Consider the following 55,807-nt stretch of genomic DNA (forward strand, 5'->3'; position numbering starts at 1 on the left):
CGCGTTGCGGGCGTGCTGGGCGGCCTGCGCCTGCTCCTTGCGCACCTGCATGGCGGTCGCGGTGCCGGCCGGGTCGTCGGACGGCTTCCGGATCGCCTTGAGCGTGGTCGCCTGGTCGGTCAGGTCGGCGACCTTCGCGGCTCCGGCCTGCAGCCGCGCCTGCGCGGCGGCCATGGTCATCTGGGTGGTCACACGGGTGATCACGGTCAGCTCCTCCCGACGAGGCCGAGGCGGTTGATGATGGTGTCGAGCATCTCGTCGACGGCGGTCAGGACCCGCGCCGCACCCTGGTAGGCGTGCTGGTAGGCGAGCAGCGAGACGTTCTCCTCGTCCATGTCGACGCCGGCGCTCGACTGCTGCTGGGTGCGCGCGTTGGTCAGGGCGAGTCCGGTGAGCGTCGATTCCGACGACGCCGTCCGGGAGGCACTGCCCACCCCCGTCACGAACGTCGCCCAGGTCGCGTCCGGGCTTCCGGCACCCGACCCGATGCCGGCGATGGCGGTGAGCACCGAGGCGTCGAACTGGCCGGTGGCGCTCCGCGTCGCGAGGCCGGAGCCGTCGGTGGGGACGACGGACAGCCCCTGTGCGGCGGGGACCCCGGCGGCGAGGGCGAAGAACGCGGTCCCGGTCGCACCCGAGGGGGTCGTGCCGGTGGCGTGCCGGGCGTTGACGGTCGTGGCGAGGTCGGTCGCGACGCGGTCGTACGCGGCGGAGGCCTCGGCGAGGGCGCCACCGGTGTGGGCGTCGTTCGCCGGGGCGAGCAGCGACAGGCCGCCGGCGATCGAACCGCCACCGAGGGCGACCGGACCGACCGACCCACCGACCCAGCTGAGGGCCGGGGCCGACGGCTGCCCGCTGCCCGTCGTCGTGTTCATCGCGCCGAGGGTGGGCGGGCCGTCGAGCGTCACGCCACGGGCGGTGGTGCCCTGCACGAGCGGGTTCCCGCCGATGACGACGTCGACCGTGCCGTCGCCGTTGTCGCGGACGGACGCACCGGTGAGGGTCGCGATCTCCTCGGTCAGCTGGTCGCGCTGGTCGAGGAGCTCGTTCGCGGTGCCGCCGGACGCCACCGCGGTGCGGATCGCCCCGTTGAGGTCGGCGACCTGCTTCGCGGCGTCGTTGAGCTGGCCGACCTGCGTGGCGAGGGCCGAGCGGGTGGCGGACCACTGCGCGTCGATCGCGGACGAGCCGGCGGACAGGGCGGTCGCGACGGTCTTCGCCGCGCCGATCAGGGTGCTGGCCGAGCCCGGGTCGTCGAGGTGCGTCGCGAGGTCGCTCCAGGCGGACCAGAGGCCGTCGAGCTTCGCGGACAGTCCGTCGGCACCGGGCTCGTGCAGACCGGTCTCGAGCTGGTCGAGCGCGGTGGCGCGGGTGTCGGCGTACGCGGCAGCACCGGCCGAGAAGCGGACGCGGGTGTCGAGCGTCGAGGACGCCAGGCGGGCGATCGCGTCGACGGAGACGCCCTGGCCCGCGAGTGCCGCGGTGCCGCGGACGAACCCGGTCTGGGCGGGGGCGCCGACCTCGGTCTGGACGATCCGTTGCCGGGTGTAGCCGGTGGTGCCGACGTTCGCCATGTTCTGGCCGGTGACGTCGAGGCCGGCGCGGGCTGCGCTGAGGCCGGAGTACGCGGTCTGCAGGGAGCCGAAGGTGCTCACCATCGCTACAGGTTCCCGTCGAAGAGCCGTGCGCCGTCGGTGGCTGTGCCGGACGAGCCGCTGGCGTCGTAGGTGTCGGCGTCCGTCACGGTGCCGGCGAGGGTCTCCTGCGTGGCCTGGGCCGCGACGCGGAGGAAGCGGTCGTTCTCGTCCCGCAGCGATCCGATGCGGGTGGTGAGCTCGAGCATCGCGGCGAGGTGGGAGGCCAGGATCTCGCCCCACGGGCCGGACGGGGCAGCGGCGACGACCTCGCGGAGCGGAGCGTCGGAGGGCATGCCCCACTCCTCGGCGACGGCGGCGCTCTGGGCGCTGCGCTCGAGACCGGTGCTGCGGAGCCGGTCGAGGACCTGCTCGACCTCTCGGCTGGCGTGCGAGATCCACCGGGAGCGCCCGGCGGCGAGCAGGAGCTGCTCCTCCTCGAGCTTGAACGTGAGCAGTTCGAGCAATTCGCGTTCGCGCCACAGGACGGCGGACAGGTCGTTCACGCTCATCAGCTCCCTCCGGGATCAGGCGACCGCCGGCTGCGGTCACCAGGAGTTATCGACGGGGACGGCCAAGGCGTAAGCGCCGGCGCCCACGTCCTCCGATCGGGGGACAAACTGTCCGATGTCCGCCGAAGTGAGGACAGGGCTGGGGTGTACCCACCCCCGCACTGGGTACGGAGAGGGACTCCCTGAGCACTCAGGCAGCCGATAGGTTCGAGATCAGCACCGGGGGACAACCCCGACTCGTGTCCAGGGCTCGCGTCCAGGCACGAGCGCACCGCGGGGACGGACCCCCGCGGTTCTCCGACGTACCCGGCGGTCCCGACGCCGGCGTTCGTCATGCCCACGGACGGGTCAGCCACACAGGACGACCAGGGGAACACCATGGACCGCACCGCACGCAACGCGATGATCGTCGAGCACCTGCCGCTCGTCGGCTACATCGTCGCCGAGACCTGCGCCCGCGCCACACACCTCAGCCGCGACGACCTCGGACAGGTCGGCTCCGTCGCCCTGGTGCAGGCCGCCGACGCCTTCGACCCGACCCTCGGTGTGCCGTTCGGCGCCTACGCCCGTACCCGCATCACCGGTGCCATCGCCGACGACCTGCGCGCCGGCGACTGGGCCAGCCGCGGCACCCGGAAGCGCATCCGCGAGACCCTCGCCACCCAGGAGGCGCTCTCCGCCGGTCTCGGACGTCGCGTCACCCCGCAGGAGATCGCCGACGCGATGGGTGTCGACCGCCAGACCGCCGTGGACGCGCTCACCGACGCCGCCCGCACCGTCAGCCCGATCGACGAGACCGTCCACGACACGGTCGCCGCCGACCTGCCGCTGCCGGGCGAGGACCTGCTCGAGGCCGAGAAGCGTCGCTACCTGGTCGCCGCCGTGCAGGCGCTGCCCGACCGGATGCGCCTGATCGTCGAGGCCGTGTACTTCGGCGACCGCACCGTCACCGACGTCGCGGCCGAGCTCGGCATCACCCACTCCGCCGTCTCGCAGCAGCGGTCGGAGGCGATGCGCCTGCTCCGCGACGGTCTCGCCGAGCACTACGGCGACGGCGGGCTCGCACCCGAGCCGGCGTCCCGCACCACCGCGGCCCGACGGAGCGCGTACCTCGCCCGCGTCGCGACGAACGCCGCCGCCGGGATCACCCGCGCGGTGCAGGACGCGACCGCGGTCGGGCGGGTCGCGGCCAGTTGACCGTCCGACGGTCCGACGGCGGCGAAATCGTCCGACGGATCGTCTAACGCCTCCGGCCACACGGCCGAGAGGGACACATGTCAGCCCACGGACGGACTGACGATCGGCCCAGTTTCACGGAGGAACACATCATGGGTATGTCCATCAACACCAACCTCTCGGCACTCAACACGTACCGGAACCTCAACGCGACGCAGAACGATCTGTCGAAGTCCCTCGAGAAGCTCTCGAGCGGCCTCCGCATCAACCGTGCTGCCGACGACGCTGCCGGTCTGTCGATCTCCGAGGGACTGAAGTCCCAGGTCGGTGGCCTCACGGTCGCCGCCCGCAACGCGCAGGACGGCATCTCCGTCGTGCAGACCGCTGAAGGTGGCCTCACCGAGACCCACTCGATCCTCCAGCGCATGCGCGACCTGGCCGTCCAGGCTGGCAACGACTCGAACAACGCCACGTCGCGCGAAGCCATCACCACCGAGGTCGGGCAGCTCCAGAAGGAGCTCGGCCGCATCGCCACGTCGACCAACTTCAACGGCACCTCGCTGCTCAACAGCAACGACACCCTGAAGTTCCAGGTCGGCGCGAACGCCGGTGTCGACAGCCAGATCGCAGTGGACCTGTCTGGTGCCAACGTCTCGAAGATCGCGGACGCACTCAGCACGGGCACGACCAACGCCGCGACGTCCGCCATCGCCGATCTCACGAAGATCGGTGGCAGCGACGTCACCGTCAAGACCGGGTCGACGAGCGTCACGGTCAAGGCCGCCGACATGGGTGCTGCCGGCTCGTACACGAGCGTCTCGGACTACGCCGCCGACCTGCGGAAGGACGCCAACTTCTCGGCGAACTTCGACGTCGCGGTGAAGACCGACGCCAACGGTGCGGGCACCGGCCTCATCCTGACGGCGAAGGACGGCTCCGCGGTCACTACCGTGACCGGCGACGGTCTCGGTGCGGCTGCCGCGTCGACGACCACGGCCGGTGCGATCAGCTTCGACTCCGCGGACAACGCCCAGAAGGCGATCGTCGCGATCGACAAGCAGATCGCGGCCGTGTCGTCGGCTCGCTCCAACCTCGGTGCGATCCAGAACCGCTTCGACCACGCCATCAACGTGACGAACGTGGCCAAGGAGAACCTCACCGCGGCGAAGTCCCGCATCACCGACGTCGACATGGCGGAGGAGATGGTCAAGTACACGCGCGACAACATCCTCAGCCAGGCCGGCACGTCGATGCTCGCGCAGGCGAACCAGAGCACGCAGGGCGTCCTGTCGCTGCTCCGCTAGTCGCACCGGTCGCCACCACCGCGGAGCCGTTCGGGTACTCCACGGTGGTGGCGTCCACCCCTGCCGACTGAACCTGGTCGGTCCACCCGTCCTCCGAGCCGCCGACCACCGGGGAGCCAGCGATGTCCACCACGTCCGCGACGAGCAGCTCGCTCGCGATCGACGGTCTGGTCTCCGGGCTCAAGACCACCGACCTCATCAACTCGCTGATGAGCGTCGAACAGGTCCCGCAGACGCTGCTCAAGGCGAAGGTCACCACGACCAACTCCTTCATCTCGTCGCTGCAGACCATCAACGGGCTCGTGCAGTCCCTGGCCACCAAGGCCGCGGCCGCCGCGAAGCCCGGCTCGCTCGACCTGTTCACGGCGTCGTCGAGCGCCGCGAACGCCACCGTCTCGGCGAGTGCGACCGCCACCGCCGGCTCCGTGTCCTTCACGGTCGGTCAGACGGCCGCCGCGCAGGTCGGTGTCACCGCCGCGATGTCGTCCTGGGGGGACACCGCGTCGGCGCTGACGCTCACGAAGCCGGACGGTACGAGCACCACCGTGACGCCGGCATCGGGTTCGCTCGACGACACCGTGACGGCGATCAACGGCTCCGCGGCCGGGGTCACCGCCACGAAGGTCGCCGCGGGGACCGACGCCAGCGGCACGAAGCTCTACCGGCTCCAGCTGACGAGCACCGCGACGGGCGCCGCGAACGGGTTCACCCTGCACCGCGGGACCGCCGCGGACGTCACCGCGGGCACCGCGACCGACGTGCTCGCCGAGCCCGGTGCGGCCGTCGTCACCCGGGCCTCCGACGCATCGGTGACGCTCTGGGGCGGGACGGCTGCGGCGCAGACCATCACGAGTGGGACGAACACGTTCGCCGACCTGCTGCCCGGCGTCAGCGTCACGGTGTCGAAGGTGTCGACGGACCCCACCACGGTGACGGTCGGTCGTGACAGCACCAAGGCGCAGGCCGTGGCCTCCGGGCTCGTCGACGCGCTCAACGCGGTCACGTCGTACTACTCGTCCAACACCGGTGTGACGAGCACGACCAGTCCGACGAGCGGAACGACGAGCACCACCGCCGGTGTCCTGCTCGGGGACGCCACCACGCGGTCGGCCGTCCAGCGGCTGACCAGTGCGATGTCGACCCCGGTCAACGGGAAGTCGCCGTCGTCGATCGGCATCGTCATCTCGAAGGACGGCGACTTCGACTTCGACGCCGCCGCGTTCCAGAAGGCCCTGGCCGCCGACCCCGCCGGCACGCAGGCGATCATGTCCGGTGTCGCGCAGGCCGTCTCGGACGCCGCCACCGCCGCGAGCGACAAGTACACCGGCTCCATCACGACCGCGATCACGGGGAACCAGTCCGTGGTCAAGGACCTCAACACGCAGATCGACTCGTGGACCGACCGACTGACGATGCGCCGGGCGACGCTGCAGACGCAGTACGCCGCGCTCGAGACCAGCCTCAGCAAACTGCAGTCGCAGTCCAGCTGGCTCGCCGGTCAGCTCTCGTCGCTGTCCAAGTGAGCCGTAGGAGAACCGTCATGAACGCCTTCGACCTCAGCGGGTCCGCCGCCTTCCGGCAGGCCGCGAAGCCCCGCACCGTCACCGACCAGCGCCGCGCCCAGTACACGAACGAGGCGGTGCTGTCGGCGACGCCGGCCCAGCTCGTCACGATGCTCTACGACCGGCTGCTGCTCGACCTGCACCGGGCCGAGAGCGCCCAGGTCGCCGCCGACTGGGACGCCGCCCGCGAGCAGCTCCTGCACGCGCAGGCCATCGTGGGGGAGCTGTCCTCGACGCTGAAGATCGACGTGTGGGACGGCGGCGAGGGACTGCTCGCCGTCTACAACTACGCGTCGACGTCGCTCATCACCGCGAACGTGCACCGCGACGTCCAGGCCACCCGTGACTGCATCCGGATCCTGGACCCGCTCCGCCAGGCCTGGCACGACGCCGCGGCCGCGTTGCCGGCGACCCCGGTCGCGCCGCAGCACACCGCGGGTGGGGCGCTCGGTGTCGCCTGACGCCGAGGCACCTCGGTCCGCCGAGGACACGACGGCGCACGCCCGCTGGGAGGCGGCTCTCGCCGACCTCGAAGCGACCCTCGACGACACGACCGGCACCGACACGACCGACACCGACACGACCGGCACCGACACGACCGTCGACGGCACCGCCGCGGGCACGGTGACCCCCTGGTCCGCGCCGACCGGGCTGGGACCGGTCCCGCGCGACCTGGTGGGACGTGCCTCCCGGCTGCTCGCCGCGCAGCGCGACCGGATCACCGCCGTCGAGGACGCCCGCCGGGTGACGCTCGAGCACCTCGGCGCGCTCCGCGCGGTGGACGCCACGCGCACCCCGCAGGCCGCCGTCTACCTCGACGCCAGCGCGTAGCCGGTCGACCGGCCCCCGTTCGGGGCGAGCGCTAACACCGCTCGGGACCGCCGCCGATAGCCCCTGTCGAGCACGGATCGCTCGACCACCCGGCCACGGATCGGCCACCACCGCCACGGCGACGTCCCCCGGACGGCGCCCGACGAGGGGACCCATCCGTGCTCGACTCCGTGACGTCGGCCGCGCTGCAGAGCGCACTCGACGGTCTGTCGATGCGCCAGCGCGTCATCGCGAACAACATCGCGAACATCAACACCACGAACTACCACGCCGAGAAGGTGCAGTTCGAGGACGCGCTCGCGAAGTCCGTCGTCGACGGCAACGGCCACACCGCGCCGTCCGTCGCGCGGAGCCTCGAGCCGACGAACACGAACGGCAACAACGTCAACCTCGACGAGGAGACGCTCTCGAACGTCGACACCGTGCTGCGCTACCAGTTCGCGACGCAGGCGATGAACTCCGAGCTCACCCAGGTCCGTGCGGCGATGCGGACCAACTCGTGACGACCTTCGACGCGATCGGCATCGCGAGCACCGGCATGACCGTGCACCGGAAGTGGCTCGACGCGATCTCCGACAACATCGCCAACGTCAACACCGTCCGCTCGATGGACGACTCCGCCTTCCAGGCCCGCTACGTCGAGGTCCAGGAGGGCAACGGCGTCTCCGGCGCCTACGTCAAGGGCGCCGCGTTCGGCAGCGCCGCGGGACGCGTGACCTACGACCCGGACAACCCGCTCGCGAACGCCGAGGGCTACGTCCGGATGCCGGACATCGACCTCGGGACGCAGATGGCGGACCTCATCATGGCCCAGCGCGGCTACCAGGCGAACGCCGCCGTGGTCGACCGTGCCAAGACCGCCTACGAGGCGGCACTGCAGATCGGGAAGAACTGATGCCCATCGACGGCGTGAACGGCGTCACCACGAACGCCATGACGAACGCGCTCACCTCGGTCTCCGGGACGAGCAGCGACATCGGCACCTCGGCCACCTCCGGTACCGAGGGAACCGGCGGCAGCGGCTTCGCCGCGTCCCTCGGCAACGCGGTCGACGGCCTGCAGCAGCTGCAGAGCGACTCCAAGACGCTCGCGCTCAAGGCCGTCACGGGCAACCTCGACGACATCCACGACGCCACGATCGCGTCCACCCGCGCCCAGGTCACCCTCGAACTCGTCGCCGCCGTCCGCAACAAGGGCGTCGACGCGTTCAACGAGATCATGCGGATGCAGGCCTGATGCCCGCCGGCATGCAGAACGTGCTCGGCCGACTCGGCGCGTACGTCAAGGGGTTCACCGCCGCACAGCGGACCATCGCGATCATCGGCGTCGCAGCGCTCGTGCTCGGCGGGATCGCGCTCGCGTCCTGGCTCGGCAAGCCGTCCTACGCGCCGCTGTTCACCGGCCTGGCCGCGGCGGACGCCAGCTCGGTCACCGACCAGCTCACCACCGACGGTGTGCCGTTCCAGCTCACCGACGGCGGCGCGACGATCCTCGTGCCGCAGTCGAAGGTCTACACGGAGCGGCTCAAGGCCGCGTCCAACGGACTGCCGTCGTCGAACGAGGGCGGCTACTCGCTGCTCGACACGATGGGCGTCACGAGCTCCGAGTTCCAGCAGGACGTCACCTACAAGCGGGCGATCGAGGGCGAGCTCGCCAAGACGATCTCCGCGATGGACGGCGTGCAGACCGCGAGCGTGCAGCTGGCGATCCCGAAGAAGTCGGTCTTCGTGTCCGAGGAGAAGGACCCCACCGCGTCCGTCTTCATCGCCACGAAGAACGGCGCGCAGCTCGACACCGACCAGGTCCAGGCGATCGTGCACCTCACCAGTGCCGCGGTCGAGGGCATGCAGCCGACCGACGTCTCGGTGGTCGACCAGAAGGGCCAGACCCTGTCGGCCGTGGGCACCGGTGCAACCGGCTCCGGCACCGACCAGGCTGCCGACTACGACGCCGCGACGAGCAAGAAGGTCCAGGACCTGCTCGACACCACGCTCGGCGCGGGCAACGCCAGCGTCGTCGTCGCCGCCACCATGAGCGACAACTCCGGCACCCGCACGACCGAGTCCTTCACCACCCCGACGACCGGCCCGGTGGCGCTCAACGAGTCGTCCACGAAGGAGCAGTACGGCGCCGGCGCGAGCGGTGCCGGCGCGGGGGCGACCGGAGTCCTGGGCCCGGACAACATCGCCGTCCCGAACGGCACCGCCAAGACCGGGACCGGTACGGGCGACGGCGGGTACGAGAACCAGTCCGCGACGAAGAACAACGCCGTCGACAAGACCACCGAGACCACGCAGATCCCGGCCGGGGCGATGGACCGCCAGACGATCTCCGTCGCCCTGAACTCCAAGGCGAAGTCCGTGCAGGGCGTCAACCTGCAGAGCATCAACGACCTGGTGGCGAACGCGGCCGGCGTCGACGCGACCCGGGGAGACCAGGTCAAAGTCGCGATGATGGACTTCGACACCAGCGCCGCCGACGACGCCGCGAAGGCGCTCGAAGCGCAGCAGCAGGCCGACCAGCAGGAGGCGCTCTGGTCGGCGATCCGCACCGCCGGCATCGTCGTCGGGATCGTCCTGGCCCTCATCGCCCTGATGGTGTTCCTGGCCCGCCGCGGTCGCCGCCAGCAGCGCGAACAGGTCGACATCGGCGAACTCGACGCGTTCGGCGAGGCGTTCCCGCTGCCCCTGGCGGTCGAACCCGCCGACGTCCGCACCGGACTCGCCGCCGGCGACGCCCCGACCGTGGCGCTCCAGGCGCTGCCCCACGACGACGCCCCGACCGAGGTCCTGACCACGGACGAGATCACCGCGGAGCGCCGCCGCCAGGACATCGCCGCCCTCGCCGAACGCGACCCGAAGCGCACGGCCGAGCTCCTCCGCGGGCTGCTCGACGACCGGGCGTCGGTGTGAGCGCCGTCGTCCCCGCGCCCGGCACCGACCGACCGCTGACCGGGGCGCAGAAGGTCGCGCTGATCCTCATGCAGATGGACACCGAGCGTGCTGCCGAGGTCATGAAGCAGTTCACCGAGCTGGAGGCCGAGGAGATCTCGCAGGAGATCGTCCGGATGCGCCGGGTCGACGACGAGGTCGTGGACCGCACGCTCGGCGAGTTCCACCGCCTGACCCGCACCGGCCGGACCAGCCGTCGCGGCGGCAAGGAGACCGCGCTCGGCCTGCTCGAGGCGTCCTTCGGCGCCGAGCGCGCGGCCGGCGTGATGGACCGGCTGGCGTCGAACCTCGCCGGCCAGTCGTTCGAGTTCCTCGACGACGCCGAACCCGGACAGGTCATCGCCCTGCTCGAGGGCGAGCTGCCGCAGACCATCGCCCTCGTGCTCGCCCACCTGGGGCCGGCGCAGGCGAGCGCGGTGCTCGCCGGCGTCGACGAGCGCGTCCGCACCGACGTCGCGCAGGCGTTCGCCACCATGGGCACCGCCACACCCGAGTCCGTCGGCATCGTCGCCGGCGTCCTGCGTTCGCGCGCCGGCGCCGTCGTCTCGCCCCGCGAGAGCGTCGAGGTCGTCGGCGGCATCGCGCCGCTGGTCGAGATCATCAACCGCTCGGACGTCGCCACCGAGAAGGCCGTCCTCGACGGTCTGGAGGCCCGTGACCCGGAACTCGCCGAGGACATCCGTTCGCGGATGCTCACCTTCGAGGACATCGTGAAGCTCGAGTCGCGCGACATCCAGCAGGTGCTCCGCGGCATCGACTCGAAGATCCTGGCCACCGCCATGAAGGGTGCGCCCACGCCGGTCGTCGAGACGATCCGTGCGAACGTGTCCGAGCGCAACCGCGAGCTGCTCGACGACGAACTGCAGTCGATGGGCCCGGTCCGGGTGTCGCAGGTCGAGGAGGCGCGTGCGGAGGTCGTCCGCTCGGTCCGCGAGCTCGAGGCCCAGGGCGTCATCACCGTCCACCGCACCGAGGAGGACGAGCTCGTTGACTGAGCCCTTCGCACCGCTCGCGTTCCCGGTGATCACCGACGCCGCCCTGGCCGGCCGCGCCGCCAGCGCCGACGTCCGCGGCCACGCTGCCGGGTACGCCGCCGGGCTCCGGGCCGCGCACGTCGAGACCGAAGCGATCCGCGCCCGGATGGACGCCGAGCACGCCGCTCGACTCGCCGACCTCGAGTCGCTCGTCGTCGACCGGCTCGCCGTCCTCGAACGGGCCGCCGCGGCGCTCCGGGACCGGGTCGCGCCGGTGCTCGCCGCCGCCGAGGAGTCCGTCGCCAGCGCGGCCGTCGACCTGGCCGAGGCCGTCGTCGGGTACGCGGTGCGGGCCTCCCGGACCGACCCCACCGTCGTCGGCGGCCCGTCGGCCGCGGCCGAGGCGACGCTCCGGCGGGCGCTCGACGTCGCCGCCGCACCCGTCGTGACCGCGGTCCGGCTGAGCCCGGCCGACGCCGCCGCTGTCGCTGACCTGGCCGTCCCGGTGCCGGTCGTCGCCGACCCGACGCTGCGCGACGGCGACGCCGTCGTCGACCTGCCCGACGGACTGCTCGACGCACGGATCGACGACGCCCTCGCCCGGGCCCGTGTCGCGTTGGGAGGGACCCGGTGACCGCCGCGACCCTGCTGCGTCCGCGCGGCCTCGACGACGCACTCCACGCCGCCCGGCCGCAGCGCGTCGGCACCGTGACGAGCGCCGTCGGCCTCGGGCTCACCATCGCCGGACTCGACGCGCACGTCGGCGAGGTCATCACCGTCGGCGCCGAGGGTGCTCCGCAGACCGCCGTCGAGGTCGTCGCCACCGACGCCACCGGCGTCCGCTGCATGCCCCTCGGCCGACTCACCGGCATCACCGCCGGTACCCCGGCCCGCTCGACCGGCCGCCCCGTGCTCGTGCCGACCGGTAGCGGGCTGTTCGGGCGGGTGCTCGACGGACTCGGGCGGCCGATCGACGACCGTGGCCCGCTCGACGCGGATGCCTGGGTGCCGCTCGACCACGACACCCCGAACGCGATGGCCCGCACCCGGATCGACACCCCGATGCAGCTCGGCGTCCGGGTGCTCGACACCCTGACCACCGTCGGCCGCGGGCAGCGCATGGGTCTGTTCGCGGGGTCCGGCGTCGGCAAGTCCTCGCTGCTGTCGATGATCGCGCGGGGGAGCGACGCCGCCGTGAACGTGATCGCCCTGGTCGGCGAACGCGGCCGCGAGGTCCGGGAGTTCCTGGAGGACGACCTGGGCCCTGCGGGCCTCGCCCGCTCGATCGTGGTCGTGTCGACGTCCGACGAGCCCGCGCTGATGCGCCTCCGTGCCGCCTTCGTCGCGACCCGCATCGCGGAGTCCTTCCGCGACGCCGGGCAGGACGTCGTGCTCATGATGGACTCGCTCACCCGCGTCGCGATGGCCCAGCGTGAGATCGGTCTGTCCGTCGGCGAACCGCCGGCCACCCGGGGCTACCCGCCCTCGACGTTCTCGGTGCTCGCCGGACTGCTCGAGCGGGCCGGCACCGACCGGGTCGGCAGCGTCACCGGGATCTACACGGTCCTGGTGGACGGCGACGACCACAACGAGCCGATCGCCGACGCCGCGCGCAGCATCCTCGACGGGCACGTGGTGCTCGACCGGAAGCTCGCCGTCACCGGACACTTCCCGTCCGTCGACGCCCTCGGGTCGATCTCCCGCGTCGCCTCGAAGGTCACGACCCCCGAGCAGCGTGCGACCGCGACCGCGCTCCGGAAGGTCATGGCCGCACGCCGCGCCGCGCAGGACCTGCTCGACGTCGGCGCGTACCAGCGCGGCACGAACCCGCTCGTCGACGCGGCCGTGGACCACCAGGACGCCATCGACGGCTTCCTCCGGCAGGGCATGGCCGAGCAGGTCACCGCCGCCGGGTCGTGGGAGCGCCTGGCCGGGCTCGTCCGCACCCTCGGCGTCGGCGGAGGGGTGCTCTGATGGCCCGCCGTTTCCCGCTCGCCGGACTCCTGCGCCTGCGGCACGCCGAACAGGACCGTGCCGCCGCGACCCTCGCCGACGCCAACGGCCGGGTCCGCGACGCCGCCGACGCCCGGATGGCCGCACGCCGCACCCTGGACGACGAACCGTCGACGATCAGCGACGCGGCGACGCTCAGCGCCGTCGCCTCGGCCCGTGCGGCGACCCGGGGGATGCTCGAGGAACTCGACGCCGTCGTCCGCTCCCGCCGCGCCGACGCCGACCGGGCGCAGCAGACCTACAACGCCGCACGCCGTTCGGCACTCGGGCTGGAGAAGCTCGAGGGCCAGCACACCACCCGGGTCACCGCCGAGGACCTGCGCACCGAACAGAACGCACTCGACGAGATCGCGGCCCGTCGCCGCACCGAGGGGGGACACCGATGAGCATCGACGCCGTGCTGTCGCGGATCAGCGAGATCCGCAGCCAGATCGAGACGCTGCAGAGCGGCACCGCGGGGACCGCCGCGGGGTCCGCCGCCGCGTCGTCCGCGGCCGCCTCCACCTTCGCGGACGCCCTCGCGACCCAGAGCGGAGCCGGAGCGGGTTCCGGGCTCGGGACGGCCGCCGGTTCCGCCGCCACGGCCGCTGGGACCACGGGAGCCGGAGCGGCGTCCACCGCCGCACCCGCCACCTCCGTCGACGCCGGCCGCGGCACCCTGGCGACCGGCAGCGGAGCCACGGGGGACGCCGTCGTCGCCGCGGCGAAGAAGTACCTGGGCGTGCCGTACGTGTTCGGCGGCGAGACCCGCGCCGGCATGGACTGCTCGGGCCTGGTGCAGACGGTGTTCAAGGACCTGGGCGTCACGATGCCCCGGGTCGTGCCGGACCAGGCCGACATGGGCGTCGCGGTGCCGTCCCTGGCACAGGCGCAGCCCGGCGACCTCATCATCCCCAAGGGCGAGGGGCACATCGTCATCTACGTCGGCGACGGCAAGGTCCTGCACGCCCCGCGCCCCGGCAAGGACGTCCGGATCGTCGACAACTGGTACAAGGACTCCGACATCGCCACGATCCGTCGCATCGTGCCGTCCGGCCAGGAGGCTGCGGCCACCTCCGCCGCGCAGGTCGCCCGCTCGGTCGGTGCGCCGAGCGCCACGAACGCCACCGACATGCAGATGGCTGCGCTGCAGTCGCTGTTCGCCGGGAGCGCCGCATGAACGCGCTCCTGACGGGTGCGCCGCTGGCACCGGTGCCGGCCGTGATGCGGCCGCGCGGGGCGGGGGAGCGTTCCGGCGCTGCCGAGGCCCGGTCCGGCGCCGAGTTCGGGGCCGCGCTGTCCGCGGTGTCTGCACTGTCCGCGGTGTCCGGTGCGGGGCAGCGCGACCGGGGACGACCGGAGCCGACCAGGGACGACGGCACCCCGTCTGCGACGACCGTGAGCCCGACGGGCAGCGCGTCCGGACTCGTCGCGCCGACGACCGGGACCCCGGGCGCCGTCACGAGCGATGCCGCCACGAACGACGACGCCGTCACGAGCGACGCCGCCATGACGGAGCCCGTCGCTCAGTCGGTCGCGAACGTGCTCACGCCGGGCGTCGCCGCCGCACTGGCCGGCACGGGCACGGGCACCGTTCAGGGTGTCGTCGAACAAGACCTGGCAGTGGGGACGGTCGCCACGCCCGCGACCGCCGCTCCGACCGGTGACGATGCGACCGCGGAGACGCCGGACCCCACCGCTGACGCAGCGACCGGCACGCCGACACCGGCCCTGCCGAACGCGGCACTGTCGAACGCGGCACTGCTGAACACGGTGTCGCTCGTCGCTGCCGCGATGAGCACGGCTCCGGCGGCCCCGACCGCGTCGTCGTCCGCGACGGCTTCCGCCGCCTCGTCCACCGCTCCGGCGGCCGGCGTCGTCGGGACTCCGGCCACGGCACCGACCGGGGCCGCCCTCGCGTCCGCTGCCACCGCCGCAGCCCAGCCCACCGCTCCCGCCGGACAACCGACCGCCGCAGCCGCAGCAGCAGCGGCCCTGACCGTGACCGCGGCCGACCAGCACCCCGCGGTCCGGCACACAACTGCCGCGCTCCCTGGCACGCAGGCCGCCTCCGCCGCTGCGCCCGCGACGGCCACCACCCCGGCCGGCCACGTCGCCACCGCAGCCGGCGCGGACCAGGGTGGGACGAGCCTCCCGGCCGGTCCCGGCACCGTCGACGCGCCCGTCGACGCGCCCGTCGTCCTGGCCGTCCCCGCGACCGCGGCGCCCGTCAGCAGCACGCCCACCGCAGCCCCGTCGGCCCCGACGTTGCCCGCCGCACCGCAGCCGGTCGCCCAGCAGCTCGCACGCCCGCTGTTCACCCTCGCGCACGCCGGACCCGGCGAGCACGTCCTGACCGTGCAGCTGACGCCGGAGGCGCTCGGCCCCGTCACCGTCCGCGCCCACGTCACCGGGCACGGCATGCACGTCGAGCTGTTCGCGGCCTCCGACGCCGGGCGCGACGCGGTGCGGCAGATCCTGCCCGACCTCCGCCGCGACTCCGGCGGCAGCACCACGCTCGACCTGTCGGCGCAGAACCACCCGGCCGACGCCGGCGCCGACGGTCGGGACCGGGCAGCAGCCGACACCGCCGGGCGCGACGGGACCGGTCGGGAGACCGACCACCCCGCCAGCCGGGAGGCCCGCACCGGCCCCGCCACGTCCCTCCCGTCCGCCCCGACCACCGTCCGCACCGCGGGACTCGACGTCCTCGCCTGACCGGCCACCACGACAAGGAACGAGAACCATGCCACTCGACGGGATCACCGGCTCCGTGGACACCGCCACGGCCGCCGCCGCAGTCGCCGCCAACCCGACCTCGTCGCGGTCGCAGACGATGGACTCCGAGGTCTTCATGAAGCTCCTCGTGACGCAGCTCCGCAACCAGGACCCGTCGTCGCCGATGGACACGAACCAGATGATCAGCCAGCAGACGCAGCTCGCGATGATGGAACAGGTCACCAACCAGACCACGACGGCCAACGAGGACTTCTCGCTGCAGATGCGGATGGCCGCCGCGAACCTCGTCGGGAAGCAGGTCAGCTACACCGACGCCGCCTCCGGCGCGGCCGTGACGGGGACCGCCACCGCGGTGTCCTACGCCAAGAGCGTGCCGACCGTGACCGTGAACGGGAAGGAGGTCGATCTCGACGTGATCTCCGGTATCACCACCGCCTCCGGTTCCTGACCCCACCCTCTTCCCACACACTGCTCGTCCACGAAGGGACGCACCATGCTCCGCTCGCTCTACTCCGGCATCTCCGGCCTCCGCTCCCACCAGGAGATGCTCGACGTCACCGGCAACAACATCGCCAACGTCAACACCGTCGGCTTCAAGTCGTCGACCACCGTCTTCCAGGACACCCTGTCGCAGATGACCCAGGGTGCCGGTGGTCCCCAGACCGGCATCGGCGGCACGAACCCGGCGCAGATCGGCCTCGGCGTGCAGGTCGCCGGCGTCTCGACCAACTTCGCCCAGGGTTCCGCGCAGGCCACCGGCAAGGCGACCGACCTGATGATCTCCGGCGACGGCTTCTTCGTCACCCGCCTGGGCAACGACACCGTCTACAGCCGCGCCGGTGCGTTCGACTTCGACGCCGACGGCCGCCTGGTCAGCTCCGACGGCAAGATCGTCCAGGGCTACTCGGCCACGGACGGCGTCGTCAACGACGGCGGCCAGATGAGTGACATCACCCTGCCGCTGCAGGCCGCCGCCCCCGCCACCGCGACCAGCACCGCGGGCGTCACCGGCAACCTGCCCTCCGACACGAAGACCGGCGAGGTGCTCAACCGCGACGCCACCGTCTACGACCAGTACGGCACCAAGCACACCCTGTCGCTCGCCTACACGAAGACCGCCACCGGGTGGACCGTCGCCGCCTCGAACGGGCAGGGCGCCTCGGCCACCGGCACCGTCGCGTTCGGCGCCGACGGCAAGATCACGCGCGGTGCGACCCTGCAGGTCGGTGGCGTCGCGGTCGACATGACCCAGCTGACCGGGTTCGCCGCGCTGAACACCGCGGCGATCTCGTCGCAGAACGGGCACGAGGCCGGGTCACTGAAGAGCTACTCGATCTCGAAGGACGGCACCGTGATGGGCACGTTCTCGAACGGCGCCTCGCTGGCCGTCGGCCGGATCGCCCTCGCGACCTTCGCCAACCCGGCGGGCCTGGAGAAGACCGGCGCGTCGGGCTACCGCGCGACCGCGAACTCCGGTGCCGCCACGGTCGGCGTCCCGGGATCCGCGGGCGTCGGCTCGCTGGCCGCCGGAACGCTCGAGATGTCGAACGTCGACCTGTCGCAGGAGTTCACCAACCTGATCGTCGCGCAGCGCGGCTTCCAGGCGAACGCCCGCATCATCACCACCTCGGACGAGGTGCTGCAGGAGCTGACGAACCTCAAGCGCTGATGAACGACGAGGACCCCCGATCCCGACTGCCGCTCGGCAGGGGAGCGGGGGTCCTCTTCGTGACCGTCCCACACGTGTCAGACGACCGGCGCGCGGTACCCGTTCCCGACCTCTAGGCTCGGTCGAGTACTCGCCGGTGCACGGGGCGCACGGCGGAACCAGGGGGAACACATGTCGATCACGTCCAGGATCACCATCGCGGGCGCGACCGCGATCATCGCCGCCGTCGCCATGACCGGCTGCGCCGGACCCGGCAGCACCGCGCCGGCGAGCGAGCGGCCGACGTCGAAGGCATCGTCGGCTGCCGCGACGCCGACGCCGACCGCCGAGGCGGCGATGCCCACCGATCTGACATTCGAGGACGGTGAGGCGCTCTCCACGACCAAGCTGCCGGCGTTCAGCCTCGAGGTCTCCGCCCTGGCCGACTGGAAGCAGACCGGTGAGGACCCCGCCACGGGGACGCGGGAGTACACGAAGTCCGACGGCTCCGTCGCGACGATCACGCAGCAGCGGATCACCGACCTGGACCCGACGATCGGCGACCGTGCGGCCACCGAGCAGCTGTTCACCGCCGCCGGGTTGCCCGCCGAGCAGCTCGAGGAGCAGCTCCTGCCGACGATGACCGACGGCACGGCACAGTTCCTGTCGATCGCGGGCCACAACTCGGACGGCTCGTGGTCGGCGACCGTCGCGCGTGCGTTCGCGAAGCCCGGTGCCGCGCTCATCGTGAAGGTCAAGACGTCCTCGCAGGAGTCGCTGCGTCCGGACCTGCACGACATCCTCGTCCACGCGCAGGTCGTCATCGTCTAGTCGCGGTCGCGGTCGCGCTGCCGGTCGTCGTCCACGGCCGGGAAGGCCACGACGGCCAGCAGGCCGCCGTCGCTCCGTGGCGTGAGGTCCAGGGTCGCGCCGTGTGCGGTCGCGACCTTCTGGACGAGCGCGAGTCCGAGTCCGAAGCCGCTGCCCTCGCTGCGGGTGCGGTCGAGTCGACGGAACGGTTCGGTCAGCGTGGCCGCCTCGGCAGCGGTGATCCGTCGGCCGTCGTTCGCCACGGTCAACCGCACGTCGGGCTGCGCGGTGACGTTGATGTCGATCGTGCCGCCCGGGACGTTGTGCACGACGGCGTTCCGGACGAGGTTCACGACGAGCTGCCGGACGAGGACCGGTTCACCGGGGACGACCGCGTCGTCGAGGTGCACCGACACACGGAGACGGCGGGCGACGAGCTCGGCGTCCACGGTCCGGAGGGCGGACGCCACCTCGTTCCGCAGTGCGATCGGTCGAGCCGTCAGGTCGGAGTCGCCGCGTGCGAGCTCGAGGAGCGCAGCGGTGATCGAGGTCATCTGGTCGACCGTGGTGTGCAGCCGATCGAGGGTCCGGGCGGTCTCGGGCGGGTGGTCCGACCGGAGCGCCACCTGCAGCATCGTCTTCATGCTCGCCAGCGGGGTGCGGAGTTCATGGGACGCGTTCGCGGTGAACCGGGACCGGCTGGTGAAGGAGGCCTCGAGTCGGTCGAGCATCGCGTTCACCGTGTCGGCCACGTCCCGGATCTCGTCGTGGGGTCCGTCGACCGCGATGCGCGCGTCGAGGTTCCGGTCGTCGAGTCGTTCGGCGGTGGCGGCGATCTGCCGGAGCGGCTGCAGCAGTCGGCCGGCGACGAACCAGCTCACGACACCCCCGACGCCGCCGATGACGAGCAGCGCCGGCAGGGAGACGATGAGGAACAGCCGCAACACGTCGTCGCGTCCGTTGATCGTGTAGAGGTCGTGGGTCGTGCCGTAGGGGAACGGGCCGGCGGTGAACGCGTACCCGGGCACGATCGCCAGCACCGCGAACACCGTGGCGAGCATCGCCCCGCCGGTGAGCAGGATGAGTGCCGTGTAGGTGAGCGTCAGACGGAGCCGGATCGTCAGCCGTCGAGGCTGCTCGGTCACGGTCGCTCCTCGGACACGGACGGAGCTCGGGCGTCGGGTGCGATCGCGTAGCCGACCCCGGGCGTGGTGCGGATCGGGTCCGGGTCGCCGAGCCGTCGCCGGAGGCCCGAGATCGTGACCCGGATGGCGTTCGTGAACGGGTTCGCGTTCTCGTCCCACGCCTGCTCGAGCAGCTCCTCGGCGCTGACGACCCCACCCTCGGCACGAAGCAGGACCTCGAGCACGGCGAACTCCTTCCGCGACAAGCGCAGGTACCGGTCGTCGCGGTACGCCTCGCGCCGGAACGGGTCCAGTCGGATCCCGGCCCGTTCGAGGACCGGTGGCAGGCGTCGTCGGCTGCGTCGGTTCAGGGCACGGAGGCGCGCGACGAGTTCCTCGAGGTCGAACGGTTTGCCGAGGTAGTCGTCCGCACCGAGCCGGAGGCCGTCGACCCGGTCGCCCAACGTCGTCGCCGCGGTGAGCATGAGGACGTTCGGGCCGTCCTCGGACGCGACGATCCGGGCGCAGACCTCGTCACCGTGCATGCCGGGCAGGTCCCGGTCCAGGACGACGACGTCGTACCGGTTGACCGCCAGCCGTTCCAAGGCGTCGAGACCGTTCCCGACGACGTCGGCCGAGACCGCCTCGAGTCGGAGGCCCGCCTGGATGGCGTCCGCGAGGAACGGTTCGTCCTCGACCACGAGTACGCGCACGCTGCTCCTCACCCCGCAGCGCAGGGAGCACGACGGCAGGGTCATCAGAACACACCCCGTGTAACGCTGGCGTAAGGAGGAACCCCGACGCTGCCGCAACGGCCCATCTCGTGTGCTGGGCGCATGCACCGCTCCCGAACTGAACCCACCGCCGGCGTGCCAGCCACGGTCCGTCCCACCGCCGCCGACCCGGCCCTGGTGACGCCGCTGCTGCCGTCGCTCACCGGCCTCCGGTGGGTGGCCGCGTTCGTCGTCTTCGCGTACCACGTGCGGAACCTGGGCTACTTCTCCGGACGTGCCCAGGGCCTCCTGTCCGACACGATGGGTGCCGGCGCCACCGGCGTGTCCCTGTTCTTCGTCCTGTCCGGGTTCGTCCTCGCCTGGGCGCACAGACCCGGAACGCGGCCGACGACGTTCTGGTGGCGCCGCGTCGCCCGCGTCTACCCGCTGCACTTCGTCGGCGTGGTCCTGGCCGTCGTGGTCGCGCACGTCCTCATGCCGAGCATCGTCACGACGTCGTCGAAGGCGCTCCTGGCGAACTTCCTGCTGGTGAGTTCCTGGCACGGGCCCTGGTGGCAGGCGGGCAACCCGGTGTCGTGGTCGCTGGTCTGTGAGGCGTTCTTCTACCTGGTCTTCCCCCTGCTGATCCGGGTCCTGCACGGGGCGCGAGCCGGGGTGCTCTGGGCTGCCGTGGCGCTGTCGGTGCTGTCGGTCGTCGTCGTGCCGCATCTGGTCGCCGTCCTGCCCGGCCAGCTGTCCGCGGCGAACTGGCCGCTGGCCCGGCTGCCCGAGTTCGTGCTCGGTGTGACGGTCGCGTGCCTGATCCGGTCCGGCTCATGGCGTGGACCGGGCGTGGCGGCCTCGGCGGTCGTCGCGGTCGCGGGCTTCGTCGCAGCCGACCGGTACCCGGCGTCACCGTTCGCCCTGAACGGCTGCACCCTGATCGGGTTCACGCTGCTGATCGCCGCCCTCGCCCGCGCCGACGTCGCCGGCGTCCGGACCGTCCTGTCGTCGCGGCCGCTCGTGGCCCTCGGTGAACGGTCCTTCGCGTTCTACCTCGTCCACCTGCTCGTCATCGACACGCTCGGCGCGCTCTGGCCGGTCGCCGATCCGCGCCCGGCGATCGGCGGGCTGGCACTCACCGTCCTGGCGCTGGCCGTCGCGCTGCTGGTCGCGGCCGTGCTCCACCGACTGGTGGAACGGCCCGCACGCACGGCACTGCTGGCGGTCCCCGGGCTGTTCGCTCCGTCCAGGGTGTCGGTGGTGACGCGGTGACGAGGCGTCCGCCCAATGGATCCGGACCAGAGCGCGGGTCCAGAGGCGAGCGCGGATCCGGACGGGAGGCGCGGGGCGGCGGGGGAGCACCGGCGCGGTTCCCGCCGCGGCACGTCCACCCCCGGGGCTCGACCGTCACCCGAGCAAGCGGTCACCGCGCCTCCCGGCCGTCTATGGTGGCCGCATGGGGACCTGGAGTGCAGAACCGGTGGGCAACGACTCGGCAGCCGACTTCGTCGGTGATCTCGAGGACGAGCGCGGGTGGGCCGTCGTGGAGGCGGCACTCACCGCGGCGACGGACGCGGGACCCGAGATCGACAGCGATGTGGCCGAACTCGCCCTCGCCGCCGCCGAGGTCGTCGCGCACGGGGTCGGACGCCCGACCCAGGACGACGCTTACACCGCGAGCATCGCGCAGTTCGTCGAGCGGGCCGGCAAGCCGGACGAGGCGCTCGTCAGCCTCGCCGCGCAGGCCGTCACCGCGGCAGGGAGCCCGGACGGTGAACTCGCCGAACTCTGGGACGACGCCGGGTCGGACGACCTCGCCGAGTGGCGCGAGTCGATCACCCGCCTGACCGCGAGCCTCAGCGCCGACCGGTAGGGGTCGTCGCGGCGTTCCCGCAGCGCCGCGTTCCTGCGTCCGTCGGCCCTGGTCGGTAGCCTGCCCGGATGGGGACGAGCGTCGAGGCCGCGTACACCGACCGGGCGGCGGAGTACGTCGAGCACCTCGGGACGATGGCGTCGGTGCACCCGTCCGACGTGCAGCTCGTCGGCGCCTGGGCCGCATCGGTCGAGGGCGCGCTCCTCGACGCCGGGTGCGGTCCGGGGCACTGGACGGCGTTCCTCGCGGAGCAGGCGCGGGACGTGCGCGGGATCGACGCGGTGCCGACGTTCATCGACCACGCCCGGCAGGCCTTCCCAGGCGTGCCCTTCACGACCGGCAGCATCGATGCCCTCGACGCGGGTCCCGGCACTTTCGGCGGCGTGCTCGCCTGGTACTCCCTGATCCACCACGACCCGGGGTCCATCCGGCGCCCGCTCGACGAGTTCGCGCGGGTCCTGGGGCCGGGCGGGACGCTCCTCGTCGGGTTCTTCGTCGGCCCCGTGGTCGAGGCGTTCGACCACGCCGTCGTGACGGCCTGGCGATGGCCGGCCGAGGCGCTCGAGCAGGAGTTGCAGGCCGCCGGCTTCGACATCGTCGAGACGCACACCCGCATCGCGGCGACCGGGACACCGCGGCCGCACGGGGCGGTCCTCGCCCGTCGCCGAGACTCGGCCCGACGCGGCTGAGCTCGGCACGCGTGACTCCTGCCCGGTGCGAGCGCACACTGTCGTCAGGAGCGGCAACGGTGCCGCCCCGGAGCGGCAACGGGAGACGACATGCACTACCTCGTGAACGTCCTGGACGGCGGGCCCGCATCCGGAACGCACACGACCGGGCGGGCCTCGGACGCGGAGGCAGCGGCGGTCGACGACTTCAACGAACGGCTCCGCGCCGCGGGCCGGTGGGTCTTCGCCGCGGGTCTGTCGGAACCGTCGCGGTCGACCGTCGTCGACGACCGCGAGGGTGCCGGACTCGTGCACCGCGGCCCGGCCGTCGACGCGCCGGAGCACGTCGCCGGGTTCTGGATCTGGGACCTGCCGGACGAGGACACGGCCCTCCGGCTGGCGCACGAGGCTTCACGGGCGTGCAACCGGCGCATCGAGGTCCGCCCGGTCCTCTGACCACCGGGCGAGCGCCCAGTCGGGTACCCGGTACGGTCGCACCGGGGAATGCCAGGGGAGCACCACCCGGGAACGAGGGGGAACTTGCATGGGGAACGTCGTCGGCGCGGACTCGCTCCGCTGGTACCGCCCGCCCCGGGCTCCGCACCCCCGGCCCGACGCTCCTCTGGCTGCACGGCGGCGGCTTCTTCCGCGGGACCCCCGCGCAACCCGAGGCGCACGACGTCGCCCGCGTCCTCGCCGAGCAGGGCGTCACGGTGGTGACCGCGGCCTACCGCCTGGCACCGTTCCCCGGCACCGGGATGCTCCGGCGCCGACCGGCAGACACGCAGGAGCGCTTCCAGCTGCCACTCGAGGACGTCGTCGCCGCAGCACGAGCGGTCTCGGCCGCGTCGCCGCACGGCGTCGTCCTGGGCGGCGCGAGCGCCGGCGCGTGTCTGGCCGCCGCCGCCACCCTGCACGCGTTGGACGACGGTGCCCCTCCGGTCGGTGCGGTCTTCGCGTACGGCTTCTTCCACGCCCGGCACCCGCGGGACGGTGACCCGGCGCACCGATCACGCGGACACCGCCGCATCACGCACGCACCGTGGGCGCTCGACGTCGCGAACCGGAACCACGCCGGCACGCGGCAGGCGCTCGCACACCGGTACGCGTTCCCGGGCGGCCACGACCTCGCCGGGTTCCCGCCGACGCTCGTCGTGGACGCCGAGCGGGACACGATGCGGACGTCGGGAGACCGCTTCGCCACCGAACTCGCCGACGCGGGTACCGACGTGGAACGCCACGTCATGGCGGACAGTGCGCATGCCTTCCTGAACCGCCCGGGCCTACCGGCCTTCACCACCGGGACCGCCCTGATCGCCGAGTGGATCGGCCGCCGACCCGGCCACGGGTGAACAGCCGGCGTCGATCCGGTCGAGCGCTTGCGCCCCATAAATGGATAGCCGTACTCTCCGAGAGTGCGAATATCTGATCTTGCCCGAGAGGCCGCGACACCGCTGACCGCCGTCAAGTACTACCAGCGCGAAGGACTGCTCCCCGCCGGCGAGAAGACCGCCCCGAACCAGACCGCGTACGACCGGCGGCACGTCGAGCGGGTCCGCCTGGTCCGCGCGCTGCTCGAGACCGGCGGCCTGTCGGTCGCCGTCACCAAGCAGGTGCTCGCCGTCCTCGACACCGACGACGCCCCTCTCGCGGAGGTCTTCGAGGTGGCCCAGTACTCGATGACCGCACCTCGGTCACCGGAGGCTGCCGCGAGCCGGGAGGCCCGTGACCGCATCGCAGACCGGGTCACCGCTGCCGGGTGGGCCGCCACGACCGACAACCCCGGTCACGAGATCGCAGCACGGGCGCTGGACGGCCTCGCCACCATCGGCTTCGACGCCCCGGACGACTACCTCGACGCCTACCTGACCGCGGCCGCCACCGCGGCCCGTGCCGACGTCGCCGCGCTGCAGAGCCGGGACGGCCGCGACGCGATCGCCGAGCTCATGGTCGTGGGCACCGTGCTGGGCGATCCGCTGTTCGCCGGACTCCGGCGCATCGCCCACGAGGACGCGACCCACGACCTGTTCCCCGTCCCGGCAGCGCCCGCGACCATCACGACCAGCGCGACCAGCGCCGGGACCACCGCCAACAGTGGGTCAGCGGAGCGACGATGAAGGCCGCGATCCGGCGCGCGGTCGCCTGGCATCCCGCGCTCATGACCGTCGCGGCGGTCATGGTCCTCTGCGCCGTGGTGAGCGCAGTTGGGCTGCTCGTCGACCCGCGCACGGTCCTCGGCGGGCCGCTGTGGGCGAAGCCGCTGAAGTTCTCGGTCTCGATCCTGCTGTACGCCGTCACCTGGGCGTGGTTGATCGCGCACCTGCCCCGATGGCGGCGGCTGGCGCACCGGCTCGGCACGGTGATCGCCGTCACACTGCTCGTCGAACAGGCGCTCATCCTCTGGGCGGCCGCCACCGGCACGACCAGCCACTTCAATGTCTCGTCACCCCTGCACGTCGTGGTGTGGGGCGTGATGGCGGTGTCGATCACCGTGCTGTACCTCTGCACCTTCGTGACCTCGGCCGCGCTGTTCTTCCTGCGCCTGCCGACACCCGCGCTCACCGTGGCGGTCCGGCTCGGCGCGGTGATCGCCCTGGGCGGCATCGGTGTCGCGTTCCTCATGACCGGTCCCACCCCGACGCAGCTGACGAGCCCGGACGGCATCGTCGGCGCGCACGCGGTCGGTGTCGTGGACGGTGGGCCGGGCGTGCCGGTCCTCGGGTGGAGCACGACCGGCGGCGACTACCGCGTCGCGCACTTCGTCGGCATGCACGCCCTCCAGCTGGTCCCACTCGTGGCACTGGCGCTCACGGTCCTCGCGCGTCGGGTCCCGCGACTCCGCTCGGACACCACGCAGGTGCGCATCGTCGTCATCGTCGCGCTCGCCTACGCCTGCGGCACGGTCCTGCTCACCCTGCAGGCGGTAGCCGGTCAGTCGGTGGTGCACCCGTCCGCAGCCGTGTCCGCGGTGGCCGGGGCGATCCTCCTGGCCGCGTCCGCCGCGACGGTGCTGACGCTCCTCCGCCGACCGGCACCGGTACTCCGGATGACGTGACCGAACCGTGTCCCGGGGCCGCGAGCGACCGGTGCAGGATCGTCGCATGGGGACAGGGCGGGCGGCGGTCATCGGCGGGGCAGCGTCGATCGCGCTCGTGGTCGTCCTCGGGGTTGCCGGCTGCGCCGGTCCGGCGGCGTGCACCGCGATCGGCTGGGCGAACGGTGTCGAGCTGACGCTGCTCGGCGACACCTCGGCGGTCGCCACCGTGACGGCGTGCGGCGGGGCTGGATGCACTCCGCCCACCGCCGACGATCCGCTCGCCGACCCACCGGAGGCCGACCCCGGCAGCACGCCGACGCCGGTGCCCGGTGGCGTCCGCTGGCCGCTGCACCTCGGCATGGACACGCCGCACCACGGCTCGGTCGCCGTGTACGACCGTGCTGGTCAGCTGCTCGTCGAGCAGGCGGTGACGATCCGCTGGGACAGCCCGCACGCGGCGGACCCGTGCGGCGGGCCGTCGTCCGGACGCGTCACCGTGCGCCTGCCGGCGTCCCCGGGCTGACCGTGTCATCCGGCTGACGAGCGTGACCGGAGCCGGACGGGAGGCGCGGTACCGGCCCGCACCGCGCCTCCCGTCCGGGACGGCGTCAGTGAGCCGGCGCCGCCGGTCTGATCGTCGCGTCGGTCAGACCGGCGCCGGCAACTCCAGCCCCTTGAGCTCGCGCATCACGGAGTTGAGGTGCCACTGGTCGCGGAACAGCCCGTAGCGGTCGCGGTCCGTCGTGACGATCTCCAGGTCACGGCGACGCTCGAGCAGCGCCAGGTCGGAGTCGGTGACGGTGCGGACCATCGTCCAGGGCAGCGGCTCGACGCGGACGGCGGTGGCGAACTCGGCCTGCAGACGCGAGGTCAGGACCTCCAGCTGCAGCGAACCGATGACACCGACCATCGGGGCCTGCGCGGTCCGGCGCTCGGACTCGAGCAGCTGCACGACGCCCTCGCCGGCGAGCTGCTGCATGCCCTTCCGGAACTTCTTCGCGGTGCTGGGGTCGGTCGGGGCGACGGTTGCGAACATCTCGGGCGCGAACCGGGGGAGCGGCTCGAACTCGACCGCCTCGTCGCTGTAGAGCGTGTCACCCGGGTGCAGCATCGTGGCGTTCACCAGACCGACGACGTCCCCGGGCCAGGCGACGTCGACGGTGTCGCGCTCCCGACCGAAGACGCTCAGCGCGTGCTTGGTGTTGAAGCGACGGCCGGACTGTGCGTGGGTGAGCATCATCCCGCGGTCGAAACGGCCGGAGCAGATGCGGACGAACGCGACCTGGTCGTGGTGGGCCGGGTCCATGTTCGCCTGCACCTTGAACACCTGGGCGGCGAACTGCTCGGTGACCGGGCGGGGAGCGCCGTCCTCGGTCCGGCGGGGCAGAGCAGGGGGAGCGGTGTCGCGGAGGAAGCGCAGCAGGTCGACCGTGCCGAGGTGCTTGGTGGCGACGCCGAAGAACACCGGCATGCTGACCCGGGCGTGGAAGTCGTCCTGGTCGGGCAGCCCACGGACCTCGCGGGTGAGCTCGACCTCTTCGAGCGCGGTCTCCCACGCAGAGCCGAAGAGCTCGGCAGCTTCGGCCGCGGGGCGCTCGGTCGCGACCGGCAGGTGGCCGCCACCGGTGGACTCGTACGTCGTCAGGGTCTCGGTCGCGGTGTCGACCAGCCCCTGCAGGTTGCCGGCCTCGCCGACTGGCCAGGTGACCGGGGTGGGTACACGGCCGGTGCGTTCCTCGAGCTCGTCGAGCAGGTCGAGGGCTTCGCGGCCCGGGCGGTCCCACTTGTTGACGACCGCGATCACCGGGATGTCGCGCGTGCGGCAGACCTCGAACAGGCGGATCGTCTGCGCCTCCATGCCCTTCGCGGCGTCGATCAGCATGACCGCGCAGTCGACGGCCGCGAGCGCTCGGTAGGTGTCCTCGGAGAAGTCGGCGTGACCCGGGGTGTCGACGACGTTGATGAGCGTGCCGCCGGCGTCGAGCTGGACGACCGCGGAGCTGATCGAGATGCCGCGACTGCGCTCGATCTCCATCCAGTCGGAGACGGTCGCACGGCGGGTGGCCTTGCCCTTCACCGCGCCGGCTTCGTCGATGGCCGAGGCCGCCAGGGTCAACGACTCGGTGAGCGTCGACTTGCCGGCGTCCGGGTGGGCGATGACGGCGACGGTGCGACGGCGGTCGGCTTCCCGCTCGATCGTGCCGGCGAGCGCGGCGTCGGCCGGGGACGGACCGGTCACGCGTCGCCCCGCTCGGGGCGTCGACCGACGGCGAGACCTGGGCGTTCCGACTTCTGCACCCCACGACGATACCGACTGCCCCGGACAGTCGACGAACCGGAAGCCTCCGGGAGGCCCGTCCCCGTCAGGTGGGCATCGCCAGCACGCGACGGAACAGCTTGCCGATCGCCGTCCGGCGGGGCTTCCAGCCGTGCGCCGCGAGGGTGTCGTCCACCGGCTTCGTGATCCACCGCGAGTTGAACGTGAAGGTGCCGGATCCGCCGGTCGACGAGCGGGTGCTGGTGCGCATCAGGCGTCGGTACTCGTTCGTCTCGGGCAGCAGCCGGATGCCGTAGCGGTAGGTGGTGACCGTCCCGCCGCCGGAGCGACCGAGCTGGCGGGTCGCGATGAACTGTCCGTCCTCGAACGCCATGTCGAACGGGTGCTCGGTCGCGCGGTGGAGGGCCATCAGGGCGTCGCCGACCTGGTTGGCGGACGACGAGGACGCGGTACCGGGGGTCGACATACCCGGACCCTACCGATGCCCGGGTGAGGTGGCACGACAGGGAACCCCTCCTCGGCAGGCCCGGCCGTACCGTGGGCGCATGCCGAACGAGAACGAGGTGCGGGACTTCCTGATGTCCCGCCGTGCCCGGATCACACCCGAATCGGTCGGCCTGCCGGGTGGACCCGGTCGACGCGTGCCCGGCCTCCGTCGTGGCGAGGTCGCCGTCCTCGCCGGGGTCAGCGCCGAGTACTACGCACGCATCGAACGCGGGAACCTGACCGGCGTCACCGACACGGTGCTCGACGCCGTCGCCCAGACCCTGCGGTTCGACGACTCCGAGCGGGCGCATCTGTTCGACCTGGCCCGGTCGGCGAACACGTCCCCGGTGCGCCGTGGTCGTCCGACGGCTCCGGCCTCCGTCCGCCCGGGCCTCCGCCACGCACTCGAGGCGATGCACGACGTCGTCGCCTTCGTCCAGAACACCCGACTCGACGTCGTCGCGATGAGTGACCTCGGCCGGGCGCTCTACAGCGACGTCATCATGGCCGGTGGCGATCAGCCGAACTTCGCCCGCTTCGCGTTCCTGCACCAGGACCTGTCCCGTCGGCTCTACCCGGACTGGGAAGGAGCGGCGGACACCTCGGTCGCGATGCTGCGGACCGCGGCCGGACGACACCCGGACGACCGCGCCCTGCGGGACCTGATCGGTGAGCTCGCGACCCTCAGTCCGGAGTTCCGGCAGAAGTGGGCGGCGCACGAGGTCCGGCTGCACACCCACGGCGTCAAGACGTTCCACCACCACGCGGTCGGCGACGTCCGGTTGCACTTCGAGAACCTGACGCCCGGGCTCGACGACGAGCACAGCGTCATCGTCTACGCGGCGGAACCGGGCAGTGCGGACGCGGAGTCGTTGCAGCTGTTGGCGAGCTGGGCCGCGACCCGCACGACGGACGCGAGCGGCGCCTCCCGGGCCGAGGACGTGACCCGGGGCGGAACCCGGTGACGACCACCGCGCCCACCCCGACGACCGACCACACAGCCACCCGGATGCCCTGGGCGGCGCTGGTCGCCCTCGCTGCGATCGGGTTCCTGCTGCTGTCCGCCGAGACGATGCCCGCCGGACTGCTGCCGCTGATGGCCGGCGACCTGGGCGCCAGCGAGGGCGTCATCGGTCAGTTCATCAGCGTCTGGGCCCTCGGCACCGTCGTCGTCACTGTCCCCGCGATCACCCTGACCCGCGGGATCCGTCGGAAGCCGCTGCTGCTCGCCTCGCTGACCTGCCTGGTGCTCGCGAACACGGTCACGGCACTCTCGTCGGACGTCGTCCTGTCGCTCGTGTCCCGCTTCGTCGGCGGCGCGGCGACGGGTGTCCTGTGGGGGATGCTGGCCGCGTACGGGCGCCGGATCAGCCCGCCGACACGCGGCGGGCTTGCCCTGGCGGTCGTGTCGACCGGCGCACCGGTCGGCTTCGCGCTCGGCACACCACTCGGCGCCTGGGTCGGCGGCGTCCTGGACTGGCGGTGGTCGTTCATCGGCATGTCACTGCTCGGCATCGTCCTGCTGGTCCTCGTCGTGCTGCTCGTGCCCGACGTCGCGGGGCAGGCAGCCGGTGGACGCCTGCCCCTGCGACGGGTGTTCCTGCTGCCCGGGGTCCCGGTCGTCCTGGTCGTCATCGTCCTGTGGATGCTCGGCCACAACACGATCTACACCTACATCGCGCCGTTCCTCCGCGACACCGGGACCGGGCTCTCGGCGGACCTGGTGCTCCTGGTCTACGGCGTCTGCTCGATCGGCGGAGTCGCACTGACGGCAGCGCTGATCGACCGGCACCCGCGGGGGCTGCTCTGGGCGAGCCTCGGCGGGTTCGTGTCCGCCGCGGTGTTGCTCCTCGTCGGACACGGGTCGCCCGCGGTCGTGCTCGGTGCCGCCGTGCTCTGGGGGCTGACCTTCGGTGGAGCGTCGCCGCAGCTGCAGAGCGCCCTGACGATCGCCGGCGGCTCGGAGTCGGACCTCGCCAACGCGTTCCTGCCGGTCGCCTTCAACCTGGCGATCTCCGCCGCGGGCCTGGTCGGAGCGCTGCTCCTGGGGTTCTCGGGTGGGCTGGTCCTCGCGGTGTTCATGGCCGTGCTCGGGGCCCTGGCACTGGCGGTGACGATGGTCTGCCGGGGGACCTTCGCCGCTCGCGGATGACGGCCGCTCCGGTCGCTGGTCGCGGCGGCTGGTGACCGGGGTCTGAGGCCCGGCCTCTGCGATCGGCCTAGTACTTCGACTTCGCCGCGCAGGTCACCGTGTCGGCGGTCTGCCCGGAGACAGAGTCCGGCAGCTCGGCGGCGGACGCGCTCGGCCGGGGCGTCGCCGGAGCCGTCGTCGGGCTGCCGGCTGCGGGCGGGGTGGTGGTGCCCGACGCACTGGCCGGAGCCGACGGTGCCGCGGTGGGCGCGTCCGGATCGCGCACCGCCGAGCGGCCGAGGCTGTCCGGCGCGAGCTGCACCGGTTCGTCGGCCTGCAGCGCCGCGGTCAGGGTGGCGGCCGGCCCCTCGGAGACCAGGACGCGGGCTGGGTCGGCGGGGTCATCGACGACCGGGAACTGCAGGAACACCATGTTGGAGAGTCCGACGGTGTTCACGGCGAGGGCCAGGCGGGCCAGGGTCGCCGGGTCGTTCAGGGTGTCCGACAGCACCATGTTCTTGAAGGCCGTGTCGGCCAGCCGCAGCACCTTGGCCGGGTTCGTGAGCGTGCCGGCGGAGACGGTCTGGCGGGCCAGCGCCGACATGAAGGTCTGCTGGTTGCTGATGCGGCCGAGGTCACTCGCGTCACCGACGCCGTGCCGGGATCGGAGGAACGCGGCGGCCTCGGCGCCCTTGAGCTCCCGGTTGCCGGGCTGCAGGTCGAGCGCCGGCGTGACGTCGTCGTCCTTGATCGGGGTGGCGAGGCAGACCGTGACACCACCGACGGCGTCGGCCATCCGGACGACCCCGTCGAAGGTGATCTTGCCGGCGTAGGCGATCTGCAGGCCGGTGAGCTTGCCGATCGTGCTCGCGACGCAGGCCAGACCGTGCTTCTCGCCACCGCGGGAGAGTGCGGTGTTCAGCATCGCCGCGGACGATGCCGGTGTGACGGTGCCCTCGTCGTTCGTGCATGCCGGGATCGGGACGACGAGGTCGCGCGGGAAGCTGATGACCGACATGTTGGTGTGGTCGGCCGAGATGTGCACCAGGATGTTGGTGTCATTGTTGCCGACACCGTTGCTCGCCTTCTGGTTCGCCGCGTCGTCGAACCCGGCACCCTGACCGTCGCGGGTGTCGGTCGCGACGAGCAGCATGTTCACCTCGCCGGACTGCGCCGTCAGTGCGGGCGCCTTCTTCGCCGTGGTGCCGGGCATCGCGAGCGAGACCGAGGGTTGCGCGTTCTGCAGGACCTGCCAGGTGGCGATGGCGGCGATCGAACCGGAGCCCACGACGGCGACGGCCGCGACGACGGCGATGCCCCGCAGCACGAAGCCGAACGGACTGCGGCGGGGGAGTCTGCCGTGCCGCGTGGGCGGCGCCGGGGTCGTCGACTGTTCCGCGTGCGCTCGTCCATCGTCCGACATGCATCTCCCAGTACCGACCGAGAGGGGCCCCGGTCTCGCCATCATGCCGGACGGCGAGGCTCCCGACCGTCAAGACACCTGAGAGAACGTCAGGCGGCGGCTTCGGCGTCCTCAGGGAACAGGGTGGTCCGGAGCGTCGGGCAGTGCTCGGGGGTCGGGTGCTCGGAGATGTGGATGACCTCGTCGAGCCGGTCGCGCGCCGCCGTCAGCTCCGCCAGCTGCGTCGTGATGCGGTCGCGTTCCTGCACGAGCAGCGCGAAGGACTCGGGCGTCGCGGTACCCGCGTCGACACAGGGCAGGAGCTGGACGATCGTGCGGCTCGGCAGTCCGGCGGCGAAGAGCTGCTGCACCAGGCGGACCCGGTCCACAGCCTCTGTCCCGTAGGTCCGCTGTCCGCTGCCGGTGCGGCTGGCGGTGAGCATCCCCTGCTCCTCGTAGTACCGGAGGGAGCGGACGCTCACCCCGGTCCGGGCGGCGAGGTCCCCGATGCGCATGTCGTCTCCGTTCGGGCTTGCCCCTGACATTGATGTGAGGTCCTACCGTAACCGAGCCGCAGCGGGACGGACCCGTTCGGCGGAAGGACACCACCATGGACATCACCGGATCCGTTGCCCTCGTCACCGGGTCGAACCGCGGCATCGGACGCCACTTCGTCGAACAGCTCCTGCAGCGCGGCGCGTCGAAGGTCTACGCCACGGCCCGTCGGCCCGAACTCGTCGACGTCCCCGGTGTCGAGGTGCTCGCCCTCGACATCACCGACCCGGCCTCGGTCGCGGCAGCCGCAGCGGCCGCTGGCGACGTCACCCTGCTGATCGACAACGCCGGCGTCCTGTCGTCCGGCTCGCTGCTCACCGACGACCTGGCGGACGCCCGGCGCGCGGTCGACACCCATCTCTGGGGAACGCTCGAGATGGTCCGGGCCTTCGCCCCCGTCATCGAGCGGAACGGCGGCGGCGCCATCGTCAACGTGCTCTCCGCGCTCTCGTGGTTCTCGGCACCGGGTGCGGGTGGGTACGCCATCGCGAAGGCCGCCGAGTGGAACATGACCAACGCCGTCCGGCTCGAGCTCGCCGGCCGGGGCGTGACCGTGCAGGGTCTCCACCTCGGTGCCGCGGACACCGACATGATGGCCGGCTACGACGGCCCGATGACGGACCCGGCGGACGTCGTCCGCGCCGCCCTCGACGGCGTCGAGCGGGACGCCACCGAGGTGCTCGTCGACGACTGGACCCGCATGGTCAAGGCCTCCCTGGCGGGCGACCCGGTGGACTTCACGGCGCAGATCGGCTGAGCCGGTCGGCGCGCTCCGACCGGTTCGGGACCGGGGACACGACGGATGGGAGGCCCGTGGCGGCGCCGCCACGGGCCTCCCGTCCGTCGGGTGCGTCCGTCCGTCAGCGGCGGTCGATCAGCCCTTGAGACCGGCGGAGGCCATCGTGGCGACGAACTGCTTCTGCGCGACGAGGAACAGCAGGATCAGCGGCAGGGTCGCGACGACGTTGCCGGCCATCAGCAGCGACCAGTCGGTGCGTCGGACCCCCTGGAAGTTCGTCAGGCCGAGCTGCAGCGTGAAGGCGTCCTCGTTGTTGATCGCGATGAGCGGCCACACCAGGTCGTTCCACGAGCCGAGCAGCGTGAAGACCGCCAGGGTGGCGAGTGCCGGACGGGCGAGCGGCAGCACGATCCGGAAGAAGACCTGCAGGCGGCTGCAGCCGTCGATCATGCCGGCCTCCTCGAGCTCGGCGGGCAGCGAGAGGAAGAACTGGCGCATCAGGAAGATGCCGAACGCGGACGCCAGCCACGGCACGATCGCGGCGCCGAGGTGGTCGACGAGGTGCAGCCGCGCGAACATGACGTAGGTCGGGATCATGAGCAGCTGCGACGGGATCATGATCGTGGCGAGGACGGCCAGGAACCCGAAGGTGCGCCCGGGGAACCGCAGCCGGGCGAACCCGTACCCGGCGAGCGAGCACAGGACCAGGTGCGAGACGATCGCCGACGCCGAGACGATGACGGTGTTGAGCAGCCAGTGCAGGACGTCGCTCTCGGCGAAGAGCCGCTCGTAGCCGGACAGCGTGAAGTGCGTCGGGATGAACGCCGGTGGGAACCTGTTGATCTCCGACGCGGGCTCGAGCGACGTCGTGAACATCTCGATGAACGGCACCAGGAAGAGCAGCGAGATCGGCAGCAGCAACAGGTGCCAGGGGCTGAACGGCAGGCGTCGTCGTCGGGCGGTGGGCAGTCCGGTGGACATCAGGGCGTGCTCCTTCCGGCGCGACGCTGCGCGACCGTGACGATGACCGTGGTGACGAGGGTGAGGAAGAACAGGCCGTAGGCGATGGCGGAGCCGTAGCCGAACTGCAGGTTCTGGAACGCGACCTTCCACAGGTGGTAGACGATGGTCTGCGTCGCGTCGAGCGGCCCGCCCCGGGTGGTCGCGTAGACCAGGTCGAAGAGCTGCACCGCCTGCAGGGTCTGGTAGATCGCGACGAACGTGGTGACCGGTGTCAGCTGCGGCCACACGACCCGCCAGAAGGTCTGCCACGCGTTCGCGCCGTCGATGCGGGCGGCCTCGATCACCTCGCCGGGGACGTCCTGCAGCGCGGCGAGGTAGATCACCGTCGTGAACGCCGCCTGGCCCCAGAGGGACATCACGATGATGACGAGCATCGCCTCGCTCCGGTCCTCGAGCCAGCCCTGCTGCGGCAGGTGCAGGACCCGGAGGACGTTGTTGACGATGCCGAACTGTGGGCTGAACAGGTAGGTGGTGAGGATGCCGGTCGCTGCCGCGGAGGCCACGAACGGGACGAAGACGGCCGTGCGGTACAGCCCGATGAACCGGATCTTCCGGTTCAGGGCCACCGCGAGGAACAGCCCGAGCAACAGCGACGCCGGCACGAACAGGACCGTGTAGAGGCCGGTGTGCAGGACGGCGGCGCCGAGCGAGGCATCGGTCACCAGGTCCTGGTAGTTCTGCGTGCCGACCGGGGTGGCCGGGCTGAAGCCGTCCCAGCTCTGGAACGAGAGGACGAGCGCCCACACCCCGGGGAAGACCGTCAGGCCGAGGACGATGGCGAGCGCGGGGGCGACGAACCCCCACCCGGCTGCTGCCTCCCGCCGGGAGCGGGCGGACCGCCGCCGGGCCGCGGCCTTCGCGGGAGTCTGCTCCCGCGGCTTCGGAGGCTGGATCGTGGAGGTGGTCATGTCGTGGCTCCTAGCCCTGTCGCAGTGCCTTGTCGGCGGCGACGGTCGCCTGCCGCAGCGCCTCGGTGGGGGTGCCCTCGCCCTGGAGGACCCGGGCCACCCCGTTGCCGACGGCTTCGGACAGGCCGTTGTACCCGGGCACCGTCGGTCGTGCCTGCCGCGCGTTCGCGGAGTTGGCCTGCATGACGTCGAGCCCCGGCAGCGCGGCGACCTGCTTCCGGAACGCGGCGCTGGAGGTCTCGCTCGAGCGGAGCGGCAGGTTGCCGACGGCCACGTTGAACCGCTCGTCCTGCTCCGCCGAGGTCAGCCAGCGGGTGAACTCGGTCGCCCAGTGCGCACGGTTCACGTCCTCGTTGTCGAAGACGGTCCAGAGGTCCGGGCCGGACACCGTCTGGTGGTCGCCGTCGGTGCCCGGCAGCTGCACGACGCCGTACGAGGTCTTCGCGGTCTGCAGGGCGGAGAGCTGCCACGGCCCGGAGGTGATCATCCCGATCCGGTCGCTCGCGAAGAGCTGCGCGGCCTTCGTGTCCGTCTGGTCCAGGTAGACGCTGCGGTCGTCGACGGCCATGCCGCGGAGGAACGCGACCGCCCGCACACCGGCCTCCGAGTCGAACGCCGACCGTTCGCCGTCCTCACTGAGGATCGCGCCGCCGTTCTGCCACAGGTGGGGCCACAGCTGCCAGGTCGTCTCCTCGCTGCCGGACACCGAGTAGCCGTACCCGTAGGTGTGGCTGTCGGCGTCGGTCAGCCGCTTCGCCGCGCGTCGGAAGTCGCTCCAGGTCCAGTCCGCGGTCGGGTAGGCGACACCGGCCCGGTCGAACACCGTCTTGTTGTAGAGCAGGGAGATGTTGTCGACGACGGCCGGGAACCCGATCACCTTGCCGCCGGTCGGCTGCGCGGTCGCCCGGGCCGCCGACGAGAACTCGTCCCACCGCACCTCCGGGTCGGACACCACGTCCCGCAGGTCGAGCGTGCGACCGGAGCGTTCGAGTTGGCTGGCCCAGGACCCGAACGTGTAGGAGACGTCGGGGGAGTCGTGGCCGGCGAAGGACGCCGCGAGCTTCTGGAGCAGCTCCTCCGTGGACGACGAGCCGGCGGACATGTCGATCGTGACGTTCGGGTGCTCGTCCTCGAACTCGGTGACGAGCCGCTGCAGGAGCTTCTCGGCCTGGTCGCTCTGCCCGGACCACATCGTGATGGTGACCGGCGCGTCGACGTCGAGCACGGTCGCGCCCGGGGTGGCGCAGCCGCTGAGCATCGTCGTCGTGACCGCGAGCGCGATCCCGAGGACGGCACCCCGCAGTCGTCTGGTCCGTGGTCGGCGGGTGGACGTGCGTCGTGGTGTCGGCACCGAGAACTCCTTCGTCGAACGGTGGGATGCGTCGTGGAGGCATACTGTGTGTTTTTGAGCAGTTGTCGCAATGAACGACCAGAAACGCGCAGTCCAGTTGAGCGAAAGGGAATCCGTGACGCACTTCCTCGAGTCCGCCCGGTCTCTGCAGTCCGGGTCGTCGAAGCGGTCCAGCCGCAAGATCGCGATCATCACGGCCGTCCGCGAACGTCGGAGCATGGGCCTGGACGACCTGGTCCGGGCGTTCGGCGTCTCCCCGGCGACGATCCGACGGGACCTCGCCGACCTCGAGGACCAGGGGCTCCTGGCCCGGACCCACGGTGGAGCGCGGACCCTGCCGGCGTCCGAGGTGCCGGTCGGGTTGCGTGATGCGCAGTACCGCGAGGCGAAGACCCGCATCGCCCGGTGCGCCGCGACCCTGCTGCCCGAGGGGCCGTGCGTGGTGGCGATCGGCGGCGGCACCACCGCCGCCGGGGTCGCACGTGCCCTGATGTTCCGGAACGACCTGACCGTGGTCACGAACTCGGTCACGACGGCCTCCGAGATCGGCGGACGGCCGAACCTCACGGTGGTCGTCACCGGCGGTGTCGTCCGGGGACACTCCCTGGAACTCGTCGGTGCGCTGGCCGAGAGCACGTTCAACGCGGTGACCGTCGGGACGGCGATCCTCGGCATGGACGGCGTCAGCGCGGCGGGCGGGGCGACGACCCACGACGGCACCGAGGCGCGGACGAACAGCGTGATGGCACGGCGGGCCCAGCGGGTCGTCGTGGTCGCCGACTCGTCGAAGATCGGTCGCGTCACCACCGCCTGGGTCGCCGGGCTCGACGACGTCGACGACCTGGTCACGGACGACGCGGCGGACCCGGACGAGCTCGACCGCATCCGTCGGCACGGCGTCCGGGTGCACACCGTCGCGGTGCCCGGGCTCCCCGGTGCCCCGGTGACCGTGGGGTCACCGCACTAGCGGGGTCGCCGGTCGCGCTCCTCGGTCAGGTGTTCCCGACCCACGCGGGCTTCGCGGACGACCGGGCCGAAGTCGACCGTCCGGCCGTCGACGACGAAGCGGTCCGGGCCTGCCGGCTCGACGACCGGGTCACCGGTGAGGAACCGTCGGAGCGCCGCCTGCTCCCCGGCGTCGAGCCAGGCCACCGGGTCGGACGTCGACCGGAAGCCGGCAACGATCGCCAGGTCGACGCCGACCTGCCGCTGCTCGGCGCTCATCGTCGTCTCGATCGACCGGAAGTACGCCACGTCGGGGTCGACCTGGTACAGCTCGTGCATCCAGAGCCGGGCGAGGGACGCCGTGGCGCCGTTCCGTCCGCCCTCGTGGCTCGGATCGGCGACGCTGCCGGGCGGTGCCCAGTCGGACGCCGTGTCCGGCCCGACCCGGACGCCGTCGAGGACCCCGACGGACGGCAGCATCGGCGCACCGCAGCCGAGCAGGTACACGTCGGGCCCGGCGGCGGCACGGAGCCGCTGCAGCGCCTCCCGGTACGCCCGTTCCCGCGGCACGTCCCGGTGTCGGACGCCCGGCAGGGCCCCGGCGTACAGGAAGTCCAGCTTGAGGTAGCGGAAGCCCCACCCGACGACTGTCCGGACCACGGCGTCCAGGTACGCCTGCACCGCAGGGTGGGTGGTGTCGAGCGCGAAGTAGTGCGAGTCCCAGTTGTACCCGGCGACCAGCGGACCGCCGCCCGGGTCCTGCACGAGCCAGTCGGGGTGCTCGGCCGCCGTCCGTGACCCGGGCAGGCAGATGAGCGGGGCGAGCCAGAGCCCCGGGCGCGACCCCCGAGCCGCGACCGTCGCCGCGGTGGCCGCCATGCCGGACGGGAAGCAGTCGTTCGGCACCCAGTCGCCGACGATCTCCTCCCACCCGTCGTCGATCTGGACGACGTCCACCGGCAGGTCGCCGAGCCCGGCCGTCGCGTCGGCGATCAGCCCCTCGTCGATGTCCTCGAAGGACGAGTACCAGCTGCACCAGAGCGTCGACACTGGCGCGGCGGACGGGGTGCCGAGCCGGTCGCGCAGGAGTTCCGCGTAACGGGCGAACACGGCGGCTTCGGGCCCGACGCCCAGGAACCACCCGTCGCCGTCGTCGGTCTCGACCGTGGCCCAGAGGCCCTTCGCTGCGCCGCCCACCCGCGGGGTGCCGAGGCCGAGCGCGCCGAGGAGCAGGACCCGGCCGTCGGCCAGCCGCAGCGCGCCGAACCCGTTGCCCTCGTGCCGGTCCGGCGTGTCGTTCGCCGCGTCGTCCGCCGTGAGCCGTCGCTCCTCGTCGCCCCAGATGCGGAGCGGACTCTCGTCGAGCGGGGCCCAGCCGGTCGGCGACCACGAGTTCCAGCCGCCCCGGTGGAAGTCCGTCGCCCCGGAGCCGTCCGCGGCGAGCGCGACGTGCACGTCTCCCGGGTCGAGCAGCCATCCCAGCCGGGTCGCGACGACGCCCTCGCCGTCCGGCACCCCCGAGCCGTCGAAGTGCAGTTGCCTCGTCGCCATGGCCACGGTCCTTCCCTGCACCACGACCTGCGGCGCGCGACGATCGTAGGAGCCGCGGCGGCCCGGCCGACCGAACCGAGCACCGCGACTGCGCGGCAGCGGTCGGCCGGGCACGACGTCCCGGGGGAGAATGAGCCCGTGGACGGTCAGGGACAGCAGCCGCGGTGGCGGAAGACGTGGTCGATGGTGCAGGTCGGCGTCTTGTCGGCCGCAGTGGTCGGATGCATCGTGCTCCTGCTGACCGGCGACGGCACGCTCGACCGGGTCTACGCGGTCGCCCTCGTGTTCTTCGGCATCGCCCTGCTCGGGCACGTCACGTTCCTGGTGCTCACCGCACGCGCCGAACGCCAACGCTGAGCGCAACCGCCGAGCAGCAGCGCTGAGCGGCGGCGCGCTCCGCACGGCGACGCTGCGCGGACGATCCGTACGTGCGCGCATCCGCACCCTGTCAGGCTGGACTCCCCATGGAACTCATCGCGCCCGAACTCGTCGTCGTGCTCGTGGTCGCGATCGCCGTCGCCACCGCGGTCTCCGGCCGGCTGCGCGTCGCGCCCCCGGTCCTCCTGCTCGCCTTCGGCGCTGCGATCGCCTTCATCCCGGTGTTCGGCAAGGTGGAGCTGCCGGCCGACGCGGTGCTCCTGCTGTTCCTGCCGGCGCTGCTCTACTGGGAGAGCCTGACGATCTCGCTCCGGGAGATCCGCGCGAACCTCCGCGGCATCGTCCTGATGGGCACCCTGCTCGTCGTCCTCACCGCCGGCGGCGTCGCGACCCTGCTGCACCTGCTCGGCATGCCCTGGGGTCCGGCCTGGGTCCTCGGCGCCGCGGTCGCCCCGACGGACGCCACCGCGGTCGGCGCGCTCACCCGATCGCTGCCCCGGCGGAACACCACGGTCCTCCGAGCCGAGTCGCTGGTGAACGACGGCACGACCCTCGTCATCTACGGCATCGCCGTCGCGGTGACGGCGGGCGAGCAGGAGCTCACCGTCTGGAACGTCTCCGGCATGCTCGTCCTGTCCTACGTGGGCGGGATCGCGGCCGGGTTGCTCACCTCGTGGCTCGGCATGCTCGTCCTCCGTCGGATCCACGCGGTCGTGCTCGAGAACCTGTTGACGCTGCTCGTGCCGTTCGCCGCCTTCCTGCTGGCCGAGGCGGTCGGCGCCTCCGGGGTGCTCGCCGTCGTGGTCGCGGGGCTCGTCGTCAGCCAGGTCGCGCCGAAGCTGGACCGCGCCGAGACCCGTCAGCAGGTGCGGTCGTTCTGGTCCTTCGCGACGTTCCTGCTGAACGGCGCGCTGTTCGTGCTGGTCGGCATCGAGGCGACGATCTCGGTCCGCAACCTCGCCGGCAGCGAGATCGTCGTCGGCCTCGGTCTGATCGGCGCCGTGTCGGTCGCCGTCGTCGTGCTGCGGTTCGCGTTCCTCAACCTGTCCTGGGGCACGATCCGTCTCGTCACGCTGCGGACGGGAGGCTCACCCCGCGAAGGACACCGCGACCGGCTGGTCAGTGGGTTGACCGGGTTCCGCGGCGCCGTCTCGCTCGCCGCCGCCGTGGCCGTCCCGCGGGTGGTCGAGAGCGGTGGGGCGTTCCCGGACCGCGACCTCATCGTGTTCGTCACCGCGGGCGTCGTGGTGGTCACCATCGTCGGGCAGTCGCTCGTGCTGCCGGCCGTGGTGCGCTGGGCCGCGTTCGACGGCAGCGGTGAGGTGCTCGAGGAGCGCCGGTCGGCGGAGCGCACGGCGATCGAGGCGGCGCTCGACGCCCTGCCCCGACTCGCCCGGAAGACCGGGGCGGAGTCGGAGATCGTCGACCGGATCCGCGAGGACTACGAGGGTCACCTGGCGCTGGTGAAGGCCGAGGAGAGCGACGACGAGGAGCACCCGCTGCTCGTGCAGCGCGGGGCGGCCGTCGAACTCGAGCTCGCCCTCGTCCGGCTCAAGGCGGCGACCGTGCTGCGGCTGCGTGACCAGGGCGAGATCGACGACCTGGTCCTGCGCCAGGTCCGGGCCGAGTACGACGCCGAGGAGACCCGCCTCCTCCGCCTCGACGAGCGCGAGTAGCCGAGCCCACCGGTCACGACACCCCGTTCCCGTCTCGCCGAGCGGTCACGGATCGTCGTTCCCCGGCGGCGAGAGCGACGGTTCGTGACCGGTCGGCGGACGTCGCCCGCGCACGCCGCGCCCACGCCCGCCACGGCAGCGACGACGCCAGTGCCGCACCGATGACGACCGTGCCGAACCAGGCGACGAGGGTCCCCGGCACCGGTACGAGCAGGCTCGTCCAGAGCAGCACGGCGAGCACCCCGAGCACGTACGCGGCCCCCGCCTTGAGGTACCGCAGCCGCCGCAGTCCGGCGGCCTGGTCGAGGTGCGAGGTCAGCCGGGCGAGGAACATCGCGCCGACGCTGATCGCCGCCGCCCCGACCGCGACCTGCTCGAGCGCGCCGAGTCCGTCCGTCCCGAGCGCCCCCGAGCCGGACAGCGAGTACACGCCGTCCAGGATCTCGAACAGCATGAACACCACGAGCCCGCGCTCGAACACGACCGTCGACGCGTAGAGGTGGATGCGCCAGGCGCCACCCGCGGTGCCGATCGAGCCGGTGTCCGAGCCGGCAGCCGGACGTCCCTGCAGTGCCCACCGCGCCAGCCGCTTCGACCCGAGGTACGCGGCGATCCCGGCGAGCCCGCCGACCAGGACCGGCACGACCTGACCCAGCAGGACGGACGTCGGGCGCCCCTCCGCCGTGGCCGCGACCAGGACGGAGGTCAGGGTGACGCCGGTCGCTGCGGTGACCAGCGACCAGACGCGCGGCCGGGCGACGGCGGCGAGACGGGCCTCCAGTCGGCCGAGCCAGGACTTGCGGGACGCGCGGTCGGTGTTGAAGAGGTACTCGGCGAACACCAGCCAGATGAAGGCCGCTCCGAACGCGGCGAGCGCGGGTCGGACCTCCTGTAGGTGGGCGGCGAAGGCGCCGGGGGCGAAGACGGCCTCGCCGACGGTGGCGGCGGGGTCCTCGGCGGACCCGACGACGACCGCTGCCGGTGGCAGCAGCAGGCGCATGGTGAGGACGCCGGCGACGATGCCGAGCGACAGGAACAGCCGTCTGGCGGGGGAGTGCAGGCGGCCGGCGATCCCGGCCATCGGGACCGACGAGTCGGCGGCCATCGCGATCTCGAGCACCGCGAGGGCGATGAAGGCGACCGCGGCGGCGGGACCGAGGACGACCCAGGCGAGGGCGGCCGCGACGACGGTGAGGGACAGGGGGACGGTCAGCAGGGATCTGGCCATCGCCCCATGGAGCGCTCCCGACCTGCGCCGGTGCTGGGGTGGGCCTGGGCAACGGCCTGGAGGAACGGGCCGGTTCCCCGGGTCGGGTGACGGCCCGTCCCCCCTTCCGCGGACCGGAGGGGCAGCTGTCGCTGCGTCGGGTCGTCCGACGATCCCGCGGGAGCCCGACGGTCAGTGGAGTGCGCCGTCGTGGAGCGTGAGCACGCGGTCCGCCGACGCCAGGGCGGCCGGGTCGTGGGCCGCGTGGACGACGACGACCCCGCGCTGCGCCTCGGCGGCGAGCGCGTCGAGCACCAGTCGGAGTGATCGGGCGTCGACGCCGGCGGTCGGTTCGTCGACCAGGAGGACCGGGGCGCGCTGGGCGAGGCCGGTCGCGACGAGGGTGCGTTGCCGTTGGCCGCCGGAGAGCTCGGCGAGCGGTCGGTCGGCGAGGTCGGCGAGTTCGAGTCGGTGCAGCTGTTCGTCGACGAGGTCGCGGTCCCGGCGGCCGAGCGGACGCCACCAGGGGAGGGCGCCCCACCTGCCCATCGTGACTGCGGCGCGCACGGTGAGCGGTGGCCCGGGGTCTGGGACGGTCTGGGCGACGTGCGCGACCCGGCCCGGTGTGGTGCCGCTGACCCGCCCCTCGGCGGTGGGCAGGGTGCCGGCGACGGCTTCGAGCAGGGTGGACTTGCCTGAGCCGTTCGCGCCGGCGACGACCGTGACGGTGCCGGCGTCGAAGTGCGCGTCGGTGCGGTGCAGGACGGTCCGGGGGCCGCGGCGGACGGTGACCGCGTGCAGTCGGACGGGCTCGTGGGGCATCTGAGGAGACTATCAGTAAGGAGAATCGTTTTCATGTAGCGTTCGGGACCGTGACCTGGCTGACCGATCCCTTCTCCGTCGACTTCATGCTCCGAGCCCTCGCCGCCGGGGCGACCGCCGCGGTGCTCTGCGCGGTCGTCGGCACGTGGGTGCTCGTCCGGGGGATGGCGTTCCTCGGCGAGGCGCTCGCACACGGCATGCTCCCCGGGGTCGCGGTCGCCACACTGACCGGTGTGCCGGCGGTCCTCGGCGCCGCGGTCAGTGCCGGCGTGATGGTGCTCGGTGTGCAGGCGCTCCGTCGACGTCGCGGGCTGTCGGTCGACACCGCGATCGGACTGCTCTTCGTCGGCATGCTCGCGCTCGGGGTGATCATCGTGTCCGGGTCGCGCTCCTTCGCCACCGACGTCACCGCGATCCTGTTCGGCGACGTGCTGGCCGTGACCACCACCGACGTCGTCACGCTGACCGTCGCGGCCGCCGTCGCCCTGGTCGTCACGGGCCTCTTCCACCGGTCCTTCACCGCCACCGCCTTCGACCCGCGGAAGGCCCGCACGCTGGGGCTGCGTCCACGGCTGGCGGAGGTGGTCCTCGTCGCCCTGGTGACCCTGGCGGTCGTGGCCTCGTACCGCGCCGTCGGCACGCTCCTGGTCGTCGGACTGCTCCTGGCCCCGGCGGCCACCGCCCGGGCCTGGACCCGCGGCACCGCCCAGACGATGGTGCTCGGCGCGGTCCTCGGGGTCGCGGCGGTCGCCACCGGGCTCCTCGTCTCGTGGCACGCCGGCACCGCGGCCGGCGCGAGCATCGCCCTCGTCGCGATCGTCGCCGTGGCCGCCTCGCACGGACTCCGCCGTGCCGTCCAGCTCCTCGTCCCGAACCCCCGGAAGGAACCATGCATCACCTCCGCACCCACCCTGGCCGGATCGTCGGCCCCGCGTCCCTCGGCGTCGCAGCCACGCTCGTCCTGACCGCCTGCTCCCCGTCCGGTCCCCCCGGGGCGGAACGCGGTGCGTCGTCGTCCGCGACGGCCGCCCCGCACGGCTTCGTCGCCGGCGCCACCGAAGCCCCGGAACCCCAGCTCCGGCTCGTCGTGGCGGACACCGACGGGCGGGTCGCGCTGCACGACCTGCTCACGGGGGAGTCCGACGCGCTCGACGCCGTCCCCGCACCGCGGCACGCGGCGACAGACGGACGCTTCCTCGTCACCAGTGACGGATCCGGCTCCACGATCGTCGACGGCGGCTCGTGGACCGTCGACCACGGTGACCACACGCACTACTACGACGCCTCCGCCCGCGTCGTCGGCTCGCTCGACACGGGCGGCCCCCTGGCGGTGGCGTCCTCCGAGACCGTCACGACCGTGGCGTGGCCGGACGCGGCGACCGCCGTCGCGCTCGACCGAGCCGCACTCGGCCAGGGGGAGGTCCGGCCCACCGCGACCGTCGACGGCGCGGGGGTGCTCCTGCCGCTGGGCACGTCCCTCGTCGCCGGCGACGCCGAGCGGGACCGCGTCGAGGTGCTCGCCGGTGACGGCCGGTCGACCGGCGTCGGAGCTGACTGCGCCGACCCCTCGGGTGGCATCACGACCCGCGTCGGTGCCGTGGTCGGGTGTGCCGACGGTGCCGTCCTCGTGACCGAGGACCCCGACGGCGGCGACCCCGTCGTCGAGACGATCGCCGCACCCGCTGGTCTGCCGCGCGCGACCGACTTCGCGAGCCGCACCGGTCGGCCGACGGTCGCCGCCCTCGCCGGGGACACCGGGTACTGGCTCCTCAACACACGCGAGCGCACCTGGGAGCACGTCCCGACCGCGCGTCCACTCGTGCAGGTGGTCGCGGTCGACGACGCCGACGAGCACGTCGTCGCCCTCGACACGGACGGGAGGATCGTGGTCTGGTCCGACGGGCAGCGGCACCGGGTCGAGACCGGACCGCTGGTCACGCCCGCCGCCGACGCCACGCTGCAGCTCGACGCGCAGCGCGCCTACCTGGCGGACCCGGCGCGGTCCGTCGTGCACGAGATCGACTTCGCCGACGACGTGCGCCTCGCCCGGTCGATCGACGTCCCGGTCCGCCCCGACGTCCTCGCCGAGGTCGGCCGGTGACCCGGGTCCTGCGCGCCGCCCTCGCCACCGCCGCGGTGCTCGCGACGCTCGGAGCTGCTGGCTGCACCGCCGCCGGCGGGAGCGACCGACCGCTCGTCGTCGTCACCACGAACATCCTCGGCGACGTCGTCGAGCAGGTGCTCGGCGAGAGCGCGGACGTCGAGGTGCTGATGCCCGCGGGTGCCGACCCGCACTCGTTCGAGGTCTCCGCCCAGCAGGCCGCGCGGATGCGTTCCGCCGACCTCGTGGTCGAGAACGGTCTGGGGCTCGAGGAGGGGGTGGCTCGGCACGTCCGGGCAGCCGAGACCGACGGTGCCCGGGTGTTCACCGCCGGGGACGTGATCGACGTGCTCGAGTGGACCACCGAGGACGCCAGCGGACCGGACCCGCACTTCTGGACCGACCCCGCGCGGATGCGGGCCGTCGTCGACGCACTCGGTACCGAGCTGCACGACGTCCCCGGGCTCGACGACGCCCGGCTCGGCACGGCGCTGGACGACTACCGCGACGACCTGACCGACCTCGACCAGGACATGACGGCGGCCTTCGCGGCGCTGCCGGAGGACCGCCGGGCACTCGTGACGAACCACCACGTCTTCGGCTACCTCGCCGACCGGTTCGACTTCCGCGTCGTCGGAGCGGTGATCCCGAGCGGGACGACGCTGGCGTCCCCGAGTGCCGCCGACCTCCGTGACCTGGCCACGGCGATCGAGGACGCCGGCGTGCCCACGGTCTTCGTCGACGCCTCGCAACCGGCCCGACTCGCCGAGGTGCTGGCGGACGAGGCCGACGTCCACGTCCGGATCCGGTCCCTCGCCACCGAGTCGCTCAGCGCCGAGGGTCAGGGTGCCGCGACGTACCTGGAGATGATGCGGTCGAACACCGCGGCGATCGTCGACGGCCTGTCGGCTCGCAAATGAGAATGAGAATCAATACAGTGTCGACCATGACGACGAAACGACTCCTCGCCCCGGCTGTGCTGCTCGGCACCGCCGCCCTGCTCCTCACCGGTTGCGCCAGCGCCGACCGTCCGGCCGGCACCCGCGCCTCGGACACCGCGACCACCGACCGCACGAGCACCGACCCCACGCGCACCGACACCGGCAACCGCGTCACGCTGACCGTCGACGGCGGCCTGCTCGTCCTCGACCAGGACCTGCGCGTCGTCGGCGAGCACGACGTCGACGGCTTCACCCGCGTCAACCCGGCCGGCGACGACCGGCACGTCCTGGTCACCGTGCCCGAGGGCTTCCGCGTCCTCGACACCGCCGCCGGCACGACCGGCGACACGGTGCTGACCGACCTCACGTTCCCGGCGGACACCGGCGGACACGTCGTCGTGCACGGTGACCGCACGGCGCTGTTCGCCGACGGCTCGGGCGACGTGACGACCTTCGAAACCGCCGACCTCGGTACCGCCGTCGCGTCGGGGGAGCTGCCGGACGCCGACACGACCGAGTCCGAGGCCGCCCACCACGGCGTCGCGATCGAGCTCGAGGACGGCACGCTCCTCACCACGATCGGCACCGAGGAGTCCCGCTCCGGCGTCCGCGCGCTCGACGCCGACGGGCAGGAGACCGCCCGCAGCGAGGAGTGCCCCGACGTGCACGGCGAGGGCGCGGTGGCCGACGAGGTCGCCGTCTTCGGCTGCAGCGACGGTGCGCTCGTGTACCGGGACGGGGCGTTCGAGAAGCTCGACGCACCGACCGAGTACGGCCGCAGCGGCAACCTGTTCACGACCGAGACGTCGAGCATCGCCGTGGGTGACTTCAACGACGACCCGGACTCCGAGGGGTACCTGCTCGAGCAGGTCGCCCTCGTCGACGCGGCAACCGGCGAGTACCGGGTCGCGGACCTGCCCGACGGCGTCGGCTTCACCTTCCGGGACCTGGCGCGTGGCCCCGGCGACTCGGCGGTCGTCCTCGGCAGCGACGGCGCCCTGCACGTCCTCGACGAGGAGACCGGGAAGTCCCTCGACACCGTCCCGGTGATCGATGCGTGGGAGGGACCGGCCGAGTGGCAGGACGCCCACCCCGCGCTCAAGGTCGTCGACGGCATCGCCTACGTCACCGACCCGGCGGAGCGCCGCGTCACCGCGGTGGACCTCGAGACCGGCGACGTCGTCGCGACGAGCGACCGTCTGCCGGGCGTGCCGAACGAGATCGCGGTCGTCTGACCCACGGACCCGACCACCTGACGGACGGGAGGCCCGTGGCGACACCGCCACGCGCCTCCCGTCCGTTCTGCACTTACGGACCGGACGCGTCCGCCGATAGTGCGCACTGACCACCCACGGATGGGCGGTCGAACACCTGCCCCACGGACGGCGGCGGGTCGATCGAGAACCAGGACGGGCCATGATCGTCGTCACACGACTGAACGGCAGCGGATTCGCTGTGAACCCCGATCTCGTGGAGCGCATCCAGGAGACGCCGGACACGACGCTCATCATGGTCGACGGGGCGAAGTACATCGTCCGCGAGTCCCTGGCCGAGGTCATCGACCGCATCGCCACCTACCGGGCACGGATCGTCAGCATGGCGTACGGCACCGACCTGCCCATCGGCCGCGACGCCACCGGCCCGCAGCCGACGCTCGCGCCGGTCGCTCCGCTCCGCACGCAGGACGGGGGTCGCTGACGTGGACATCGCGACCATCATCGGGATCCTCCTGGCCTTCGGCGCCCTCTTCGGCATGATCGAGATGGAGCACGTCGAGCTCGGCGGGCTGTTCCTCCCCGCGCCGATCCTGCTCGTGTTCGGTGCGACCATCGGCGCCGGGATCGCCAGCACCACGCTGAAGGACGCCCTCTCGGCGTTCAAGTCCGCCCCGAAGGCGTTCACCGGCAAGGTCACCCCGCCGCAGACCGTCATCGACGACGTCGTCGGGCTGGCCGAGACCGCCCGTTCGAACGGCCTGCTCGCGCTCGAGCAGGAGGCCGACAAGCACGACGACCCGTTCATGAAGAAGGCGCTGCAGAACATCGCCGACGGCACCGACGGCGACGAGCTCCGGATCCTGCTCGAGGACGAGATCGAGTCGAACGCGGCACCGATGCGGAGCGCGAGCTCGTTCTTCATGGGACTCGGTGGATTCGCCCCGACCGTCGGCATCATCGGCACCGTCGTCTCGCTCACCCACGTCCTGGCGAACCTCGGCAAGCCGGACGAGCTCGGCCCGCTCATCGCCAGTGCCTTCGTGGCGACCCTCTGGGGCCTGCTGACCGCGAACTTCCTCTGGCTGCCGATCGGCGGCAAGCTCCGGAAGCTCGCACAGCTCGAGTCGGACCGGCAGACGCTGCTGATGGAGGGCCTCCTGGCCGTGCAGGCGGGCAGTCAGCCGCGTCTCCTCGGCGAGCGCCTCACCGCGATGGTGCCGCCGGGTGCGCGCGGGGACTCGGGCAAGGGCGCGAAGGCGAAGGCCGGCGCCGACGACCAGCAGCTGGCGGCCTGAGCATGAGCGCCGACCCCCGCGGCCGTGGTCGCGGTCGGAAGAAGAGCGGCCACGACGAGGCCGAACACCCCGACGAGCGCTGGATGGCGTCGTACATGGACATGATCACGGTGCTGATGTGCATGTTCCTGGTGCTGTTCGCGATGTCGACCGTCGACCAGGAGAAGTACATCGCCCTGAAGAACTCGCTCGCCACCGGGTTCGGCGAGGTGAAGTCGCAGAAGGTCGACACCGCCTCCGGCACCGTCGTCACGAAGGACCAGGTCGAGGACGGTTCCGGCTACTCGGTCGACAAGGCCCAGGCCGACCACTCCACCGCGGCGTCGGGCACGAAGGACACCAACGTCGACCCGGCCTCGACCGTCGTCCCGGCCACCGCGACCAAGGCCGACGTCAAGGCGGCGCAGGCCGAACTCGACGACCTGAAGGCCATCGAGGCGGCGATCAAGGGCAACCTCGACAAGGCCGGGCAGTCGACGAACGTGCAGTTCACGGTCGACGCCCGCGGCCTCACCGTCCGGCTGATCGGCAGCGAGACGTACTTCGGCACGAACAGCGCCGACCTGTCCGACCAGGCGAAGCGGATCATGGACGCCATCGCCCCGGTCCTCCGCGGTGCCGACCACGACGTCAGCGTCGAGGGCCACGCCGACAGCCGGAACTCCACCGCCCCGTACGCCACGAACTGGGAGCTCAGTGCCGCCCGCGCCACCGGGGTGCTCCGCGACCTGGTCGAACGCGGCAGCATGCCGGCCGCCCGGATCCAGTCCGTCGGCTTCGGCTCCAGCCGGCCGCTCGCGAAGGGCAGCACCGACCAGGACCTCGCGCTCAACCGCCGGGTCGACATCGTGGTGCTGTCGAACGCCGACCAGGACGTCAGCGCCCTCATGCCGAGCCTGGCGAAGGCGCAGGACGGAGCCCGTTCCGGGTAGGCGCGACCGTCGCCCCAGAAGAGGGGCCAGAGCTGACGGCCGCTCTCCGGCGGCCGAGAGTACGACTCGTGACCGAGACCCTGACCGCGCCCGAGGTGTACGACTTCGCGCGCCCGTCGACGCTCGCTCGTGAGCACGCCCGGGTCCTCGAGCTCGCCTTCGAGACGTTCGCCCGCCAGTGGGGCACGCAGCTGACCGCCAAGGTCCGTGTGCTCAGCCAGGTCACGTGCGAGCAGGTCGCGATGATGACCTACGACGAGTACGCCGCGTCGCTGCCCGCCCTCACCGGCATGGTGCTGCTGCCCATCGAGGGCGTCCCCGCCAAGGGGGTCCTGCAGGTGCCGCTCGACGCCGCCCTGACCTGGGTCTCGCACTCGCTCGGCGCCTCGAAGCCGCTGCCGACGCCCGAGCGTACCTTCACCCCGATCGAGCAGGCCCTCGTGCGCCGCCTGGTCGAGGACGCGCTCGACGACCTCCGGTACTCGCTCGGCGGGCTGCTCGACCAGACCGTCACGGCCGGTGCCTTCCAGTTCAACAGCCAGTTCGCCCAGGCCGCGCAGAAGTCCGACCTGATGATCGTCGCGTCCTTCGAGATCCGCGTGGGGGAGCGCGTCGCCGCCGGCACCCTCGCGCTGCCCGCCGAGGCCGTCCTGCCGCAGCTCGTCGACCGGCCCGCCGACGTCTCCACCGCCGACGCGAAGGCCCTGCTCGACGCCCAGCTCGCGTCGGTGCCGGTCGGCGTCTCGCTGCGCTTCGCCCCGGCCACCGTGCTGCCGGCGCAGGTCCTCGGCCTCGCCGTCGGCGACGTGCTGCCGCTGCCGCACCCGCAGCACCGCCCGCTCACCATCTCCGTCGACGGTGAACCCGTCGGCACCGCCGCCGTCGGCGCGAACGGCTCGCGGCTCGCGGGCGTCGTCGTCACCACCACCGCATCGGAGCCGTCCGCATGACCGTCGTCACCTCCACCCTGCACACGACCGCTGCCGAGGCGCTCGCCAGCGCCCTGCCCACCGCCGTCCCGCTCGTCGCCGTCGCCCAGCCGGGAGGCCCGTCCGCCGACCTGCAGGCACGTGCCGCCGACGCCGTGGTCGCCTCCTTCGTCGGTGGCGTCTCGGCGGACCTCGCCGTGGTGCTGCTCGACCTCGCCGCGATCACCGCCGCCGGTGGCGTCGACTCCGGACTCGTGTCCGTCGCCGACGTGCTCCGGCCGTCGCTCGAGGCCGCGGTCGCCCCCCTCGGTGCCGGTGTGCTCGGCGAGGGCCGCCGCGACTCCGCCGTCGCGCTCGTCGCGGACCCGGAGGCCGTGGTGTTCGCCCTCACCGCCGCCGGGCAGCCGATGGGCTGGGTCGCGATCCGGATCCGTGAGAACGGCACCGTCGCCGAACCCGTCACGGCCGCCCCGGTCCTGTCCGCCGGCAACCTCGGTCGCATCAACAGCGTCGAGATGACCCTCACCGTCGAGATCGGCCGCACCCGGATGTCGGTGCGCGACGTGCTCGGCATGGAGCCCGGCGCCGTCGTCGAACTCGACCGCTCGGCCGGTGCCCCCGCCGACGTGCTCCTCAACGGCCGACTCATCGCGCACGGCGAGGTCGTCGTCGTCGACCAGGACTACGCCGTCCGCATCACCAAGATCCTCGACGTCGCCGAGACGGTCTGACCCGGTGGACACGCTCGTCATCGCCCTCCGCGTCGCGCTCTCCCTCGGCGTCGTGCTCGCCCTCATGTGGGCGCTGCACCGACGCATGCAGAAGGGGCAGTTCGGCGCCGGACGCACCCGGGGGCGCCGTTCGGCGTCGCTCGAGGTCGTCGCCCGGCAGGGCATCGGCGGCAAGGCGAGCGTCGTCGTGGTGGACGTCGACGGACAGCGGCTCGTCCTCGGCGTGGCCGAGCACGGCGTGACCCTCCTCACGAGCGGCCAGGCGCCCGCGCCGGAGCTCACGATCGTCACGGGTCCGGTCGCGCTGCCGACGGCGGACGCGTTCCGTGCGGAACTGGACCGGCAGGACGAGGGTGGGGCGGGCCTCCCGTCCGACACCGCCGCCGCAGCCGCAGCCGCAGCCGCGACCGTGTCCGACGACGTGCTGCCGCTCCGGCCCCGCGGACGGCGTGCCGCACCGCGGACGCACCCGGTCGTCCCGACCGCCGCCCAGCTGCAGGGCTCTGTCCTCTCCGCGGACACCTGGCGCCAGGCGGCGTCGGCGCTCCGCTCCCGGCGGACCGGGTGAGCGCGGCCCGCACGGGTCGGCTCCTGCTGCTCGTCCTGCTCGGTGTGACCGTCGTCGCCGGGTACCTCATGCTCACCACGACCGGCGCGCACGCGGCCGGCGTCGTCCAGCCGACCGCGCCGACGGCACCGACCGCCCCGCCGACACCGTCCACCGGCGGCTTCAGCGTGAACGTGAACGGCCCGGACGGCACGCCGTCGTCGGCCGTCGTCACCCTCATCGGGATCACGCTGCTCAGCGTCGCCCCGGCGCTGCTGCTCATGATGACGTCGTTCACGAAGATCTTCGTCGTCCTCGCCATGACCCGGAACGCGCTCGGCCTGCAGTCGATCCCGCCGAACCAGGTGATCGCCGGACTCGCGCTGTTCCTGTCGCTCTTCGTGATGGCGCCGGTGATCGGGCACGTCAACGACGACGCCCTGCAGCCGTACCTTGCCGGGCACCTCGACTTCCAGCAGGCCGTCGAGATCGGCACCAAGCCGCTCCGGACCTTCATGCTGCACCAGACCCGTGACGAGGACGTCGCCCTCATCACCCGCGCCGCCGGTCAGGCGAACCCGAAGGACCTGGGCGCCGTGCCGATGACCACCGTCATCCCGGCGTTCATCATCTCCGAGCTCCGCAGCGCGTTCATCATCGGGTTCGTCATCTTCATCCCGTTCCTGGTCATCGACCTCGTCGTCTCCGCGGCGCTGATGTCGATGGGCATGATGATGCTCCCGCCGGTGATGATCTCGCTGCCGTTCAAGATCCTGCTGTTCGTCCTGGTGGACGGCTGGGGGCTCATCATCACGTCCCTCATCGAGAGCTACCACGTTGTCTAGCCGCACCACGTCCGGGGGCCCCTCGTGAACCAGCAGGCGGTCATCGACCTCACCCTCCAGGCGCTCCTCGTCGCCGGCAAGCTCGCCGCGCCCGTGCTCATCACGTCGCTGGTCGTCGGCTTCGCGATCTCACTGTTCCAGTCCGTGACGCAGATCCAGGAGGTCACGCTCTCGTTCGTGCCGAAGGCCCTGGCCGTCGCCATCGCGCTGGTCGTCTGCGGCAACTGGATGATCTCCGAGATGATCGCGTTCACCCACGTGGCGTTCGACATGATCCCGAAGCTGCTCGGGAGCGGCTGATGGACCTGGTCTTCGACGCCGCCCGACTCGAGGGCACGATGCTCGCCGGGGTCCGGCTCGTCGCGTTCTTCGTCGTCGCCCCGCCGTTCTCGTACAAGGCGTTCCCCGGCGTGGTGAAGGTCATCCTCGGCCTGGGACTCGCGATCGGCGTCGCCCCGAAGGTCACCGCCGGGTACGAGCAGCTCGACACCGCGGCGTTCCTGGTCGCCCTCGTCACCCAGCTGCTCGTCGGCCTGGTGCTGGGCTTCATGGTGTACCTGGTGTTCGCGGCCGTGCAGTCCGCCGGCGCGCTCGTCGACCTGTTCGGCGGGTTCACCCTGGCGCAGGCGTACGACCCGCAGTCCCAGGTGAACGGTGCGCAGTTCACCCGGCTGTTCCAGATGGCGTCACTCGCACTGCTGTTCGCCTCGGGTGGGTACCAGCTCATCATCGGTGGGCTCGTCCGCTCGTTCGACGGCGTCCCGCTCGTGGACGGCCGGTTCCCGATCGACGGTGTCGCACCGATGCTCGTCGCCGCGTTCGGGCAGATGTTCCTCGCCGCACTGCAGATCGCCGGCCCGCTCGTCGTCGTCCTGTTCCTGGCCGACGTCGGGCTCGGCCTGCTGACCCGTGTCGCCCCGGCGCTCAACGCGTTCCAGATGGGCTTCCCGATCAAGATCGGCCTCACCGTCCTGTTCGCCGGCGCGCTGTTCATGGCGCTGCCGAGCGTGGTGTCCTCGCTCACCGGCGACGCCGTCCAGGCGATCACGGGCAGGGGGTGACGACGTGTCCGACAGCGGAGAACGCTCCGAACAGGCATCCGACAAGCGGATGCGCGAGGTGCACCGGAAGGGGCAGCTCAGCCGCTCGCAGGACCTCAGCGCGTGGATCGGCATCGCCGTCGCCGCGCTCATGATCCCGTCCACGATCGGGCACGCCTCGGCCGCCGGGCAGCAGCAGCTGCACGCCGTGACGCTCGTCATCGCCGACCCGAGCATCGGCACCATGCGCCACGTGCTCGACGACGCCCTCGCCTCGATCGGCAGCACCGTCGGTCCGATGCTCGGCGTCGTCGCGGTCGCCGTGCTCGCCGTCGCGGTCGCGCAGGGCGGAGTCCACTTCAAGAAGCTGACCCCCGAGCCGGAGCACTTCGACCCCGTCGCTGGCGTGAAGCGGGTGTTCGGCACCCAGGCGCTCTGGAACGGGCTGAAGGCACTGCTGAAGACCGCGGTCGTCGGTCTGGTGCTGTGGTTCGCCGTCCAGGGACTCGTCCCCGTCCTGATGTCGAGCGGGTCGCTGCCGCTGACGAGCGTCCTCGAGGCCGCCGGGGACGGCGCGGGCACTCTGCTCCGGGCCGCGATCGCCGCCGGGCTCGTCCTCGCCGCCCTCGACGTGTTCGTGGTCGTCCGGCGGAACCGCAAGCGCACCATGATGACCAAGCGCGAGGTGAAGGACGAGAACAAGCAGGCCGAGGGCGACCCGCTCGTGAAGTCGCAGCGCCGCTCGCGCCAGCTCGCCGCCAGCCGGAACCGGATGATCGCCGCGATCGGCACCGCCGACGTCGTGATGACCAACCCGACGCACTACGCCGTCGCGATCAAGTACGAGGCCGGCAAGTCCGCGCCCCGCGTCGTCGCGAAGGGGGCCGGTCCGGTCGCCGACGCCATCCGCCAGAAGGCGACCGAGGAACGCGTGCCGATGGTGCAGGACATCCCGCTCACCCGGGCACTGCACGCCGCGTGCGAGCTCGGCCAGGAGATCCCGGTCGACCTGTACACGCCCGTCGCCCGCGTCCTGTCCTTCGTCATGACCCTCGCCGCCCGCGGGGCCACCGCCGGCACCCACACCCCGCCCCGTCCCACCACCCCGGAGGAGGTCGCCACCGTGCTCGACCCGACCACGCTCAGCGGCGACGTCCGCCCCCGGAAGCTCCGGACCCCGCGTCCCGTCACCGACCACACTCCCGGAGAGGCCCTCCCCGCATGAAGCGCGCCGACCTGCCGAAGTTCGCCGTCCCGGTGCTCATCGTCGGCATCATCCTGCTGCTGATCCTGCCGGTGCCGCCGTTCCTGCTGGACGTCCTCATCATCTGCAACATCCTGCTGGCGCTGGTGATCCTGCTCACGACGCTGTTCGTCAAGAAGCCGCTCGACTTCTCGGTGTTCCCGTCGCTGCTGCTCGTCGCGACGCTGTTCCGGCTCGGACTCAACGTCGCCTCGACCCGGCTCGTGCTGGCACAGGGCTTCGCCGGCGACGTCATCCAGGCGTTCGGGCACGTCGCCGTCGCCGGCTCGGTCATCATCGGCGCGGTGATCTTCCTCATCCTCGTGGTGATCCAGTTCGTCGTCGTCACGAAGGGCGCCGAGCGCGTCGCCGAGGTCGGCGCACGCTTCACCCTCGACGCGATGCCCGGCAAGCAGATGGCGATCGACGCGGACCTCAACGCCGGCCTCATCACCGACGTGCAGGCCAAGGAACGGCGTGCCGCGGTGTCCGCCGAGGCCGACTTCTACGGCGCGATGGACGGAGCGTCGAAGTTCGTCAAGGGCGACGCGATCGCCGGCATCCTGATCCTCGTCATCAACCTGGTCGGCGGCATCGCGATCGGCATGCTGCAGAACGGCATGTCGATCACCGACGCCCTGTCGCACTACGGCATCCTCACCATCGGCGACGGCCTGGTGTCGCAGATCCCGGCGCTCCTGATGGCCGTGTCGACCGGCATGATCGTCACCCGCTCCGGCGCCGAGTCCGACATCGGCACGTCGGCGTCCGACCAGCTCTCGCAGTCCCGCACCGCCCTGATGATCGCCGGTGCCGCCGCGATCGCGATGGGGTTCATCCCCGGCATGCCGATCCTGCCGTTCCTGCTCATCGGCGCGACGCTGCTGTTCACCGGGTGGCGGATCGGCCAGAACGCCAAACGCGCCGCCGCCACGGCTGCCGAGCAACAGGCGCTCGAGGCAGCCGTCCCCACGAGCGACACC

The 55,807-nt window shown here is 72.3% G+C and carries 62 protein-coding genes (2 of these 62 only partly in view); 47 read left to right on the forward strand and 15 right to left on the reverse strand.

The genetic code is table 11. The features are described from left to right. The 3 genes in view from DEI97_RS08050 to DEI97_RS08060 are tightly spaced (at most 2 nt apart) and all read right to left on the reverse strand, a layout consistent with a single transcriptional unit that may run on beyond the window. On the reverse strand, positions 1–204 hold the start of the coding sequence (locus DEI97_RS08050; protein WP_111073316.1) for a flagellin N-terminal helical domain-containing protein. 681 nt of this gene lie to the left of the window's left edge; the window shows 204 of its 885 coding nt (coding positions 1–204); it begins with the start codon at positions 202–204; its stop codon lies off the left edge, out of view. Between the two features lie 2 nt (positions 205–206). Further along, on the reverse strand, positions 207–1,658 hold the full coding sequence (flgK, locus tag DEI97_RS08055; RefSeq protein ID WP_181439105.1) for a flagellar hook-associated protein FlgK: 1,452 nt from the start codon (positions 1,656–1,658) through the stop codon (positions 207–209). Between the two features lie 2 nt (positions 1,659–1,660). Further along, positions 1,661–2,146 carry a flagellar protein FlgN gene (locus tag DEI97_RS08060; protein WP_111073317.1) on the reverse strand — a complete coding sequence of 162 codons (486 nt, stop codon included), beginning with the start codon at positions 2,144–2,146 and terminating at the stop codon, positions 1,661–1,663. Positions 2,147–2,524: 378 nt separating this feature from the next. Here DEI97_RS08060 and DEI97_RS08065 point away from each other — a divergent pair, with 378 nt between their 5' ends. The 18 genes from DEI97_RS08065 (at position 2,525) to DEI97_RS08150 (ending at position 18,154) form a co-directional block, all read left to right on the forward strand. Next, positions 2,525–3,343: a sigma-70 family RNA polymerase sigma factor gene (locus DEI97_RS08065; RefSeq protein WP_111073685.1), complete on the forward strand. Its 819-nt coding sequence runs from the start codon at positions 2,525–2,527 to the stop codon at positions 3,341–3,343. 131 nt (positions 3,344–3,474) lie between these two features. Further along, the gene (locus DEI97_RS08070) at positions 3,475–4,626 is read left to right on the forward strand and encodes a flagellin N-terminal helical domain-containing protein (RefSeq protein ID WP_111073318.1); all 1,152 of its coding nucleotides are present in this window, start codon (positions 3,475–3,477) and stop codon (positions 4,624–4,626) included. Between the two features lie 122 nt (positions 4,627–4,748). Beyond that, positions 4,749–6,149 (forward strand): flagellar filament capping protein FliD, encoded by a 1,401-nt coding sequence (gene fliD, locus DEI97_RS08075; RefSeq protein ID WP_111073319.1) that lies wholly within the window; start codon positions 4,749–4,751, stop codon positions 6,147–6,149. Between the two features lie 17 nt (positions 6,150–6,166). After that, positions 6,167–6,649: a flagellar export chaperone FliS gene (gene fliS / locus DEI97_RS08080; protein ID WP_111073320.1), complete on the forward strand. Its 483-nt coding sequence runs from the start codon at positions 6,167–6,169 to the stop codon at positions 6,647–6,649. Beyond that, on the forward strand, positions 6,639–7,019 hold the full coding sequence (locus DEI97_RS08085; RefSeq protein ID WP_146248035.1) for a hypothetical protein: 381 nt from the start codon (positions 6,639–6,641) through the stop codon (positions 7,017–7,019). The genes fliS and DEI97_RS08085 overlap by 11 nt, the downstream gene beginning before the upstream one ends. 158 nt (positions 7,020–7,177) lie before the next feature. Next, positions 7,178–7,522: a flagellar basal body protein gene (locus DEI97_RS08090; RefSeq protein WP_111073322.1), complete on the forward strand. Its 345-nt coding sequence runs from the start codon at positions 7,178–7,180 to the stop codon at positions 7,520–7,522. After that, entirely contained in the window at positions 7,519–7,914 is a 396-nt protein-coding gene (locus DEI97_RS08095) for a flagellar basal body rod protein FlgC (protein WP_111044204.1), read from the forward strand. Before DEI97_RS08090 ends, DEI97_RS08095 begins: the two co-directional genes overlap by 4 nt. Next, positions 7,914–8,255 (forward strand): flagellar hook-basal body complex protein FliE, encoded by a 342-nt coding sequence (gene fliE, locus DEI97_RS08100; protein ID WP_111073323.1) that lies wholly within the window; start codon positions 7,914–7,916, stop codon positions 8,253–8,255. The genes DEI97_RS08095 and fliE overlap by 1 nt, the downstream gene beginning before the upstream one ends. Further along, positions 8,255–9,931: a flagellar basal-body MS-ring/collar protein FliF gene (fliF, locus tag DEI97_RS08105; protein ID WP_111073324.1), complete on the forward strand. Its 1,677-nt coding sequence runs from the start codon at positions 8,255–8,257 to the stop codon at positions 9,929–9,931. The genes fliE and fliF overlap by 1 nt, the downstream gene beginning before the upstream one ends. Then, entirely contained in the window at positions 9,928–10,965 is a 1,038-nt protein-coding gene (fliG, locus tag DEI97_RS08110) for a flagellar motor switch protein FliG (protein WP_111073325.1), read from the forward strand. The genes fliF and fliG overlap by 4 nt, the downstream gene beginning before the upstream one ends. Further along, a complete protein-coding gene (locus tag DEI97_RS08115) occupies positions 10,958–11,578 on the forward strand; it encodes a FliH/SctL family protein (protein WP_111073326.1) in 621 nt (206 codons plus the stop codon). Before fliG ends, DEI97_RS08115 begins: the two co-directional genes overlap by 8 nt. Further along, entirely contained in the window at positions 11,575–12,918 is a 1,344-nt protein-coding gene (locus DEI97_RS08120) for a FliI/YscN family ATPase (RefSeq protein ID WP_111073327.1), read from the forward strand. Before DEI97_RS08115 ends, DEI97_RS08120 begins: the two co-directional genes overlap by 4 nt. Beyond that, complete coding sequence (locus tag DEI97_RS08125; RefSeq protein WP_111073328.1) at positions 12,918–13,343, forward strand: flagellar FliJ family protein; 426 nt, start codon at positions 12,918–12,920, stop codon at positions 13,341–13,343. The genes DEI97_RS08120 and DEI97_RS08125 overlap by 1 nt, the downstream gene beginning before the upstream one ends. After that, complete coding sequence (locus DEI97_RS08130; protein ID WP_111073329.1) at positions 13,340–14,116, forward strand: C40 family peptidase; 777 nt, start codon at positions 13,340–13,342, stop codon at positions 14,114–14,116. Before DEI97_RS08125 ends, DEI97_RS08130 begins: the two co-directional genes overlap by 4 nt. Beyond that, positions 14,113–15,654, forward strand: coding sequence for a flagellar hook-length control protein FliK (locus DEI97_RS08135; RefSeq protein WP_111073330.1), 1,542 nt, complete (start codon positions 14,113–14,115; stop codon positions 15,652–15,654). Before DEI97_RS08130 ends, DEI97_RS08135 begins: the two co-directional genes overlap by 4 nt. A 28-nt stretch (positions 15,655–15,682) precedes the next feature. Then, positions 15,683–16,123: a flagellar hook assembly protein FlgD gene (locus tag DEI97_RS08140; protein WP_110902389.1), complete on the forward strand. Its 441-nt coding sequence runs from the start codon at positions 15,683–15,685 to the stop codon at positions 16,121–16,123. A gap of 45 nt (positions 16,124–16,168) precedes the next feature. Further along, a complete protein-coding gene (locus DEI97_RS08145; RefSeq protein ID WP_111073331.1) occupies positions 16,169–17,344 on the forward strand; it encodes a flagellar hook protein FlgE in 1,176 nt (391 codons plus the stop codon). 171 nt (positions 17,345–17,515) lie between these two features. Continuing rightward, positions 17,516–18,154 (forward strand): hypothetical protein, encoded by a 639-nt coding sequence (locus DEI97_RS08150; RefSeq protein WP_146248036.1) that lies wholly within the window; start codon positions 17,516–17,518, stop codon positions 18,152–18,154. On the opposite strand, the gene DEI97_RS08155 is transcribed toward DEI97_RS08150, so the two are convergent. After that, positions 18,151–19,278, reverse strand: a complete 1,128-nt coding sequence (locus tag DEI97_RS08155) for a sensor histidine kinase (protein WP_111073334.1) — start codon at positions 19,276–19,278, stop codon at positions 18,151–18,153. The two genes, DEI97_RS08150 and DEI97_RS08155, sit on opposite strands and share 4 nt — an antisense overlap. Continuing rightward, on the reverse strand, positions 19,275–19,970 hold the full coding sequence (locus DEI97_RS08160; RefSeq protein WP_111073335.1) for a response regulator transcription factor: 696 nt from the start codon (positions 19,968–19,970) through the stop codon (positions 19,275–19,277). Before DEI97_RS08160 ends, DEI97_RS08155 begins: the two co-directional genes overlap by 4 nt. A gap of 156 nt (positions 19,971–20,126) precedes the next feature. On the opposite strand from DEI97_RS08160, the gene DEI97_RS08165 reads away from it, so the two are divergent. From DEI97_RS08165 to DEI97_RS08200, 8 genes are all read left to right on the forward strand, one after another. Next, a complete protein-coding gene (locus DEI97_RS08165; RefSeq protein WP_181439106.1) occupies positions 20,127–21,245 on the forward strand; it encodes an acyltransferase family protein in 1,119 nt (372 codons plus the stop codon). Between the two features lie 184 nt (positions 21,246–21,429). Further along, positions 21,430–21,846 (forward strand): DUF4259 domain-containing protein, encoded by a 417-nt coding sequence (locus DEI97_RS08170; RefSeq protein WP_111073337.1) that lies wholly within the window; start codon positions 21,430–21,432, stop codon positions 21,844–21,846. Positions 21,847–21,914: 68 nt separating this feature from the next. Then, complete coding sequence (locus DEI97_RS08175) at positions 21,915–22,535, forward strand: class I SAM-dependent methyltransferase (RefSeq protein WP_111073338.1); 621 nt, start codon at positions 21,915–21,917, stop codon at positions 22,533–22,535. 90 nt (positions 22,536–22,625) lie between these two features. Beyond that, positions 22,626–22,970: a YciI family protein gene (locus DEI97_RS08180; RefSeq protein WP_111073339.1), complete on the forward strand. Its 345-nt coding sequence runs from the start codon at positions 22,626–22,628 to the stop codon at positions 22,968–22,970. Beyond that, a complete protein-coding gene (locus DEI97_RS08185) occupies positions 22,934–23,866 on the forward strand; it encodes an alpha/beta hydrolase (protein WP_284158346.1) in 933 nt (310 codons plus the stop codon). Before DEI97_RS08180 ends, DEI97_RS08185 begins: the two co-directional genes overlap by 37 nt. Before the next feature lie 63 nt (positions 23,867–23,929). Then, on the forward strand, positions 23,930–24,631 hold the full coding sequence (locus tag DEI97_RS08190; protein ID WP_111073341.1) for a MerR family transcriptional regulator: 702 nt from the start codon (positions 23,930–23,932) through the stop codon (positions 24,629–24,631). Continuing rightward, positions 24,628–25,569 carry a hypothetical protein gene (locus DEI97_RS08195; protein ID WP_258376605.1) on the forward strand — a complete coding sequence of 314 codons (942 nt, stop codon included), beginning with the start codon at positions 24,628–24,630 and terminating at the stop codon, positions 25,567–25,569. Before DEI97_RS08190 ends, DEI97_RS08195 begins: the two co-directional genes overlap by 4 nt. Positions 25,570–25,615: 46 nt before the next feature. Then, positions 25,616–26,074, forward strand: a complete 459-nt coding sequence (locus DEI97_RS08200) for a hypothetical protein (protein WP_111073342.1) — start codon at positions 25,616–25,618, stop codon at positions 26,072–26,074. 123 nt (positions 26,075–26,197) lie between these two features. Here the strand turns inward: DEI97_RS08200 and DEI97_RS08205 are convergent, their stop codons facing one another. Beyond that, positions 26,198–27,790, reverse strand: coding sequence for a peptide chain release factor 3 (locus DEI97_RS08205; protein WP_253462969.1), 1,593 nt, complete (start codon positions 27,788–27,790; stop codon positions 26,198–26,200). 124 nt (positions 27,791–27,914) lie between these two features. Further along, entirely contained in the window at positions 27,915–28,295 is a 381-nt protein-coding gene (locus tag DEI97_RS08210) for a hypothetical protein (protein WP_111073343.1), read from the reverse strand. Between the two features lie 79 nt (positions 28,296–28,374). Between DEI97_RS08210 and DEI97_RS08215 the strand changes: the two genes are divergently transcribed. Together DEI97_RS08215 and DEI97_RS08220 are read left to right on the forward strand one after the other, a co-directional pair. Continuing rightward, on the forward strand, positions 28,375–29,280 hold the full coding sequence (locus tag DEI97_RS08215) for a helix-turn-helix transcriptional regulator (RefSeq protein ID WP_111073344.1): 906 nt from the start codon (positions 28,375–28,377) through the stop codon (positions 29,278–29,280). Then, on the forward strand, positions 29,277–30,467 hold the full coding sequence (locus DEI97_RS08220) for an MFS transporter (protein ID WP_258376606.1): 1,191 nt from the start codon (positions 29,277–29,279) through the stop codon (positions 30,465–30,467). The genes DEI97_RS08215 and DEI97_RS08220 overlap by 4 nt, the downstream gene beginning before the upstream one ends. Before the next feature lie 67 nt (positions 30,468–30,534). Here DEI97_RS08220 and DEI97_RS08225 read toward each other — a convergent pair whose 3' ends face one another. Further along, positions 30,535–31,869: an LCP family protein gene (locus tag DEI97_RS08225; protein ID WP_111073345.1), complete on the reverse strand. Its 1,335-nt coding sequence runs from the start codon at positions 31,867–31,869 to the stop codon at positions 30,535–30,537. An 89-nt stretch (positions 31,870–31,958) separates the two neighbouring features. Continuing rightward, positions 31,959–32,363, reverse strand: a complete 405-nt coding sequence (locus DEI97_RS08230) for a MerR family transcriptional regulator (protein ID WP_111073346.1) — start codon at positions 32,361–32,363, stop codon at positions 31,959–31,961. Between the two features lie 95 nt (positions 32,364–32,458). Here DEI97_RS08230 and DEI97_RS08235 point away from each other — a divergent pair, with 95 nt between their 5' ends. Then, a complete protein-coding gene (locus DEI97_RS08235) occupies positions 32,459–33,160 on the forward strand; it encodes an SDR family oxidoreductase (RefSeq protein WP_111073347.1) in 702 nt (233 codons plus the stop codon). 117 nt (positions 33,161–33,277) lie between these two features. On the opposite strand, the gene DEI97_RS08240 is transcribed toward DEI97_RS08235, so the two are convergent. Genes DEI97_RS08240 through DEI97_RS08250 form a run of 3 tightly spaced genes read right to left on the reverse strand, consistent with a single transcriptional unit; the run spans position 33,278 to position 36,424 of the window. Next, entirely contained in the window at positions 33,278–34,123 is an 846-nt protein-coding gene (locus DEI97_RS08240; protein WP_111073348.1) for a carbohydrate ABC transporter permease, read from the reverse strand. Beyond that, on the reverse strand, positions 34,123–35,073 hold the full coding sequence (locus DEI97_RS08245) for a carbohydrate ABC transporter permease (protein WP_111073349.1): 951 nt from the start codon (positions 35,071–35,073) through the stop codon (positions 34,123–34,125). The genes DEI97_RS08240 and DEI97_RS08245 overlap by 1 nt, the downstream gene beginning before the upstream one ends. Before the next feature lie 10 nt (positions 35,074–35,083). After that, positions 35,084–36,424, reverse strand: coding sequence for an extracellular solute-binding protein (locus tag DEI97_RS08250; protein ID WP_258376607.1), 1,341 nt, complete (start codon positions 36,422–36,424; stop codon positions 35,084–35,086). A 115-nt stretch (positions 36,425–36,539) separates the two neighbouring features. On the opposite strand from DEI97_RS08250, the gene DEI97_RS08255 reads away from it, so the two are divergent. After that, a complete protein-coding gene (locus tag DEI97_RS08255) occupies positions 36,540–37,391 on the forward strand; it encodes a DeoR/GlpR family DNA-binding transcription regulator (RefSeq protein ID WP_258376608.1) in 852 nt (283 codons plus the stop codon). Here DEI97_RS08255 and DEI97_RS08260 read toward each other — a convergent pair. Continuing rightward, positions 37,388–38,920: a glycoside hydrolase family 36 protein gene (locus tag DEI97_RS08260; protein WP_181439107.1), complete on the reverse strand. Its 1,533-nt coding sequence runs from the start codon at positions 38,918–38,920 to the stop codon at positions 37,388–37,390. The genes DEI97_RS08255 and DEI97_RS08260 overlap by 4 nt on opposite strands. Before the next feature lie 138 nt (positions 38,921–39,058). On the opposite strand from DEI97_RS08260, the gene DEI97_RS08265 reads away from it, so the two are divergent. After that, complete coding sequence (locus tag DEI97_RS08265) at positions 39,059–39,277, forward strand: hypothetical protein (protein ID WP_181439108.1); 219 nt, start codon at positions 39,059–39,061, stop codon at positions 39,275–39,277. A gap of 107 nt (positions 39,278–39,384) precedes the next feature. Continuing rightward, a complete protein-coding gene (locus DEI97_RS08270; RefSeq protein ID WP_111073352.1) occupies positions 39,385–40,974 on the forward strand; it encodes a Na+/H+ antiporter in 1,590 nt (529 codons plus the stop codon). A gap of 13 nt (positions 40,975–40,987) precedes the next feature. On the opposite strand, the gene DEI97_RS08275 is transcribed toward DEI97_RS08270, so the two are convergent. Beyond that, the gene (locus tag DEI97_RS08275) at positions 40,988–42,202 is read right to left on the reverse strand and encodes a DUF475 domain-containing protein (RefSeq protein WP_111073353.1); all 1,215 of its coding nucleotides are present in this window, start codon (positions 42,200–42,202) and stop codon (positions 40,988–40,990) included. Positions 42,203–42,373: 171 nt separating this feature from the next. Further along, a complete protein-coding gene (locus DEI97_RS08280) occupies positions 42,374–43,003 on the reverse strand; it encodes a metal ABC transporter ATP-binding protein (RefSeq protein WP_111073354.1) in 630 nt (209 codons plus the stop codon). Positions 43,004–43,053: 50 nt separating this feature from the next. Here DEI97_RS08280 and aztB point away from each other — a divergent pair, with 50 nt between their 5' ends. The 15 genes from aztB to DEI97_RS08355 all read left to right on the forward strand — a co-directional run. Beyond that, on the forward strand, positions 43,054–43,968 hold the full coding sequence (aztB, locus tag DEI97_RS08285) for a zinc ABC transporter permease AztB (protein ID WP_111073355.1): 915 nt from the start codon (positions 43,054–43,056) through the stop codon (positions 43,966–43,968). Next, the gene (locus DEI97_RS08290) at positions 43,893–45,104 is read left to right on the forward strand and encodes an ABC transporter (RefSeq protein ID WP_111073356.1); all 1,212 of its coding nucleotides are present in this window, start codon (positions 43,893–43,895) and stop codon (positions 45,102–45,104) included. Before aztB ends, DEI97_RS08290 begins: the two co-directional genes overlap by 76 nt. After that, positions 45,101–46,024 (forward strand): zinc ABC transporter substrate-binding protein AztC, encoded by a 924-nt coding sequence (aztC, locus tag DEI97_RS08295; RefSeq protein ID WP_502866665.1) that lies wholly within the window; start codon positions 45,101–45,103, stop codon positions 46,022–46,024. The genes DEI97_RS08290 and aztC overlap by 4 nt, the downstream gene beginning before the upstream one ends. 26 nt (positions 46,025–46,050) lie before the next feature. Then, positions 46,051–47,280 (forward strand): hypothetical protein, encoded by a 1,230-nt coding sequence (locus DEI97_RS08300; protein ID WP_181439109.1) that lies wholly within the window; start codon positions 46,051–46,053, stop codon positions 47,278–47,280. A gap of 181 nt (positions 47,281–47,461) precedes the next feature. After that, complete coding sequence (locus DEI97_RS08305) at positions 47,462–47,743, forward strand: flagellar FlbD family protein (protein ID WP_111073358.1); 282 nt, start codon at positions 47,462–47,464, stop codon at positions 47,741–47,743. A gap of 1 nt (position 47,744) precedes the next feature. Further along, positions 47,745–48,557, forward strand: a complete 813-nt coding sequence (locus DEI97_RS08310; protein ID WP_111073359.1) for a motility protein A — start codon at positions 47,745–47,747, stop codon at positions 48,555–48,557. A 2-nt stretch (positions 48,558–48,559) separates the two neighbouring features. Then, a complete protein-coding gene (locus tag DEI97_RS08315) occupies positions 48,560–49,489 on the forward strand; it encodes an OmpA/MotB family protein (RefSeq protein ID WP_111073360.1) in 930 nt (309 codons plus the stop codon). Between the two features lie 68 nt (positions 49,490–49,557). Next, positions 49,558–50,439 (forward strand): flagellar motor switch protein FliM, encoded by an 882-nt coding sequence (locus DEI97_RS08320; RefSeq protein ID WP_111073361.1) that lies wholly within the window; start codon positions 49,558–49,560, stop codon positions 50,437–50,439. After that, positions 50,436–51,149 (forward strand): flagellar motor switch protein FliN, encoded by a 714-nt coding sequence (gene fliN / locus DEI97_RS08325; protein ID WP_111073362.1) that lies wholly within the window; start codon positions 50,436–50,438, stop codon positions 51,147–51,149. Before DEI97_RS08320 ends, fliN begins: the two co-directional genes overlap by 4 nt. A gap of 4 nt (positions 51,150–51,153) precedes the next feature. Continuing rightward, the gene (locus DEI97_RS08330) at positions 51,154–51,717 is read left to right on the forward strand and encodes a FliO/MopB family protein (protein ID WP_111073363.1); all 564 of its coding nucleotides are present in this window, start codon (positions 51,154–51,156) and stop codon (positions 51,715–51,717) included. Further along, the gene (fliP, locus tag DEI97_RS08335; RefSeq protein WP_111073364.1) at positions 51,714–52,541 is read left to right on the forward strand and encodes a flagellar type III secretion system pore protein FliP; all 828 of its coding nucleotides are present in this window, start codon (positions 51,714–51,716) and stop codon (positions 52,539–52,541) included. Before DEI97_RS08330 ends, fliP begins: the two co-directional genes overlap by 4 nt. 24 nt (positions 52,542–52,565) lie before the next feature. Beyond that, entirely contained in the window at positions 52,566–52,841 is a 276-nt protein-coding gene (locus DEI97_RS08340; protein WP_110902510.1) for a flagellar biosynthetic protein FliQ, read from the forward strand. After that, positions 52,841–53,602: a flagellar biosynthetic protein FliR gene (locus DEI97_RS08345; RefSeq protein ID WP_111073365.1), complete on the forward strand. Its 762-nt coding sequence runs from the start codon at positions 52,841–52,843 to the stop codon at positions 53,600–53,602. The genes DEI97_RS08340 and DEI97_RS08345 overlap by 1 nt, the downstream gene beginning before the upstream one ends. A 4-nt stretch (positions 53,603–53,606) precedes the next feature. After that, positions 53,607–54,806, forward strand: coding sequence for an EscU/YscU/HrcU family type III secretion system export apparatus switch protein (locus DEI97_RS08350; RefSeq protein WP_111073366.1), 1,200 nt, complete (start codon positions 53,607–53,609; stop codon positions 54,804–54,806). Then, a protein-coding gene (locus tag DEI97_RS08355) for a flagellar biosynthesis protein FlhA (protein ID WP_111073367.1) crosses the window boundary here: on the forward strand, positions 54,803–55,807 show its 5' portion. It continues 1,050 nt past the right edge of the window; 1,005 of the gene's 2,055 nt are visible here — the first part of the coding sequence; its start codon is at positions 54,803–54,805; its stop codon lies beyond the right edge, outside the window. The genes DEI97_RS08350 and DEI97_RS08355 overlap by 4 nt, the downstream gene beginning before the upstream one ends.

Source organism: Curtobacterium sp. MCLR17_032 (assembly GCF_003234795.2).
Classification (GTDB): Bacteria; Actinomycetota; Actinomycetes; order Actinomycetales; family Microbacteriaceae; genus Curtobacterium.

What these genes read in the sequence shown, in the direction of transcription:
- flgK (WP_181439105.1), bottom strand. Translation starts at nt 1,658, where the DNA reads ATGGTGAGCACCTTCGGCTCCCTGCAGACCGCGTACTCCGGCCTCAGC.
- DEI97_RS08060 (WP_111073317.1), bottom strand. Translation starts at nt 2,146, where the DNA reads ATGAGCGTGAACGACCTGTCCGCCGTCCTGTGGCGCGAACGCGAATTG.
- DEI97_RS08065 (WP_111073685.1), top strand. Translation starts at nt 2,525, where the DNA reads ATGGACCGCACCGCACGCAACGCGATGATCGTCGAGCACCTGCCGCTC.
- DEI97_RS08070 (WP_111073318.1), top strand. Translation starts at nt 3,475, where the DNA reads ATGGGTATGTCCATCAACACCAACCTCTCGGCACTCAACACGTACCGG.
- fliD (WP_111073319.1), top strand. Translation starts at nt 4,749, where the DNA reads ATGTCCACCACGTCCGCGACGAGCAGCTCGCTCGCGATCGACGGTCTG.
- fliS (WP_111073320.1), top strand. Translation starts at nt 6,167, where the DNA reads ATGAACGCCTTCGACCTCAGCGGGTCCGCCGCCTTCCGGCAGGCCGCG.
- fliE (WP_111073323.1), top strand. Translation starts at nt 7,914, where the DNA reads ATGCCCATCGACGGCGTGAACGGCGTCACCACGAACGCCATGACGAAC.
- fliF (WP_111073324.1), top strand. Translation starts at nt 8,255, where the DNA reads ATGCCCGCCGGCATGCAGAACGTGCTCGGCCGACTCGGCGCGTACGTC.
- DEI97_RS08125 (WP_111073328.1), top strand. Translation starts at nt 12,918, where the DNA reads ATGGCCCGCCGTTTCCCGCTCGCCGGACTCCTGCGCCTGCGGCACGCC.
- DEI97_RS08130 (WP_111073329.1), top strand. Translation starts at nt 13,340, where the DNA reads ATGAGCATCGACGCCGTGCTGTCGCGGATCAGCGAGATCCGCAGCCAG.
- DEI97_RS08135 (WP_111073330.1), top strand. Translation starts at nt 14,113, where the DNA reads ATGAACGCGCTCCTGACGGGTGCGCCGCTGGCACCGGTGCCGGCCGTG.
- DEI97_RS08140 (WP_110902389.1), top strand. Translation starts at nt 15,683, where the DNA reads ATGCCACTCGACGGGATCACCGGCTCCGTGGACACCGCCACGGCCGCC.
- DEI97_RS08145 (WP_111073331.1), top strand. Translation starts at nt 16,169, where the DNA reads ATGCTCCGCTCGCTCTACTCCGGCATCTCCGGCCTCCGCTCCCACCAG.
- DEI97_RS08150 (WP_146248036.1), top strand. Translation starts at nt 17,516, where the DNA reads ATGTCGATCACGTCCAGGATCACCATCGCGGGCGCGACCGCGATCATC.
- DEI97_RS08170 (WP_111073337.1), top strand. Translation starts at nt 21,430, where the DNA reads ATGGGGACCTGGAGTGCAGAACCGGTGGGCAACGACTCGGCAGCCGAC.
- DEI97_RS08175 (WP_111073338.1), top strand. Translation starts at nt 21,915, where the DNA reads ATGGGGACGAGCGTCGAGGCCGCGTACACCGACCGGGCGGCGGAGTAC.
- DEI97_RS08180 (WP_111073339.1), top strand. Translation starts at nt 22,626, where the DNA reads ATGCACTACCTCGTGAACGTCCTGGACGGCGGGCCCGCATCCGGAACG.
- DEI97_RS08195 (WP_258376605.1), top strand. Translation starts at nt 24,628, where the DNA reads ATGAAGGCCGCGATCCGGCGCGCGGTCGCCTGGCATCCCGCGCTCATG.
- DEI97_RS08200 (WP_111073342.1), top strand. Translation starts at nt 25,616, where the DNA reads ATGGGGACAGGGCGGGCGGCGGTCATCGGCGGGGCAGCGTCGATCGCG.
- DEI97_RS08210 (WP_111073343.1), bottom strand. Translation starts at nt 28,295, where the DNA reads ATGTCGACCCCCGGTACCGCGTCCTCGTCGTCCGCCAACCAGGTCGGC.
- DEI97_RS08215 (WP_111073344.1), top strand. Translation starts at nt 28,375, where the DNA reads ATGCCGAACGAGAACGAGGTGCGGGACTTCCTGATGTCCCGCCGTGCC.
- DEI97_RS08225 (WP_111073345.1), bottom strand. Translation starts at nt 31,869, where the DNA reads ATGTCGGACGATGGACGAGCGCACGCGGAACAGTCGACGACCCCGGCG.
- DEI97_RS08230 (WP_111073346.1), bottom strand. Translation starts at nt 32,363, where the DNA reads ATGCGCATCGGGGACCTCGCCGCCCGGACCGGGGTGAGCGTCCGCTCC.
- DEI97_RS08235 (WP_111073347.1), top strand. Translation starts at nt 32,459, where the DNA reads ATGGACATCACCGGATCCGTTGCCCTCGTCACCGGGTCGAACCGCGGC.
- DEI97_RS08240 (WP_111073348.1), bottom strand. Translation starts at nt 34,123, where the DNA reads ATGTCCACCGGACTGCCCACCGCCCGACGACGACGCCTGCCGTTCAGC.
- DEI97_RS08245 (WP_111073349.1), bottom strand. Translation starts at nt 35,073, where the DNA reads ATGACCACCTCCACGATCCAGCCTCCGAAGCCGCGGGAGCAGACTCCC.
- DEI97_RS08260 (WP_181439107.1), bottom strand. Translation starts at nt 38,920, where the DNA reads ATGGCGACGAGGCAACTGCACTTCGACGGCTCGGGGGTGCCGGACGGC.
- DEI97_RS08270 (WP_111073352.1), top strand. Translation starts at nt 39,385, where the DNA reads ATGGAACTCATCGCGCCCGAACTCGTCGTCGTGCTCGTGGTCGCGATC.
- DEI97_RS08275 (WP_111073353.1), bottom strand. Translation starts at nt 42,202, where the DNA reads ATGGCCAGATCCCTGCTGACCGTCCCCCTGTCCCTCACCGTCGTCGCG.
- DEI97_RS08280 (WP_111073354.1), bottom strand. Translation starts at nt 43,003, where the DNA reads ATGCCCCACGAGCCCGTCCGACTGCACGCGGTCACCGTCCGCCGCGGC.
- DEI97_RS08290 (WP_111073356.1), top strand. Translation starts at nt 43,893, where the DNA reads ATGCATCACCTCCGCACCCACCCTGGCCGGATCGTCGGCCCCGCGTCC.
- DEI97_RS08300 (WP_181439109.1), top strand. Translation starts at nt 46,051, where the DNA reads ATGACGACGAAACGACTCCTCGCCCCGGCTGTGCTGCTCGGCACCGCC.
- DEI97_RS08305 (WP_111073358.1), top strand. Translation starts at nt 47,462, where the DNA reads ATGATCGTCGTCACACGACTGAACGGCAGCGGATTCGCTGTGAACCCC.
- DEI97_RS08315 (WP_111073360.1), top strand. Translation starts at nt 48,560, where the DNA reads ATGAGCGCCGACCCCCGCGGCCGTGGTCGCGGTCGGAAGAAGAGCGGC.
- fliN (WP_111073362.1), top strand. Translation starts at nt 50,436, where the DNA reads ATGACCGTCGTCACCTCCACCCTGCACACGACCGCTGCCGAGGCGCTC.
- DEI97_RS08345 (WP_111073365.1), top strand. Translation starts at nt 52,841, where the DNA reads ATGGACCTGGTCTTCGACGCCGCCCGACTCGAGGGCACGATGCTCGCC.